Here is a 57,671-nt window from a genome sequence, read left to right on the forward strand (position 1 = left end):
ATTGATCTCGGGCGACTGCACGATCACTGATCTTTCGGGCAATGTTTTGCTTGAGATGCGCGGCCTTGTTTTTTTGTCCCTGCAGGCAGTCCGGTCCGTGGCGGAGCTTTATGAACTCCAGTGGATCGAGGCCGAACTGCCGCAGCTTGAAAGCGATGCCGCCCAGGGCGGCAAGATTCTGCTGCTTGGCGGTACGGGCGGCGGTGTTTGCGACGCGTTGGCTGCGTTCACCCATTTTAGGCGCGAACTGTCCGAGCTGCCGGAAGAGCGCAAGATGCTGGCCGGGGAGATCCTTGCAAGCGGGCTTTCCCAGATCGTCTATCTCCCGTCCCCCGGCAATTCTCATTGGGCCTTTTGCAGCCAGTTACAGGAACTCTGCCGGGCAGGGCTTGGCGTTCCTTTGCATGTGACAGTGGTCGGGAGTGGAGTTTTCGCGAACCATGACGAGGTCCCATCGGACGCCCTGGCCCACGGGATGCTGCTCGCCCTGAAGCAGGAGGAACCCCTCCTCGGCGGTGCATATGTCGAGCTTGAGGCCGTGACCGAGGCCTCGGTACGGACCCTCGGTGAGAATCTTGGTCGCATTGACGGAGCCTGCCTCATTAAAGGCGATGGAAGCGTCTGCCTGCCGGAACTGGCAAAGGTTCCCACGTCGCCGGATATCACGGCCATGCGGGGTTGCGTTGTGCTGAGCGGTGGGCAGGGGGGCATGGCCTTGACCCTTGCGGAGCGGATCGAGGCGCAAACGGATGCCAGGGTCGTGCTGCTGCATCGCAAGGCGCAAAAGGACCCGGACCTGCCCTTTGCCTCCTACTGCTGCGATGTCAACGACCGCATCCGGGTACGGGAAGTCCTCGCCGAAATCCGCAGGGATCTGGGGCCGATCACGGGCGTCATCCATGCGGCTGGGGTAGCCGGTGACGGGTTTCTGCTGGCCAAGAAGCAGGAAACGTACGGGGAGGTGCTCGCGCCGAAAGTGACGGGTACGTGGAACCTTCATGAAGGCACCCTGCACGATGACCTGGACTTTTTCATCCTGGCTTCTTCGCGGACATCCTTGGTCGGCGCGCCCGGACAGAGCGACTACACGGCGGCCAACGCGTACCTCAACGCTTTTGCCCTGTATCGCCGCGCGCATGGACTGCCCGCTCTTTCGATCTGCTGGAACGCCTGGTCCAAAGTCGGCATGGCCGCGCGCATGAATGCGGACGTCGAGGGCTTCTCCCTGGCGCCGGAACAGGCCTTCGGGGTACTCTGCGCGGCGCTTTCAAACGGCGCGCCCTTGGTCGCGGTGGCGATGTCCGATGAGGACGTGTCCAGGTTCCGGCTTTCCGGGTTCAGTTTGCCCAAGGTTGAATCAAAAGAAACGCACGGCCATTTCGGCGAGGCGGAGATCCTTCATATTTTCAGGGATTGCCTCGGATATGAGGAGGAGTTGTCCCGGGAAGACGATTTTTTTGACTTCGGCGGGGATTCCATTTCCGGCACGCGCATTGTTACGCGCGTAAAGGAGGCGCTTGGCGTCAGCGTCAGCGTCATGGACCTGCTTGAGAGCCAGACCATCGGCGAATTCATGGACGGGGTCCTGGCCAAGGTATTGAAGGGCGACACCGGCAAAAAGGACATGACTCCCGCGCCAGAGCGCGACAAATACCCTGTTGGCCGCGAGCAACTGTCGATCCTGTACGCGGACCTGCTCAGCGATGAGCATACCGGGTATAATCTGCCGCTCTTTTTGAAACTCCCCCGGGATCTGGACAAGAAGCGCCTGGAAAAGGCCATCGGCGAGCTCATCCTGCGTCACGAGGTGCTTCGGACCTCCTTTTGCGATTTTGACGAGGAGCATCCGAACATGATCATCCATCCTTTCGAGGGGTTTGAACTGCAGGAGATGCACTGCGACCTTGCCCGGAAGGATTCTCTCATAAAGCCCTTCGATCTGAAAAAAGGGGAGCTCTTCAGGGTGAAGCTTCTGATCGCCGGCCAGTCCGAATTCATCCTGTTCATTGATATACATCATGCCCTGGCGGATGGCCGCACCATATCTCTCCTCAATGCGGAGCTCTTCAGATTGTATCATGACATGGAACTTGAACCGGTCGCGTTGCAGCAGAAGGATTTCGCCTGGCACCAATACACCCACCCCAACGATGACGACAGAAAGTACTGGCTGACCCGGTTCGACAGCGATCTTCCTGAAACGGACCTGCCAGCGGATTTCAAGCGTCCGGCCACGCACACCAATCGCGGCGGCGTGCATGAGTTCGAACTGCCAGATACGCTCGTGGCGGGCTTCAAGGACTTGGCTCGCAGGGAAGGAGTGACCAACTACCACATCGCTCTTTCCGCCTGGAGCATTCTCGTTCATTCGTATTCGGGGGCTCAGGATTTTGTCATCGCCATAACTGTCGACAGCCGCGAACGGTACCTCAATACCGCCGGAATGCTGGCTTCCCTGATCCCCTTGCGGCTCAGCGTCGACAGCGGAAAACCCCTGCGGGATGTGCTCAAAGACAACCAGAAGGTGAGCAACGAAGCCCTCAAACACAAGTCCTACATTCTGAACAATCTGCTCTCCGATCTGCATCCTCCGCTATGCCTGGACCGGACTCTTCTGTCGGAGATCATTCTTTCCTACATGAACTTCGAATTCGGGAAAGATAAGCAGGGCCTCTTTGAAACGCTGCGTTTCAAAAATCCCGCCAGCAAGGCCGATCTCTCTATTTTCGGCAGCGATACGGGCGACAGGATAAGCTTTGCCCTTGAATATTACGCGGACCTCTTCAGTCAGGACACTATCGTCGGGATGTCCGAGGATTTCATGCGCATCCTTGAGCTTATGGTTTCCGTCGACACAAGCAGGGCCGTGGATTTTACGCATTCGCCCCGGCGCAAGAAAGCCGAGGGGTCGGTGCAGAAACACCTGGGTGACGAACTGAGCGGCGCGATCAGACAGTTTGCCCGGAATAAAAACACTCCGGTCTCGACAGTTCTTTTTACGACCTTCGGCGCGCTTCTGTGCCGCGTCACCGCGCAAAGCGAAATCGTTGTCGATCTCGACTCGTCCAGGCCTGTTGCGTTTTGCATCGATCAGGATACCGAGTTCGAGGATCTGCTCTGTCTCACGGCCGCGAGGGTGGCCACGGCCCAGGCAGAAGATGTCAAGGATGCGGCCACGTCCGCGGACATCGCGTTCACGTTCCGTGAGGAGGGGGATTGCCCTAGCATGCCCGCCGCCGACCGTCACGGCCTGAGCTGCTTTGCGGCGTATGATGCGGAGGGGATCGTGTTGCGCTTCGCTTATGATCCGGCATTCCTGCCCACGGAATCGGCCCTAAACTGGCTGCATTATTATGAGCTTTTTTTACAAGGGATAGTACAAGGAAGTTAGCAGTGAAAATTTTTGATCTCCAGTTTGACGCTCCCGGAATGGAAAAGGCGCGGATCGATGACTCCGGGCGCGAGGGAGCTTCTTTCGAGGATCTGTTCGCCGACGTGGTCCGGAAATATCCTGCGCGAACAGCTCTGATGGACGGTGAAAGATCCCTGAGCTTTGCGGAGTTTGACGCGCTCTCGTCCGCGATCGCCCGCTTCATCCTGAAAATGGGCTACGGCCCTGAAGCCGCTATCGGTGTCCATTGCAGGCGGGGAGGACTGGTCCTGGCCGCGGGTATTGGCGCCATGAGGGCCGGTGCGGTCTACGTGCCGGTCGATACGGAACTTCCCCTGGCCAGGAAGGAAACAATGCTCAGGCCCGCAAGACTGATCATAACCGACAGTTCCTGCCTGCGGGAATCCGAATACTTTCAGTACAGGCTCCCTCACGCTCCGCACATACTTTGTCTTGATTCCCCTACTTACGAAAACTCCCTTGAGAGAAGTGGAGAACTCGGCCGGGTCGCCTTTTGGGAAAGCATAGCCGAAGGCGGACGCGACTCGGCCTGGAAAAGCTATTTCGATGGCCAAAGGGTGCCGGATGCACTGCTTGAAAGCCTGGCCGCGAACATTCTTGGGAAAACAGGGTTCGACGGGAAAAAAGAGGCCAGGGTGCTGGACATCGGGAGCGGTTCGGGAACGGTTTCACGGGTCCTGATGGATGCCGCGAGCCGTTATACGGCGGTAGACCTGTCCAGGACGGAACTGGACCGCCTGGAAGAGCGCGCATGTGCCGCCGCCGTCAAGGTGCATCAGATGGAAGCCGTGGACATCCGCTTTCTGGCGGATGAAGAGTACGACCTTGTCAATGTGTACGCCGTAGTCGAGAATTTTCCCGGCTACAATTATCTGCGGACAGTTCTGGACCATGCCGTGGCCAAGCTTTCCAGAGACGGGGCGTTGTTTGTGGGTGCGGTCTGGGACCTGGACAGGAAAGATCGTTTCCGGGACGCCCTGCGGGAGTACGCGCACGAATCGGGAAACAACGCAGGCCTGATCCGATTCGATGCGGCGGCCGAACTTTTTGTTCCCGAGCGTTTTTTCACTTCCTGGGCCGAAGAAAGCAAAGTGCCCGTGGATATTTTTATTTCCCGCCCCGACGTGGACTGTGCGGAAATATCCGATTTTCGTTTTGATGTCGTGATCCGGCACACAGAGGCCGCGCGAAAGCCTTGTGCGCGCACCCGTTTTGGAACCGATGATGTGTTCGCCGTGTCCGATGCGGCTCTGCCCGCAATTTCTCCGGAGCAGGCTGCCTATATCGTGTATACGAGCGGTTCCACTGGCGCGCCCAAGGGCGTGGTGGTCGAACACCGGAATTTCCTGCATATTCTGAGGGCGCTGGCTCCGTATTCCTCCGGTTGCGAGCGTGTCGCACTGGTCGCTCCGCTCTCGTTCGACGCCTCGATCCAGCAAGTCGCCTTGTCGCTCTTGGTCGGAAAGACCCTGCACGTATTGCCTGACAGTCAGCGCAAGAGTCCGGAAAATTTTTACGACAGCGTCTGCCGAAACAAGATTGATCTTTGCGATATGACACCGGCTTTTTTCAATGTGCTGGTGGAATTTCTTTGGTCAAAAAAGAAATCACTGCCCATAAAAAAGATGCTGATCGCCGGAGAGATTCTTCGTTCTGACTCCGTCAACAAATTCTATGAGATTCCCGGCAACGAAGGGGTCGTCATTTACAATGTGTATGGACCCACCGAATGCACGGTGGATAGCAGCGCATATCGCATTGATTACGGCAACCGCGATGCGTTTTCCTCGTTTCCTATCGGGGCGCCCCTTGAGGGGGTGACGGTCACGATCCGGGACAAAGACGACACGGTGGTTCCGGAGACCGCAAGCGGGGAAATCTGGATATCAGGGGCCGGGGTTTGCAGAGGCTATCTCGATATCGAAAACTCGGCGGCCTTTGTCATGGCTGAAGGACGCCGCTGGTACCGGACAGGGGATTATGGTTTCGTCAGGAACAACCTGCTTTTTTACCTGGGGCGTGAAGACCAGCAGGTCAAGATCCGTGGAAATCGCGTTGAGATCGGCGAGGTGGAAAATGCCGTGGCAGGTTTTCCGGGAGTCAGGCAGGTGGCAGTGGTGGCCGACACCTTCGAGGCGCATGAAGAAAAGAGTCTTGCCGCGTATATCGTTGGTGAATTTGATTCCGCGAAACTCCAAATCTATCTTGAACAAATCTTACCCTCGCATTGTGTGCCGAGTCATTTTGTGCCGATGGTGGAACTGCCTTTTTCCTTGAACAGAAAAGTGGACAAAAAAGCCTTGCCATCTCCGCTGGTGCAGAAACAAGAAAGTGGAGGACGTCGGCTTTCAGGACCTACTGAAACAAAACTGGCTGAAATTTGGAAAAGATTGCTTGGGGTCGATGTCCTGGATGCGGACGCCAATTTTTTCAGTTTGGGTGGCCACAGCATCTTGGCCATACGGCTTATCGTCATGATCGAAAAAGAGATGGAATTGCGCATAACCCTGAACGAACTTTTTTCCCGTCCCACCATATCCGAGCTCGCAGAGTTTTTCGAAGGCAAGAGAAGTTCGAATGATAGCCCTGTGATCAAACTTTGCCATTGCGATGGTGGGAAAAACATCTTTTTATTTCACCCTGTTGGCGGTAGCGTTTTCTGTTATGGAGATCTCGCGAAGCTTCTGGGGCATAAGTACAGTGTTTTTGCCGTGGAAGCCGCCGGATTCAGTCATGAGAAGACATCCCTGAATACTGAATTGCACACGGTCGAAGATTTGGCGGCGTATTATCTGGAAGAGATTCTCAAGATTGAAACCGAAGATATCATTTTTGGAGGCTGGAGCTTTGGTGGCCTCCTAGCATACGAGGTTGCGTGCAGATATGAAAGAATGGGGCATGATGCAGAAATTGTCTTGATTCTTGATTCCGTGGCGGACAACAGTCGGGCGAAGCAGGAGGCCGGGCAGGATGAAATGGATCTTCTCAAATCACTATTGCAGGAATCTCTGGCTTTTGATGAAAATGTGCTGCGCTCCCTACCGCGTGATAAAAGACTCCGTTATCTCTTGGAATGCGGGGAAAAGACAGGACTTCTGCCCTTTGGCTTCAGCTCCGTGCAAATGGACAACCTGTTGAGTACATATCGCAGTAACGCCATTGCAGCAGCGCGCTATGAGATGCCTGCACATTCAACCAAGAATATATTGCTTGTTCGTGCTCTTGAAATGACAGACTACTCGCGTAGTTTTATTAATGATCAGTATTTTGGATGGAGCAAGTTTCTGAAGGAAGAAAATATTACTCTCAAATGGACAGAGGGTACGCATGAGACCATGCTTTCTCCGGGACTTGTGGGGAATGTCGCCAACCATATTTTGGAGTACCTGGAAAATGTCTAGTTTACCGAGAACACTCATTTTTTTGTTTTGCCTTTGTTCCGCAGTTCTGTTTTCCGGACGTGCCAGTGCAGAAGCTCGCGAGTCAACAATCAGGGAGGTCATAACCAAGGCTGGCCGCATGCTGGCTTCGGAGCCGAATCTCCCCGCAGTATCCATCGCCGTGCTCAGGAAGGGCGGAGACAGCCCCGTCAGCGCCGCTTTCGGTACGGCCTGCGTTGAGAACGACGTCATCATGACTGATGCGCACAAGATCAAGATTGGCTCGGTGACGAAATTATTTACGGCCGCGCTTGTTCACAAGCTCATCGAGGAAGGAAAACTTGGGCTCAATGCCACTGTCGATCGCTTTTTTCCTGATTTTCCGCGCGGCGAAGAGATCACGATAGAACACCTCCTGACCCACACTTCCGGAGTGATCGACATGCTGCGGCTTGAACCGGTCTTCGCGAATCCGACCAGGCGGTGGAGCCCGGAAGAACTCATTGGCATGGCCGGGGCAAAGCCCTTGTTGTTTACTCCTGGAACGGATCAGAAGTACTCCAATACTGGATATCTCATGCTTGCCCAGATCAGTGAAATGGCTTCGGGAAAGGGGTATGAGGAACAGATCCGGGAAAATTTCGTCGCGAAACTCGGAATGAAGTCGCTTGTCGTCGGGCAGGATGAGACTGTCGTGCCTCAGCTGGCATGCGGATACGGCGAGTCAGACGATTCCGGCTTGATCTTGCCGATCATGATGGGGATCGGCATGGCCAAGGGGACAGGGAACCTTCTGGCTTCGCCCGACGATGTAGTGCGCCTGGTCAATCTCGACCGCATGCTCGAAAACAATTTCCTGGATGCGGCGCCTCTTGCCCCGTTGAGACTCGCCAACGGAAAATCCGCCCAAGGGGCGGTCGATAACGGCCATGGCGGATACACCAGAAGCTTCCTTGTCGGCGGTACGGTGTTCATGTTCAACGATCCCGAAATTACCCTTGTGGGCCAAATCGGCTCTTTTCCAGGCTTCGGGACAGTCTTTTTCTATGACAGGGAAACCATGTTTGCGGTGACTGTGAGCGTCAATAATGAAAAGTATATTCCTCTGGCCATAAATAGCGCAGTAAGAATTCTACAGGAATTGCGTAACTAATGGAGATAATTATTTGCGATGTTGCGCGTAGCGGATGATTTTTGCAGATGGAATCCATGTTTTAATCTGGAATATTTTCATGAGTATGTATATTTTTTTTGATTAATTTTAAATTAAAAAAAATAATTGTTTTGCGTAATATTTTTTTGGATTATATTTATTATAATTTAAAATTTTTATAATCTTTTATTATGTTTTTTCGTTTTTTTATCTCATATAATTTTATTATTTTGAATAAATTTTTTGTTTTATGCGTTATGATTATGAATTTGCCTTTCTTTTTTTCTTTTTTGTATTTATTTTATTTTGTTTTGCGTATTTTTTTCAGGTCAGACCTGTTATAATTTATTTCTAGACTTCTTTACATATGTCGTGGTATAGTTTGGAAATTGTGATGAAAGCGATTGTTCGCATTTTTCGGTCACCAGTTATAAACGTTTGGAGCTTCATGTCCGCATGTTTTGTTTGATTCGCAATACATTGATCCTTATCCTCTGCTGGAGCCTTGCGCCGCTGTGCCTGGCCGCTGATAACGCCTCGTCGGTTTCCGGCGATGGGCTATCAACCCAGGATGCCGTCCGGCAGGTGACTCCCTCTGGATTGAAGAGAATCGCCTATTTTGAAACGGGTCCTTATTGGGAATTCTCGCTGTTGCGCGAAAAGGTGATCGAGTCCCTTGGTCAACTTCATGTGCTGGATCAGGTGGAATTTCCCGAGTCGCTTCATGTCAGTCCCGGTTGGGGGGCGGATTCTTCCGTATACTTGGCCGAAGCCGCGAAGCTTATGGCCGACCCCTCGGTGGACTTGATCATGAGCATGGGCACCGTGGCTACCAAGGCTCTTTTGGCCGAAAACAACGAGAGAACCCCCATCGTCTCCATCGATGTCGCCGACCCGGTTGGCGCCGGAATAATCGATGCGGAAACAGGACGGGGCGCCGTGAACCTGACCCTGGAATATACGCGCGATAAATGGGAGAAGGTTTTTGTTCTTTTTCACCAGGCGTTGCCGTTTCAGAAGCTTGGGATACTCTACCACGACTCGCCGGAAGGCCGTTCTTACTCCAATGTGAATGAGGCCCGCGAAGTGGCGCGTGACAGGGGGTTTACCCTTGTCGAGTATGCTGACCTGGACCAGGAGGAAAGCGCACAATCGTGTGCCGCGGGCGTGCGGAGTTTGATAGACCAGGGCGTCGACGCATTTTACATTTCAGCCTTGAATTGTTTTGACTGGACCAAGGAAAATCCTCGGAAGATATTTGATGCTCTTCATGAGCAGGGAATTAAGACATTTGCGCGCGACGGTAGCGTGCACGTGCGGCAGGGGGCTCTGATGGGACTTTCCACCTTGGATTATGCCCCGCTCGGAGAATTTTACGCGGGGCGAATGGCCCGTTTGCTGGGATTCATACCGGAAAGCGTGCCGATGGCCAAACATCAGTACAGTCCTAAGATCACACTTAACCTGGATACCGCAAGAGAGCTGAATCTTGATGTTCCACTTGTCCTGCTGATTACCGCAGATGAGATTTTTGACTCCAGTCTTGCGCCAATCCGGGTTGAACCAGGGGCCGAGTAGGTTGCTGGAAGATATTCGGCGAACACACAACCAAACTGTATCGGGGGACGAAATGGCGAAAAAAAGTTCCGAAACCATGAATGAAGGGATTGACCTGCAGGAACAGACACAGGGTGAACCGGAGACCGAGACACAGATCATGCCGATCGAATGCGAAATCGACGCAATTATCCGCAAGCGAGTCTATGCGGCCATCGGCGTGGGATTTGTGCCTGTACCGCTGGCGGACCTTGCCGGATTGACCGCGATTCAGGTGGAGCTGGTTTACGCTCTGACCAAGGCGTATGGCGTGGAATTCAAAAAAGAAAGGGTCAAGGCGATTCTGTCTTCCCTCGGAACCGGCGTGGTGTCGGTAGCTTCCGTGCCTTTTTTTGCATCGCTGTTCAAAAGCATTCCCATCATCGGGACGACGACCGGCGCTGCGACTGTCAGCATTGTCGGCGGAGCGTCCACGTATGCGATAGGCAAGGTTTTTGATCGCCACTTCAGAAAAGGCGGAACCCTGCTGAATTTCGACATGCAGGAAGCAAAGGCCTACTTCAAGGCAAAGCTGGAAGAGGGCAAGGGCGTGGTTGCCAAGATGAAGCCAGGTAAAAAAGAGGATTCGTCCGCGCCTGCCGCGGAGTCCGAAGCTACGGCCTAGGCTGTGGCTTGCGTCCTGCGGCCCGGACCGATCCGGGTCGCTTGCACACGGATGCGCCGTGTCGTTGCGCCGCTTTCCGAACGGTTCCAGCGGACGGCATATCCCGGGTGCGTCCTTTTGCTGGTCCCTGCCGTTGCCTGACGCGGCGTTGGGTTAATGCTGACGGTTTTTTTCTCCGGTTTCACTTCTGGGCCGGATATTTTTGCGAGTATCGGAGTATCACGGTTCACCACGCACATGCAGCAATTCACACAATCTCATTTTTACTCACTGCTCCGGCAGGAAGCCGGGGACGAAGGATTCAGACTGATTGCCGCATGTCTTGCGGCGGGAGTGATGCAAGGCCTTGCGGTGTTCAGCGTGCTGCAGGGCATGGAGCAGATGTTCGAGGACGAAGGCATCCGCTTTCATACCTTCCTGGCTTTCCTGGTTTGTCTGGGCATCTTCTATCGGCTTTTCCGCCATGTGACGGAGCGTGCCGCCCTCATCGCCCTGCACGGAGTCATGGAATGGCGAATGCGCATCGCGACCAAACTGCGCGCCGTCAATCAGCTTGAGTATTCCAGGCTTGACAAGAACGCCGTTCAGTCCGCGCTGGTCGATGACCGCGAACTGGTGGTCGAAGCCTCGCGCATGCTCATGGCCGCTGCGGTCAACTCGGTGATGATCGTGGTGGCTTTCCTGAAAATGCTGACCGTGTCGATGGCAGGTACTGTTGCCGTCATCGCCTTTCTTGGGCTTGGTTTGCTCATCTTTCTGCGTCTTGTGCGCGGGGTTTATGTTTTCATGGATGCCGCGCGTCGCGCAGAGGCGGGATTTTCGTCCTGCCTGCGCGATCTTCAGGATGGGCTCAGGCAGTTGAAACAGCACAAGCCCAAAACCACGGACCTGTTCGCGGGTCAGATCATCCCGGGCCTGGACAGCGTCGCCGCTGCTCGGGAGTCCACTGAGCGAGGGCACGGCAAGGGCATTTCATTTTTTGCCGTGTTCAATCTGCTGACCTTGGGGCTGGTCCTCTTCCTCATGCCCGGAATGATGGGAATCGACGCGAGCACCACCTCCACCCTGCTCATTTTGAGCATGTTCTGCCTGACCCCCATGATCAGCCTTGTGAGCTTTGTGCCCATGCTGACCAAGGTGGAGATGAGCCTGCACGAACTGAGCGTTCTTGAAACCCGCCTGAATGACATCGCCGAGCCATTCGAGCGCGAGGGCGTCGAAACCGTTTGGCAGCATCCTGACCCGAAAGTCCCTGTATTCGAATCACTGCAAATGCAGGACGTGCGGTTTGATTATTTCGATCGCCAGGGCTTGCGTCTGTTCGGCATCCACGTGGACTCATTCTCCCTGAATCGGGGGGAGCTCGTCTTCATCCGCGGCGGAAACGGGTCGGGCAAGTCGACGTTCATGAACGTCCTTTCGGGGCTTTATCCGCAGCAGTCCGGAGCCATTTTCCTGAATGGCGCGCCGCTGACCGACCTGGGCATGGAGGCGTATCGCAACGTTTTTACCGTGCTGCCCTCGGATTTCCATCTTTTCACCCGGCCCCTCGGAGTGGATGCCTCGGCGCGACGGATGAAAAAAGTGCTCGAATTGATGCGCATCGATTCCAAGGTACGCTTGGAACCCGACGGTTCGTTTTCCACCCTTGATCTTTCCGCCGGCCAGCAAAAGCGCTTGGCCCTTGCCTGCTCTTTGCTGGAAGATCGGGGCGTCTACCTGCTGGACGAGGTTGCGGCGGATTTCGATCCGGGATTCAGAAAGTTTTTCTACGAAGAACTCTTGCCGGATTTGAAACGCGAAGGATGCACCATTTTGGCCATATCGCATGATGATCGTTATTTTCATGTGGCTGACCGGGTTCTGAGCATGCGCGATGGAACTTTTGTCGATAACGGTCACGATGGAGACTCGGCATGAGAATTCTCGTCCTTTGCATGCTTTTGTTTTTTGGATTGATAATTCTTCTGGCATCGGATTACAAAGAGATTGAAGAGAAAACCAATATTGAATTTGCTCGCGAAATTTATGATAAAGTGAATAATACTTTGCCGTCTATTGTCAGCGCAAGAAAACACGAGCAGATCATTCGAGAACGACTTGAATGTTACGCTATCGACAGTGATTACGCGCGGAGAATCAGGGTATGTAACAATTTGTATGCCAAGGCAATTGTCAAGCAAGCAAGGGATGCGCTGACTTCCCGGCCAGATATGGGGAAATTTGTCATGAATGTGAACTTATGTCCTGTTATGTATAGTATGTGTATGGGTATTGCAGATAATAATGAGAAAAGATGTATTACTTTTGAAAGGCAATGTATTGATTATAATTTAGATTCACATTGGCGAGGGGCATCTCAATACACACAACAACAATACAGATCCGAATAATGAAAAAAGTATTAGAAAAAATTCGTTCGTTTTTGCGGCGACATCGGACACGCTTCGTGACAATTGGTGCCTTTTTTGTGTTGCTTCTTGTGTTCATGTGGCCGCGAATTTTTGTGTCTGTCCATCCGGGCGAGTTGGGAGTGCTGTATTCAAGATTGTTTGGCGGCACGGTTTTGGACAGGACATATCAGGAAGGTTTGCACTTTATTTCCCCATGGAACATTCTTTTTGTTTATGATGTGCGTATTCAGGAAGATACGCAGTTTATCGAGGTTCTCACCCTGGATGGTTTGACCGTAACGGTTCAGGCTTCTCTGCGATACCAGATTGTGCGAGACAGACTCCCCGTTTTGCATCAACAGATCGGTCCGGAATACAAGCGCAAGATCATTCTGCCGATCATGACTTCCGCAGTGCGCCAAACCATCGGCAGCTATCGTCCCGATGCTCTTTATTCCACTGCCAGAGAAGAGCTGCAGGACAAGATGCTTGTTGACGCCACCGAGGAAATGGGACGCATTCCCATCCTTATCCATGGTTTTGTAGTCAAGGAAATCGTTCTTCCCGACTTGCTTCGCAACTCCATTGTGGACAAGCTGGTGGCTGAGCAACAATATCTGCGGTATCACTACCTTCTCCTTGAAGCCAAGGAAGAGGCCAAGCGCAAGGCGATTCAGGGCCAGGCGATCAGGTATTACCAATCACTGGTGAATGAAAACATGACTGAAAGCTTCCTGCGCTACGAGGGCATTCAGGCCACGGCCAGACTCGCCGCCTCGGAAAATGCAAAGGTTGTTGTCGTGGGCAGCGGAAAGGACGGATTGCCCATCATTCTGAACACGCAAGACACGCCCAGGCTTCCGGATCCGCGGAACGCGAGCGTCGTCCCGCCGGCTCCGCTCCGGCAAACTTTAGTAACCAATTCCTCGACCGAAGACGTCATGAGATTCCAGGACGATGGTTTCGGCTGGGATTTGCGAGGTTCCGATTTTCTGGAGTACATGGACAGGATCGACAGAATCCTGCTCAATCCCAACAAGGATCTGCCGCCGGAACCTCGCAAGGATTCAGCGAAATGATGCGGCGCGGCGTGTCGTAGAGTGAGCGTCAAACGCAACCATCGGAGAAGCAATGATACAGATATTTTTGGCCTTCATCGTCGGGAGTCTGGTTGTCGCATTCCTGGGGCGAAACCATAAGTTCGGTTTCTGGGGCAATTTTTTCGCGAGCATGCTGCTGTCCCCGCTGATCGGGCTCCTGCTTGTACTTTCCGGAACGCCCAAGGCTGCTCCGAAGTCGGCTGATTCGGCGCGTGGCCAGGATTGCGAAACAAGGCAGTCTTAGCTTGTGTTTCGGTCACAGGTTCGTGCCGGCCATCTGATGCTCCTGATTAATTCCGCACTACCGGCATTTTCTCGCAGCGGGGCTTTCAGCCCATGCGCACACAGCCTCTTATGAGCGGACACTTCATGAAACGTCCTGTCCTCCCGTGCTCATTTCCCACTCCCTTCGGCGCGGTCCGTGGATGGCTCGGCTTCTTCCTGTTTGGCGTGCTCATGGTGCTGGCACCGACGCATGGTCATACGCGGGACGATTCCGTCAAACGCATAGGTTATCTTGAGGCCGGGCATTTCTGGCTTTTTGATCGGACATACGAGGCGTTCCGCCAGGCCCTCGGTTCCAAATCCGCCGTTCATGTCGATTATCCTCCGGACGCCCATCATAGTCCCGGCTGGGAACCCGAGAATATGGCGCTTCTGCCTGTGCTGGCGGAAGATTTGATGCAGCGTCGGGATCTAGATTTGATCGTGGGCATGGGCACGGCGGCGGTCAAGGCGCTTTTGGCGGCCAACAACGGGCGCACGCCCATTCTTGGCATGGGCATGGCCGATCCCGTTGCCGCAGGAATTGTGAGCGACCTCAAGGACTCCGGTGTGGACAATTTCACCTGCCAGGTGATCGCGGACAGGTGGACGACCATGTTCCGTGTCTTTCATGATGTAGTGCGCTTCAGCAAGCTCGGCGTCATGTATCAGAACACCCCAGAGGGTCGCGTCTACGCGGCCCTGAATGATGTCCAGACCATCGCCCCGGAGCTTGGCTTCTCCGTCGCCGGGTATGGAGAGCTTTCCACCGCCGAAACCGACGATGAATGCAGGCAGGGACTGGAAAAGCTGCGCGCGGAGGGCATGGACGCTTTCTTCATCGGGCCGCTGAACTGCTTTGATTGGGACAGCAATGACGTGGCCGCCCTGCTGGAATTGCTCAACGACTGGAAAATTCCCACCTTTGCCCGGGACGGGTCGGATTTCGTCAAGGCCGGAGCGCTGATGGGCTTTTCCACCTGGAATTTCGGTCCTACCGGAGAATTTCTGGCCAATCAGGCCGTGGCCATACTTACAGGCAGCAAGCCCAGATCCATATCCATGCTGGATCGGATGGAACCGACCATCGCCATCAATCTGGAAACGGCCACGAAGATAGGCTTTCATTTCCCGCTGGATGTGCTCGTGGTTTCCGACGAGATCTTTGAACGTACAATCCTGCTCACGCCAAGGAAGGACTGATCATGCAGAACGGCGCACTCTTCAGACTGCGACTGAGCATTGGAATCCTCTCGGTGGCGGTGCTCGTGTTGACCCTGGGATTCAACGTACTTCTCTCCGTGTCCACCCTGGACCGCCTGGCCATTGAGTCCCTGCTTTCGGGCTACCGGGGAGCGGGTGAACATCTGGCCCTGGGCATCGAACGCGGACTGCGCTTCGGCAAGCCGCTTACGCAGTACGCGGGCATGACCGAGATGCTGCATGATTTGCGGGACGGCGCGCCGGGAATTCGCGCCATTGAAGTGATGGATGTCGGAGGCGAAGTGCTTTACGCGGTGCAGGACGGACTTCCGGCGCGGGCCTCGTCAGTACGAAACGGGGCCGAACAGACGCTGGACGGTGACCGTTCGGCCCGCCGGGCCTTTGACCTGAAGGCATTGGCCGAAAACGACGCCGGCCGGGAAACACTTTTCTGGGCCGGTCCGCAAGTCTATCGGATCGTTCTTGCGCTCCATCACAATGGTGTCGTCGGAGGAGTGGCGCTGGAGATCGACGCGACCCAGGTCGAGGCCTCGACCACGGGCTTCGTCCGTTGGGCCATGGCCCTGCTGGCGGCGGCCTGCGTGGCGGTCTGCTTGATTCTGGCGGCCTGGATCGGCCTTTTGACCGGCACGCCGGAAGCCCGCGCCAGACTGAGCCGGGCTCTGGGAATTCTTCTGTTGGTACTTATCGGCGGCACGCAGCTTGCGTATTCCACGGCAATGCTGACCCTTTTTGATTCCTTTCTGCAGCAGGCCGTGCGCGACAAGACGGAGCTTGCGGCTCACTTCATCAAGCGCGATTTCGAGTACATCGTCCACAAAGGGGTTGATGTGCGGGGGCTGACGGGAGGCAAGGAGCTGCTTGTGCGCATCGTGGAGACTCACCCGGAGCTGGGCGGGGCCTCCCTGACCACGCCGGAAGGCGAGGTTCTGGCCGCGGCAGGGAGTCAGGACGAAAGTTGGACGGTGGTGGAACAGTCCATCGACGCCTATTGGCCCAGCCGGTTTCGGCAGCGCGAAGAGGTGCTGCGCATTCGCCTGTACATCGACCCGGAGCACATGTCCGATAATGTGAGCGGACTCGGCCTTGATTTGGCGACTTCCCTTGTCATCAGCCTGCTCTTTCTGATGGAATTGTCAAAGCTCCTGAGCATGCTTTGCGCCCGTATGCTGCATTCCCTGCAGGCAGCAGGGCAGGCAGAGGCGTCCGTGTTTCCGATCTGCTCCGCGCAGGCCTTGCGGGCGGGAGGCTTCCTTTTTTTTCTGGCCTACGACATGGGCATCTCTTTCATTCCCCTGCTGGCGCGCAAGCTTTACACCCCGTTGTGGGGGCTGCCCGAGCAGGTGCTTGTGGGCTTGCCCATTTCCGCGGAGATGGTTTGCGCGGGCGTGGCCCTTTTCGGCGCGGGCATGGTTTCGGAACGGTTCGGCTGGCGCACGACTTTTGCGCTGGGCGTGACGGCGGCGGCGGTGGGCCTCCTCATGGGCGGAGCCTCGACCTCGCTGCCCGCTCTGATCGCTGCGCGCGGCGCTTGCGGCTTCGGTTTTGGCCTGGTGCTCATGGCGGCGCAGATCGGGACCCTTGAGGATGAAAACGCGGGATATGGCTTGGCCGGGGTCTTTGCGGGCATTTTTTCCGGGAGCATCTGCGGTTCGGCCGGAGGGGCTCTTTTGGCTGAACGCATCGGTTTCGAGGCGGTGTTTTACGTGGCGGCATCGTTGGTGCCCATCGCCTTGCTGGCCCTGCTTCTCGGCGGTGGGCGCGGGAATCATGCCGGTGCGACTGAATCCGCTCCGCGTGCCGGGACAGTTCAGTCCGCGTCTCCGCACGCTGCCTGGAATTTCCTGCGCGATCCGCGCATACTCACCCTGCTTGGAATGATCGGCATTCCAGCAGCGCTCTGCCTGACGGGGTTCCTGCACTACATGCTGCCGTTGTTGCTGACCGAGGCGCAGACGTCTCAGTCCGATATTGGGCGTATTTTCATGCTCTATGGCCTGTGCTTCATCACCGTGGGCCCGATGCTCGGGCGTTGGCTCGACTGTTCGCAACGCAAGGGTGTGTTCGCGATGTTCACGGGGCTTTTGTCGGGAGCCGCTCTGCTGATCGCGGGCACCTCATCCACGTTGATGACCGCCGGAGTCGCGGTGGTGGTCATTGGGATTGCGCAGTGCCTGGCTGCGCCGTCCACGATGCTGTGCGTGATCGGCCTGGCCTCGGCGCAGAGGCTCGGGCGCGGAAAGACCGCCAGCATCTATCGGACCCTGGAGCGTGTAGGGCAGGTGCTCGGACCCATTCTGTTCGGCATGGCCCTGGTGCGGTTCAGCGTGTCCCAGACCCTGATCGCGGCGGGCTCGGCGGTTTGTGCCCTGGCGCTTCTTTTCCTGGTCTTCTGGCGGGTCAGCAGATCCCGTTCGTGACCAGCATCTGAAGTTCCTTCACGCGTTCGTCCTGCATGTCTTTTGGAAGATAGAGCGAGAGTAGTTCAAGATAGTCCCGGTGATTGACCAGTGCGCCGTCGGCTCTGATAAACGTTCTGAATTCGTCTTCGGAGGGGTAGCAAAAATATTGACGCTCGGCGGCGTTCTGGACAGCCCCCGGCAGACGCCCTCCCTTTTCAAGAATCGGCAGGTAGCGATTCAGGACATCGATTCCTGCAAAGTAGGTCCCGACAAAATTCCATAAAAGCGAGCGGGAATAATCGATGTCGTTCCACCCGATGTCGACGACGGCTCCGCTGTCGATGCCTTCGTCGATGTGAAAAAGCGTGCAGCCTGAACGGGCGTGGCGCATTTGCATGGCCCGGAACGGCCCGCACAGTCCCTGGATTTGGGGCAGCAAACCCGGATGCAGGCCGTACGCGCCCAGACGGGGGATGCGGATGATTTCGGCAGGGAAAATATAGTCGTAGCGGCAGGAGATGATCAGATCCGGGTCAAGACGCCGCATGTTCGCGATAGTCTGGGGCGTGCGCGCCCGGCCCCAGAGCTCGAAGGAGATGCCGTATGTCGCGGCCAGACCGGAAACGGTCTGGTACGCATCGGGGCATCCAAGGGGAAACTGCTCGTCCAGCCATGGGAAAATGCACTCCAGCGGCATGTCGCGTTCATGTTCAAGCAGACAGCCGGCCAACGGGTTTGCGCGCTCGGCCTTGAGCACATGGTCGGAGAGGATCACATGGATTTCATGGCGTCCCGCGAGAGTGCGCACCAGTCTGTTCAGAGCAAGGTTTCCGGCCAGATCATGTTTGACGCAAATGGCTATTTTCAAAATGTATCCGCATATTGGAGTTTAAGAGCAAGGACGCGGCCGAGGTGGCCGGACGGAGGACTAGCATACCGTTGCGGTGCTTACTAGAGCCGAAAGTCCGGTTTCAATGCCTGAATCCGGCTTGAACGTGAAACTTCAATCCTTATGTCAGCCGCGGTTGAAAAGTAATCAGGCCTTCATGATTGAAGGACATATTCAATTGAGTCGTAGACTGTATGAAAATTTGGTTTGCGATCTCCGTCGGTGTTGTTTTGTCATTATAATTCATGTATAAGTATTTTTTAATATTGGATTTTTAGCATTCCAAGGCGGTGTCGGGGCTTGAATCCGTTTCGGGCGAAGATGAGTGGGATTGTGCTCTTGCCGGATTTTTTTCCGATTCGATAGCCTGTTCACGAGGGAGTCGCAGTGACGCAATACGTATGGGTGCTCGCCTTGTTCCTTGCCGGATGTTCGCTTGCTCCCTCATATCAAAGGCCTGCCCAGAATCTTCCGCCGGTCTGGGAGGAGAGTGAAGCTAAGGGGGTTGGCGCCCAGTGGTGGCGGCGCTTCGACGATCCCGACCTTGACGCGATGGTGCAGGAAGCCCTGCATCACAACCGCGATCTCGCTGCCTCCATGGCCCGTGTAGAGCAGGCTGCCGCCGCGGCAGGCATAAGCCGATCGGCCCTGGTTCCCGTGCCCTCCATTGACGGCAGCGCCGGCGAAAGTTGGTCATCCAGACGCATTGCAGGTGCGCCACCCAAGGGTTTTGAAAAATCCCGGAATCACGACCTCTATATCGGCGCGGCCTGGGAATTGGATTTTTGGGGCAAGTACCGCAATGCCCTCCTTGGCGGCGAGGCGAAATGGCTTGCCTCCGAAGCCGATCTCGCCGGTGCCCGATTGCTTGTCGCAGCCACTGTCGCCAAGTCCTACTTTGATCTTCTCAATTATACCTTTCAAGTCGATGTCGCCCGGCGGACCCTGTCGCAACGCCTGCAGGCCTTGGACATGCAGCAAATCAGCGAGGAAATCGGATTTTCGAGCCGCGCCGATCTGCTGCGGGCCCAAAGCGAGGTGGAGAGCGCTCGCTACAGCCTGGCTTTGTCCAAGCTGGGGCTTGACGCCGCCCAAAGTACCCTCCTTGTTCTTCTGGGCCGCTCACCAGCTGAGATAATGCGCCGGAATTCCCCGGCACTGGGCAATGCCCTGAACTCTCTGCCCACCGTTCCGGTGCTGCCTGACGGGCTGCCTTCGGACTTGCTGACGAGACGTCCTGATCTGCGCTCCGCGGAACAGGGCCTGCGTGCGGCCCATTTTGACGTGGGTGTCGTGCGGGCCGACTATTTTCCTCAGCTGTCCCTGACCGGAAAGACCGGCTGGGCTGCCCAGGAAGCCGGAGACCTCAGCCTTGGCGGTTCATCGAGCTGGAACTATGGGCTGTCGCTGCGTCTGCCCCTTGATTTCTGGACCACCAGGTTTCGGGAGCTGATGACCGAAGCGCGCTGTCGCGAGAGCGTTGCGCGATACGAAAAGGCAGTTCAATCCGCCTTCCAGGATGTGCGCAATGCCTTGGCCCGTCAGGCTCTGCTGGCCGATGCAAACGCTGCCCTGGAACGCCGGATCGTGGATTTGACCGAGGCGGCGGACAAGGCTGAGGACAGATATCGCAACGGCTATTCCAATTTTCTTGAAGTGTTGGACGCGGACCGAGAACTCTTTTCGGCACAGCTCAGTTGGGCCCAGACCAGGGCTCAGCAGTTGCAGGCCTCGGTCGATGTGTGCGTTGCCCTTGGTGGCGGGTGGGAAGCGGATGTCTCTGCCCCCGCCCGGGATCGGAACGTGGTGGAACAAGATCTTTCGGTTGGAGGTACCCAGTGATTATTCCGGGTCGATGGTTCAGGACGGTTATGATCGTCGCGGCGTGTGTTTTTTCTTTCGCGGGATGCCTGAACGAGGACGCCGGAAAGGCGAAACCGGACAATGCTGCCCAACGGCAGGCACCTTCGGTCCTTGTACAGCAGGTAGCCCCCCGGGACATCGTTTTGACCCCGACCTTCGTCGGGCACGTGGAAGGCCTGAACTCCGCCGAGGTCCATGCTCAGGTCAACGGCATCCTCAAGAAGCGCTTGTTTCAGGACGGGCAGAGCGTCAGGGCCGGACAGGTTCTCTTCGAGATCGATCCCGCCTCGTATCAGGCCAAGGTCGACCAGGCAGCGAGTAGGGTGACCAGCATCCGGGCCCGTCTGAACAACGCCAAGCGTGATTTCGACAGAGTCGTTCCGCTGGCCGCGCGCAAATCCATCAGCCAGCGCGACCGCGACCAGGTGCAGACGGAATACGAATCAGCCCGGGCCGAGCTGGCCGAGGCCGAGGCCGTGCTGCGATTTGCGCTCATCGATCTTGAACTGACCAAGGTCAAGGCGCCCATTGCGGGCTTTGCGAGCATGGCCCTGCGCAGCGAAGGGACCCTGATCACGGCCGGTTCTCCCGAAAGCCTTTTGACCACCATTTACGTCATGGATCCGGTACATGTGGTTTTTTCCGTCTCCGACACCCAGATCCGCAAGATCAGGGAATATCTGGAGAGTGGCCGGGCCGTCATCCACGAGCCCATCCCGACGCGGCTTTTCATTGATGCGGATCGTGAATACGCCCATCAGGGGAAAATGGTCCTCGGCAACCCGGTCATCAGCCGCGAGACCGGGTGCATGATTTCCAAAGCGGTTTTTCCCAATCCGGACAAGACGCTGCTGCCCGGACAGGTGGTGCGCATCAACCTCGAATTCTTAACCTTCAAGGACGCCATCGCCGTTCCGAATCATGCCGTGTTGCAGGGGCGCGAAGGGGCGACGGTGGTCGTGGTCGGCGACGGCGACATCACGTCTTTTCGTCCCATCGAGGTTCTGGCCCGGGTGGGCCGGGATGTCCTTGTAGCCTCGGGCCTTGACCCGGGCGAGCGCATCATTGTCGAGGGCGTGAACAAGGTCGGTCCCGGCATGCAAGTCGCCCCGCGCGAGGCGGAAGGTTCCGGCCGGTCCGATCCTGCACAAAGCCCCAAGCAAGAAGGTTAGGGGCATGAAGGACGTATTTTTTCTCCGGCGTCCGGTTTTGGCCATGGTCATCTCGCTGGTGATCATCATCCTGGGCACGTTGGCCATGCAGCGCCTTCCCGTGGCCCAGTACCCGGACCTGGTTCCACCGGCGGTGTCCGTGACGGCCATCTATCCGGGCGCCAGTCCCGAGGTCATTTCGCAGGTTGTGGCGGCTCCTTTGGAGCAGGCGGTGAACGGGGCCAAGGATCTCCTGTATCTGCAATCGACCTGTTCGGCCAACGGGGCCATGTCCATGAAGGCCACCTTCGCCCTGGGCACCGATCCGGAAATTGCCGGGAGCCGGGTCAGCAATCTGGTTCAGGGCGCGCTTGCCGGACTGCCTGACGAGGTGCGCCGTTTCGGGGTCAGTGTCACTTCGGATTCCGGCACCTTTCTCATGATCATTACCCTGGCCAGCCCGGACGGCCGGTATGACAGCCTCTTTTTGAACAACTACGCAGCGTTGAACGTGACCGATCAGCTCAAGCGCATCCCCGGCGTTGCCTCGGCCAGTTCGCTCATCTCCGAAGAATATTCCATGCGGATCTGGTTTGATCCGGCCAAGCTGGCGGCTTTCGCCCTGACCCCGCAGGATATCATTCGGGCGGTGCTGGAGCAGAACTCGCAGTATGCCGCGGGCACGGTGGGTCTGCAGCCCGCCCCGGAAGACCTGAAGATGACCTGGTTGGTCAGCACGCAGGGGCGCATGGCCACGGAGGAGGAGTTCGGGGACATCATCATCCGGGTTGATGACAAGAAAGGGATCATGCGCCTGCGGGATGTCGCCCGGATCGAGCTTGGAGCCGCTGACTACGGGGTGCGGAGCAAATTGGACGGCAAGCCCGTAGCCGGGATCAGCATTTCGCTCACACCGGGGGCCAACGCTCTGCGGACGGCCGATCTCATCGAGGCCAGAATGCAGAAGTTGAGCCTGGATTTTCCGCCCGGTATGGAGCACGCAATCCCCTACAACGTGACGACTTTCGTGCGCATCTCCATCGAGGAGGTGGTCAAGACCCTGTTCGAAGCCATGGCGCTGGTGGCCCTGGTCATCTTTATCTTCCTGCAGAATCCAAGAGCCACCCTCATTCCCTGCATTGCCGTACCCGTGTCCATCGTGGGCACATTCGCGGGCATGTACATGCTCGGCTTCTCCATAAACACTCTGACCCTCTTCGGTATGGTCCTGGCCATCGGTATCGTTGTGGACGACGCCATCGTGGTGCTCGAAAACGTGGAGCGGATCATGCACGACGAAGGGCTTTCGCCTCGGGAGGCCACTTCCAAGGCCATGCGCGAGGTAACCGGTCCGGTCATCGCCATTGTCCTTGTGCTCTGCGCGGTCTTCATCCCCGTGTCGTTCATGGGTGGGTTGACGGGTGAGATGTTCCGCCAGTTCGGCATCACCATCGCACTCTCGGTCATTATTTCCGGCATCGTGGCCCTGACGCTCTCTCCGGTCATGTGCGGCTTTCTGCTGAAGTCCCGTCACGGGACCCCGGGGCGGTTCGCCCGGGCTTTCAACTGTGCTTTTGAAGGCCTGACCTCGGTCTATCTGCTCGGAGTCAGGTTTGTGCTGCGGTCCAACATTCTGGCCGTGGTCGTCATGTGCGTCCTTGGCTGGGGCACCTGGGAGTTGCTCAATCGTGTGCCCGAGGGCTTGGCCCCGGACGAGGACCAGGGCTACATCATCGCCGCCGCCATGCTGCCCGACGGGGCGGGCATGCCGCGCACGGACAAGATTCTGGATCATCTGTCTGAAACCATGCGGCGGGATCCTTCCGTGGTTTCGGTGCTGACCATCGCCGGGACCGATCTGCTCGGAGGAACCGGCACTCTGGGCAGCGCAGGCGCGGCCTTCATCATCTTGAAGCCCTGGGAGGAGCGCACCGGCGCGGCTCAGTCTTCACAGGCGCTGGCGGGCAAGGTTTTCGGGATCGATGTGACCGACGGGATTCTTGCGGCTTTCAACCCGCCGCCCATCGTGGGCCTGAGCACGGTCGGCGGGCTGGAGGGGTTTCTGCAGAACAATGCCGGGGCTTCCATCGAGGAGATGGCGGCGCAGGCCGACAGGCTGAGCGCGGCTGCAGCCGGACGGCCCGAGTTGCGCGGGGTGAACAGCGCGCTTCGGCTCGGCACGCCCAAGATCTTCGTGCAGCTTGACGTGGAAAAGGCCAAGCTCATGGGAGTCGAGGTGGGGGATGTCTATCAGGCCTTAAGCTCCACCCTGTCCGGAAGTTACATCAACGATTTCACGCTGCACGGCCGCGCCTTCAAGGTCTATTTGCAGGCAGAGTCGGTGTTTAGGGCCGGACCCGAGGACCTTGGCGCGATTTTCGTGCGCAGCATGTCCGGGGCCATGATTCCCCTGTCCAACCTCATCTCCACTTCCACCACCAGCGGAGCCTTCTCCCTGACGCGCTTCAATGGCGTCCCGGCGGCGCGTATTTCCGGTCAGGCCGCGCCGGGATTCAGCAACATGCAGGCCATGTCCGCCCTGGAGGAACTGGTGCGCAGCGAACTGCCCGCGGGATATTCCCTGGCCTGGAGCGGCTCGTCCTTTCAGGAAAAAGCAGGCGGCGGGACCAACTACATGGCGCTCCTGCTTGGCCTTGGGCTGGTCTTTCTCATCCTGGCCGCCCAATACGAGAGTTGGACCATGCCCACGGCCGTGATCCTGGCCGTGCCCTTTGCCCTGTTCGGGGCCATGGCGACTATTTTCGTACGCGGTTTTGCCAACGACATTTACGTCCAGGTAGCGATGGTGACCCTCATCGGCCTCGCGGCCAAGAACGCCATTCTGATCGTGGAATTCGCCGCCGTGGAACTGGCAGCGGGGCGTTCTCCGACCGAAGCCGCTCTCACGGCTGCTCGTCTGCGCTTCCGGCCCATCATGATGACGTCCATGGCCTTCATTCTGGGCTGCGTGCCGCTGGTGCTCTCTTCGGGCGCGGGTTCGGCCAGCCGACATGTCCTCGGCAGCAGCATAATTGGGGGCATGGTCGCCGCCACGCTCATCTCGCCCATTTTCGTGCCCTGGTTCTTCAAAGTGGTGATGAGCTGGAACCGGGATCAGTCCGTGGTCGTGGATGCGGATCGAGGTGGTGGAAAGGTCGGTTGATGTGTGTCCATTGGGTGCCGCGATGATACCCGGGTCTTGTATCCTTGAAGGCAATATGTCGAAATTGTGAGTAGTTCGACATGGCTTCACCCACGAGTCCCGATAAGCTGATATTTCAGATGTGGCCCGTTTCGAACAGCTCTTGGGGCGAGGGCTTGAGCAGCGCGGCCGTGAAACAGTACGAGGCGGCCACGGTCAGCCAATAGCCGTGTGCCAGAGGCAGGTGTGCCCAATGGTTGATTGCCTCCTCGCCAGTGGTCCCGACCTGTAGCGGATCTGCCAGCAGTCCGGTGCCGTGGGCTTTCAAAATCGCCTCCTTGATGGTCCAACGGCGGATCAGGTCCGACGCGGGGTCCTCGGCGTTGCGGATGTCCTCGCGCTCTTGCGCCGTGAAGACCATGCTGAAATCCTCCACCGGCATTTCACGAATTTCCTCCACATCCACCCCGATCCCCCCCGATGCCTGCGCGTGACCGATGGCGCAGGCCGCCCAGCGCCCTGAGTGGCTGAGGCTGACCGGACGAGGGCAGTCGGCCAGCCATGGCCTGCCCTGCGGGTCGCTGCGAAGGGCTCTGACTCCCGTCGGCGCGTCACGATTTTCCAGAAGCGACAGACCCAAACCGAGCAACAACCTGGCCAGAATGCGGCGAAGTCGATCCTCTGACCTGCGGTTTTTGCGGATGGCCTCGGCTTGCGCTACCGGCAAGATGTCCAGAAGAGATGCTTCCGACATATGCGCGAGCATGCCGATATCGGCCGCCAGGACAAGTACCTGCGGCCGGAGAGTGCCCATGTCATCTGCAAGCCGAGAATCGTGAAAATCTGGAATGCTCATGTGGAATAGCTTTGGTTGCGATAGCCGTGTTGGGACAGGTTTTTTTGCTGAAGATCCCGAACTCTACCCGTTAAACCGATCTCGTGGTGTGATCAGTACTGATTTATCCGTGAGAGTGTCCCCCAGCCGAACTTACTTCGGCGTCCTCCCGAGTGGTCGTGCACTCCTTCATGTTTTTGTAAGCAAGTCTGGGGCAGAATGCCAGCCCCAGGCTGCTCTCAAACGAAGCCAATTCCTCGGGTTTATTGCGGGCACGGTTGTCCACTTCTCCCGAGGGGTCTTCCGGTGCCGCAGAGGATCATCGTAAGGTACTTTGGGCGTGTTGTTGCGCATTATCTCCCTCCTTTCATCTTGGCGTGCCATGCCTGGATGGATGTGAAATTATCAATGGCTGCGTCCCAGATGCGCAGGGCATCGTCCTGAGCTTCTGCGTCACAGCTCATCTCCAGGTAGATCGCAGGTCTTTGTGGGCTTTTGGCTTCTGCCTCGATTGCCCACTTGGCATAGAGCGTCGATTGGTATTCACCGCACTCGTGTGCGGAGAGGATATAAACTTCCTTCAGACCGGGCATGCCCTCGAAGGGGCGTTGGCGTGAACGCAGGATTTTGAGATCGATCTTATTCCCATCGAGTATTTTTTGAATCGAAGTGATTGATTTGGCCGGTTCGTCCGGAGTCGAGATCATATACGCTCTGAGGCGTAGCATTATTTTTGGCGCGGTTTCTGTATCGGGGCGGCTAGCTGAAGCCCTGACATCCTTGTCCCCATGTCATCATCCCCTGCATCCACCCCCTTCTGGTCCAGAACAAGTCCGCCGGGAGGTTTGTTCTGTCAGTGTGGTAGTGTTTGAAGAAATCAAGGACCGTCCCTTTCAGGTCGCCCAGGCATTCTTCGCCAATCTTGTATGCGGTCTCCTCCTTGATGCGCAGGATCCAGTGCGGCATGGCCACGAAGGTGTCGGTCCAGTGCGCGCCGTTCTGGGCCGAGTAGCAGAGCAGGACTGCCGGGTGGTCGAAGTGGTCGCTGACATCTTCCTGGACAAAACCGCCGCGGACGACGGGCGTATCCTTGTACACATCGTAGTGCTTCCTGGCCTCGTCACGAACCGGTTCCCAGAGAGCCCGGAACTGCTTTGCGCGGTCCCCGGAGCCCCAGTCCGTTTCCTCGATGATCATGTCGTTGATTTTTATAAACCTGCCCTAGACATCCAGCCCTTTGGGCACAGGGAAAAAGAAGCGCCCCACGGGGTAGAGGGTCACGGGCAAAGGGGGCTGGCTGGATCTGTCGTGCTGCATGGTTCGGCAACCTTCCGGCGAGAAGAAGTGTCAGGATGGCAAGGAAGCACAGCGCTTGGCGCTGCGCACGGGACATGGCCTTTTCGCTGAGGGCGGGGCCGCTGCGGGTGTCCGTTCGGCGCCGGGTCATGGTTGGCCGCCGTTTTTGTCCGGTAGGATGGGAACGAAATCGAGGTCGTCGGTCTGGTGCACCGTAGTGGTCTGAGCGTAGGTGTAGTCGCGCCAGGGATGGCCTTCGGTCGTGGCCTGCTGATCATCCTCAGGGCCAAGCCAGACCACGGTCTGCAGCAGACCCAACTCCTGCCGGTCACTCTCGGCCGCGACGCTGAAGGCATGCATCACACCTCCCTTACCCCGGGTTTCCCGCAGAAGCGCGTCCGGATCTTCGACACGCCGAAGCGTGCCGCAGGAATTCATGACCTCCATCAGTTCTTCCTCCCGTGTTGCAGTGTCCTGCCCCCTTCGGGGCGCCAAAAAACGTTTTGGGGAAGACAGTATAACGGGAGGACCGGGGGTGATATTGGGCGATTTCAGTATAATGAATGACTGAATTACGTATATCAGCGCTGACCAGGGAATGGTTTCCCTGGTCCCATATGCTTTAGTGGAGGAATACAGGGCGATTTTTTGTTAGCAATTGCAGATCATTAGGAATAAAAAACGGTAAATTTTGGGCAGGAGCGATGAATCCAAGGACTTTTTTAACAGAAACAATCATGAAATTAGGCGGTTATTGGCCTCAAAGACCTTGGATGTCGGGAGTCATGTTTTTCAGGATTGAATGCGGACGAACGGAGTTGTAACGTCGTCTCCCAAAGAACAACGCGAGACTTGGAGGTGTAGGCGTGAATTATGTGGGATCGTGTCTGTGCGGCAAGGTCGCCTTCGAGGCTGAAGGCGAATTCGAGAGTTTCTATTTGTGCCATTGCGAAAGATGCCGCAAGGATACCGGGTCGGCCCATGCGGCCAACCTGTTTTCGTCCTCGGCGACCCTTCGCTGGATCTCGGGCGAGAACTTGGTGAAAACATTTAACTTCAACAATACAGGTCACATAAAAAGTTTTTGTGTGGAATGCGGTTCTGCCCTGCCTAACATTCAAATGGACGGCACATTGCTGGTGCTCCCAGCGGGCAGTCTCGACTGTGACGCGCCAATTCCGCCCACGGCGCATATCTTCGTTTCGCGTAAAGCCAATTGGGACACGTTGCTGGAATTGCTCCCCACCTTTGAGGAACTGCCAGAGTAATCCGCTTCCTGCCTCTTTTATTCCGGAGTGGCAACTCCGGCCGTTTAGCTGGATCGCCGGACTTTCAAAGCGCGCAAAAGCGGGATTTTTCTTTGAGCCTTTTTTCCGTGAACGAAAGAACAAAGATGTTCAGATAGATAGTCAACGCAGAATATTTTTTTGCATTCTTGATGCTTGAACTTTATACAGAGCTCAAAATTCCTGACTTGTTGAAAAACGAATTGATTCTACTCTCACAGACTTTTCAAATTGTTTGCAACTCGATGGCGTTGTTTGTATTTCACATGCAGAGATTCTTTCTTTGTGTTCTGTTGTGTTGTGACAAAAAAAGCATTGCAGAACGGGGAGGGCGCATCGAGAAATATATTCAATTATTTTGGATAGATTTCCATTTCAGCGACTTTGCTCTCAACCCTGGAAATTTGAGTTGTTACTCCGAACTCTGAGCAGTTAACACTTTATGCTGTAGCGAGGCGCAAGGAAATTTTATGTTTGAATGGTTTCTGGGATTGAACACCGTTATGCAGGCACTTTTGGCTACCTGCTTCACTTGGTTCGTGACGGCCCTTGGGGCGGCGACGGTTTTTTTCTTCAAAGATATCAATCGGAAAATGCTGGATGGAATGCTCGGTTTTGCTGCTGGCGTGATGATCGCAGCAAGTTTTTGGTCTCTCCTGGCTCCGGCCATCGAGATGGCCGAAAACATGGGGCATCGTGCATGGCTGACGGCAGGCATCGGTTTTTTGTCCGGCGGGGCTTTCTTGTGGCTGGTGGACGAGTTTCTCCCGCATCTCCATTTGGGATTTCCTAGATCTGAAGCCGAAGGCGTGAAAACCAGTTGGCACCGCAGCATCCTTTTGGTCCTGGCCATCACCCTTCACAACATTCCTGAAGGGTTGGCCGTAGGCGTGGCTTTCGGGGCACTGGCCGCCGACCTGCCTTCAGCCAACCTGGCCGGGGCTGTGGCATTGGCTTTAGGTATCGGGTTGCAAAACTTTCCAGAAGGTGCCGCCGTGTCCGTCCCCTTGCGACGTGAAGGGTTCTCACGACTGAAGAGCTTCTGGTATGGCCAGTTGTCAGGAATCGTGGAGCCTATTGCAGGAGTGATTGGCGCTGTTGCGGTCATCACGATGCGACCTCTCCTGCCTTATGCCTTGGCCTTCGCTGCCGGCGCCATGATCTTTGTCGTCGTGGAGGAACTTATTCCCGAATCACAGTTGGAAAAGAATACTGACATCGCGACAATAGGCACCATGTGTGGATTTACGTTGATGATGATGCTTGATGTCGGTTTAGGGTGAAATTTAATAAAATCACTGCTCGTTCTTGCCTAAATCGAAATTATTGGGTGGTGGGTTCCGTTGAGCGCTTACGGAGCAAGTCGGCGTTCAATTCGTCTCGACACAGTGAACAAGTCATCCTTGTCCAACGAGCATTCTGATTCTTCGATAACCAGGTCACTCGGTGACCTGGAGCACCACTCACAACCAATGCCTGGTTTGCTTCAAGCAAGAACTCGACTGATCCGTCTTGCGCGCACTAGATGAATTGTAAAATAGCCTCGTAAGTGAGGCTATTTTATATATAAACCCTCAATTGTCATGCGCGTTTCGTAGCCACGATCTCCTTTTCCTTGTCCCATACCAGCGTGGGCTTGGGGTATTTATCGTCGAGTTCGTAGGCCCGCAGGAAGTCATGGTAGGCTTCCGTGATTTTTTTGAGTTTCAGGAGGACCTTGCCGCGTTGATAGTGATAATCAGCGACTCCCGGCTTAAGATTTATAAGCCGACTCAAGTCCTTGCAGGCCTGGGCGTGGAGCGCCATGCGGCGACAGAGTTGTGAGCGGGCGTACAGGGCTTTGGTGTGGTTTGGGTCGAGGGTAACCGCCAGGGTGTATCTGACCAGGGCTTCCTGAAAATGTTCGGCCTTGGCCAGGGCGTCACCAAGTGCAAAATGGGCATCCGGCGAATTGGGAGTCTGCCTTGCGGCCTTGGCGTACGAGGCGATCGCCCCTTCAAGTTTCTGTTCGCTTATCGGTTGCTGCCCGACTTTGATGACTTGTTGTGTTTGCGCTGCCACCATCCGCATTTCCATTTCGTCGGACGAGGCAAATGGTGCCTGGCCTTGCGAATGTAGTGTGCCGGCCAGACAAATGGTCGGGGCGGAGAAAATCAGGAAAGCAATAAAAATCAGAGGGGTGAGTGTGGCGGAGTGTTTCATGCTACCTCCTATGTAAGTAGGCACTTGGTGTGCATTGTGAGTTGCAAAACTTTTTGTTTTCCCTTGGGTAACCCAATAATACTGAGTTGTAATTATTTAATCGGCGCAAGGTGTAAACAATTAAGCCGTTTTTTATGCTTTATATGTATAAAAATATTTACTTTTTCTGTAACATCCTGAATTTTTGAAAAAAAATAAATTTTTAAATTTTGATGTAATTTCAATTCTATACATATTTATATGTATTAAAAATTATGTAAAAACAAAAAATACCTACGCATGGATCAAAGTAATGATTCAGTACGTAGGTATTTTTTATTCAAGCTGATTAATTTTCAAAAAATGAACTATTTTCAACAACTTTTTTGCTATGCAAGATCTCTCCAACAAGTCTCCGTCACCTTGCAAGAGGGCGCTTGTGTTTCTAACATCCCGGAAAAAATGAAATTTTCAACTAGCCCGCCTCCGCAGAATTGGCGCTCAGGTTTTTGCCTTGTTTTTTTGCAGTGATTTGATGATGCTCGACAATCAGAGTATATATATTTTCATAAAATAGTTAGTGGTATTTATTTATATCGAAGTGCCTCCTGATTTATGATTTTAGTATTTCAGTGAGCCGAGTGGCTGGCTCCTGATAATATCTTCAAGATTTTATAAACATGTAACACAGAAAATATTTATGCAGGACGTGTCATGAACACGGATCAGGAATATTTGCAGGAAGCTTTTGAATGCACTGACGATGATGCGAAATCAGCATCATGGCGGAAGCCCTACGTCATGATTGTCCCTGACGAGGAACTGATTCGTCATGAACAGTTTCGCGAAGCCGTGAAACAGGTGTTGACGCAACAGCCCAATGTTTCAAATGGGCCGTTGAAGAAAGGCGGGGAAGGGATAGGGGTTTATAAGAGTTTGCTGACGAAGAGTGAACTTGAATTTCTGTTGAAGTGATTTTTTTAAAGTGCCGCACAAACACGAATCCCCGGGACAGACGTCTGTCCCGGGGATTCGTGTTTGTCTGGAGCCAGGATTTTTGCGTTCAGCCGGCACAGGCTCGCGGGCCGGTCATGCACAGGGCCTTGTGCAGCGCCACCTGGGCCTTGGCGAATTGGCTGCGTTCGACCACGAATTGCATGTTGGTCTGGCGGGCGGTCTGTGAGACGGCCAGGATGTTGATCCCTTCGCCAGCCAGCGCGCTAGCCGCCTTGGCCATGATTCCGGGCTGTCCGATGTTGGAGCCGATGGCGCAGACGATGGCCACCTTTTGGAGGGTGATCTGTTCGAATTTTTCCTGCAGCTCGGCTATCATTTCGGGGCGGCAGTCGCGATCATTGATGATCATTCCGATGGTGTTGGCGTTGGTGACCTTGCTGATATAGGAAATGCCGTGCTTGGCGAGCACCTGCAGTATGCGCAAGTCAAAGCCGACCTCTCCGACCATGCGGGTGTCATGCACTTCCATGCAGGTGACTTTGTCCGATCCGGTCACGATCTCGACCATTGATTCGGGCGCGATGAAATCCTTGGTGATGAGCGTGCCGCTGTGATCCGGATCAAAGGCATTCTTGATCCGGATGGGGATATCATTGACTTCCAGCGGCTTTGAAGCCTTGGGGTGGATGGCCTCCATTCCTACGTCGGCCAACTGGTCGGCCACGTCGAAGTTGGTGTTGCAGACCGGGTGGATGTTTTCTTCGCCGATGAGCAGCGGGTCGCCGGAACAGAGATGGTATTCCTTGTGGATGATGGCTTCGCTCGCGCCCAGAATCACCGCGACTTTAGAGAATGTGACCTCCGAATAGCCCCGGTCGAATTCGCGCATGATGCCTTCGGTGCCTTTGGTGTAGCCGGTGGCAAAACAGATGGTCGAGAAGGGATCGATGCCTTCGAAGCTGTCCTTGATGCGCTCGTCGATGGTCAACTGCCGGCTGTCTTCCCAGCCGCTCAGGTCCACGAAGGTGGCGTTGTAGCCGCGATTTTGCAGGATGTTGGCGGAGTTGAAGGCGCTGTGCATTTCACCCAGGGAAGCCAGCAGCTCTCGTGCGGCCAGGAACAGGGCGGTTCGTGAAACATAGCCCGAGGCCAGTACGTTATCCATGCTGCGCAGGATGTTTATGGCCAGGTCGATGTGGTCGTCGACGAATTCATTTGCGGCGGCCAGATCGAGCCCTGCGGGCACGAAGGTCTTGTTCAGTTCGAAGAGGCTGTCGCGCAGGGCGAGCATTTTTATGGGGTAGTTCTCCTGCTGGCGGAAGAGCTGGTAGATGCCGGGCTGACCGGTTTTTTTGTGCTCCAGCAGCTCGTTGGTCACCCCTCCGTAGGCGGAGACAATGTAGATCCGGCCAAAGATGTCGGCGGGATTGCGAAGGATGATATTGTCGATGATTTGCGGAAATCTGGACATGGATGTTCCACCGATCTTTTCAACACGAACTTTGGCTTTCATGGACTTTCCCGGACTGAAGTGATGTTGACGGGCGCCGGCGGCCAGGGCCGACTGCACTGGATAACCCTTGAGCGATATTGCCTAAAGTGGTGGGGCGTCAATACGCAGATAACAGAAAATCGATTTTCGAAACATCATAATTCCGATGTACGCTCTGCGCTTAGCCTGTGCACCGGACCTGTTTGACGCTCTGGGCCGCTACGGCTAAAAGGGCGCAAATTCGCCAACTCAAGCAGGTTCATCATGAAGCATCTTTTTCTTCTTGTTCTTCTCCTTGGCTCTGTCCTGCCTGCGACGGCAGGGGATACTCTCCACGCCCTGGCCATGAACGGACAACCCCGCTACCCTGCGGATTTCACTCACTTCGATTACGCCAACCCCGATGCACCCAAGGGCGGGCAGGTGCGACTGGCCGCAACGGGCACCTACGACAGTTTCAATCCCTTCATCGTCAAGGGCAATTCCGCCGACGGCCTGGGTCTTCTATTCGACACCCTGACCGAGCAGTCCCTCGACGAGCCCTTTACCGAATACGGCCTGCTGGCCGATCGCATCGAAGTGGCCAAGGACCGTTCCTCCATGACCTTCCATCTGCGCGAAGAAGCCAGGTTTCATGACGGCAGCCCGGTCACGGCACAGGATGTGGCCTTTACCTTCAAGATCTTGGTGGAACAGGGCAATCCCCATTACGCCCAGTATTATGCCGATGTGGAACAGGTCCACGTTGTCGATGCCCAGACCGTGACCTTTGCCTTCAAGCCCGGCAGCAGTCAGGAACTGCCGCTCATCCTTGGGCAGTTGCCGGTGCTGTCCGAAGCCTCCTGGAAAGGCCGGGATTTTTCCGCATCAAGCCTTGATATCCCAGTGGGCAGCGGCCCGTACCGGATCGGAGAATTCAAGGCCGGGCAGCGACTGACCTTTGTGCGAGACCCCGGGTACTGGGGCCGTGACCTTCCGGTGAACAAGGGTCGGCACAATTTCGACACTATTATCTACGATTACTATCGCGACCTGACCGTGACCCTCGAAGCCTTCAAGGCTGGAGAGTACGATTTTCGCCAGGAGTACAATTCCAAGCAGTGGGCCACAGGCTACACCGGCCCGGCGGTCAATGCCGGGCTGATCCGCACCGAGAACATTCCGCACAAGCTCTCGCAGGGCATGCAGGCCTTTGTCTTCAACACCCGCCGCGCCATTTTTGCCGACCCCCTGGTGCGCAAGGCCCTCAACTACGCCTTTGATTTCGAATGGAGCAACAAGAGCCTCTTCTATGGCCAGTACGCTCGCTCCACGAGCTTTTTCTCCAATTCCGACATGGCCTCTTCCGGCCTGCCTTCGGAGCAGGAAAAAGCCATGCTGAAACCTTTGGGCCTGCCCGAAGAAGTGACTTCGCAGGCATTCTCCCTGCCGGTCACCGACGGCAGCGGCAACATCCGCGACAATCTTCGCGAGGCCGCCGGACTTCTGCGTCAGGCCGGGTGGAGCGTCACGAACGGCAAGCTGGTCAAGGACGGCACGCCTTTCGTTTTCGAGATGCTGCTGGTACAGCCGGATTTCGAGCGCGTGGTCCTGCCTTTCAAGCGCAATCTGGAACGGCTCGGCATCACCATGAGCGTTCGCATGGTGGACACCTCACAATACCTGGAGCGGCTGCGTGGCTTCGATTTCGACATGATCGTCTCAAGCTTCCCCCAGTCCCTGTCCCCGGGCAACGAGCAGCGCTCGTTCTGGCATTCTGCTTCGACGGACATGCCGGGTTCGCGCAATTACTGCGGCATAAAGAGCCCGGCCATAGACGCCTTGGTCGATCTGGTCATCGCGGCTCCGGACCGCGACGCGCTCATCCTGCGCTGCAAGGCTCTGGACCGCGCCCTGCTGTGGGGCTGGTACGTCATCCCGCACTGGCACGCCACGTCCTGGCGCGTGGCCTATTGGGACAAGTTCGGTCGTCCGGAGAAGCTGGCGAATTACGGACTTGATTTTCAGTCCTGGTGGATCGACACGGACAAGGAACGGGAGATGGCCGGCAGGCGGGGACGGCTCGGGCTCAAGTAGGCATGGCGTTCGATCTGCGTGACCAAAGGCATGGATTGCCGCGGCTTTCAGTCTCAGACAAAGGCCGGGCTCCGCGTGAAATCCATCTTCAATCCTCATACTCGTAGTTCCCGGTTTCGAAAGGAAACAATGCTTACCTACATCCTGCGCCGCCTGGCACTCATCATTCCGACCCTGCTGGGCATTCTGACGCTCAATTTCTTCATCATTCAGGCCGCGCCCGGCGGGCCGGTGGAGCAGATGATCGCCCAGCTGCAGGGGCTGGACGTGGCTGCCGCCGCACGCGTCAGCGGATCGGGCGGGGAAACGGCCGGGGCGAACGTCTCGGCGCAGGCGTCCTCCAAATCCGTCTATCGCGGGGCCCAGGGCCTCGACCCGGACGTGGTGCTCCGCATCGAGCGTATGTACGGCTTCGACAAGCCTCTGTGGGAGCGATACGTCCAGATGATCAAGAATTACGCCACGTTTAACCTTGGCGAGAGCTTTTTCCGCAGTAAGGGCGTGCTTGAGCTCATCGGCGAAAAAATCCCCGTGTCCCTGTCGCTGGGGCTGTGGAGCACGCTCATCATCTACACCCTGTCCATCCCCTTGGGCATTATGAAGGCCGTGCGCCACGGTTCGCGCTTCGATGTCTGGACCAGCACGTTCATGGTTGTGGGCAATGCCATCCCGGTTTTTCTTTTCGCCATCCTGCTTGTGGTCCTCTTCGCGGGCGGGAGCTATTTCAACTGGTTTCCACTGCGCGGCCTGACCTCTCCGGGCTGGGCCGATTTTTCCCTCCTGGACAAGATCCTGGACTATTTCTGGCACCTGGCCCTGCCCGTCACTGCCATGGTCATCGGGGGATTTGCGACCCTGACCATGCTGACCAAGAACTCCTTTCTGGATGAGGTCGGCAAGCAGTACGTCACCACGGCCCGCGCCAAGGGCCAGACCGAATCGCGTATCCTGTACCGTCACGTCTTCCGCAACGCCATGCTGCTCATCATCGCAGGCTTCCCCGCGGCCTTCATCTCCATGTTCTTTACGGGCTCGCTGCTGATCGAGGTCATTTTTTCCCTGGACGGTCTTGGCCTTCTGGGCTTCGAGGCGACCATAAACCGTGATTACCCGGTCATGTTCGGTTCCCTCTACATCTTCACCCTCATCGGCCTGGTTACCAAGCTCATTTCGGATCTGACCTATGTGCTGGTCGATCCGCGCATCGATTTCGGCTCGCGGGAGGGACGATGAACCCCATCATCCGGCGAAGGCTGCGTGCCTTCCGCTCCAACGGCCGGGCGTTCTGGTCCCTGTGGATCTTCTTGTTCCTGTTTCTCTCCAGCCTCGGGGCGGAATTCATCGCCAATGACCGGCCCCTGCTGGTCTATTACGATGGGGGCTTTTATGCCCCGGTCTTCAAGGCCTATCCGGAAACCGTTTTCGGCGGCGATTTCGAGACCCAGACCGTGTACCGCGATCCCTATGTGGAGCAGCTCATCAACGCCAAGGGCTGGATGATCTGGCCGCCCGTGCGCTACAGTTACAGGACCATCAACTACGATCTGCCCGTGCCCGCCCCGGCCCCGCCCTCGCGTGAGAATCTGCTCGGCACCGACGACCAGGGCCGCGACGTGCTGGCCCGCATCATCTACGGGGTACGCCTGTCCGTGCTCTTCGGGCTGATACTGACCCTGGGCAGCTCCGTGGTCGGAGTCTGCGTGGGCGCAGTGCAGGGCTATTACGGCGGGGCCGTCGATCTGGCCGGGCAGCGTTTCATGGAGATCTGGTCCGGCATGCCTGCGCTTTTCATCCTCATCATCCTGGCCTCCATGGTCGCGCCCGGATTCTGGTGGCTTCTGGCCGTGACCATGCTCTTTTCGTGGATGAGCCTTGTGGACGTGGTCCGGGCCGAGTTCCTGCGCGGCCGCAATCTCGAATACGTGCGTGCGGCCAAGGCGCTGGGCCTGTCGGACCGGGTCATCATGTTTCGCCACATCCTGCCCAACGCCATGATCGCGACCGTGACCTTCATGCCGTTCATCGTCAGCGGGTCCATCACCACCCTGACCTCGCTGGACTTTCTGGGGTTCGGCCTGCCGCCGGGTTCGCCGTCCCTGGGCGAGCTGCTGGCACAGGGCAAGAACAATCTGCAGGCCCCGTGGCTCGGCCTGTCGGCTTTTGCGGTCCTGGGCACGATCCTGAGCCTGCTGGTTTTTATCGGAGAAGGAGTGCGCGATGCCTTTGATCCACGCCACAGAAGCTAGACCCGCGCAGGCTGCGCCCGCCCCGCAATCGCACGCGAAGTCTGAAGCATTGCTGAGCATCCGCGATCTCGGCGTTGATTTCTCCGTGGAGGATAGTACCGTCACCGCCGTGCAGGGCGTCAGCATGTCCGTGTATCCGGGGCGGACCTGCGCCCTGGTGGGGGAGAGCGGATCGGGCAAGTCCGTGACCGCGCTGTCGGTCCTGCGCCTGCTCCCGCCCCTGGTCGCACGCACGAGCGGGGAAATCCTGTTCGAGGGGAAGGATTTGCTGCGCCTGGACGAAGGGCGGCTGCGTGAAGTCCGCGGCGGACGCATCGGCATGATCTTCCAGGAGCCCATGACGTCCCTGAACCCGCTGCATCCCATCGGCCGCCAGATCGCCGAAAGCGTGCTCCTGCACCAGCCCGAAGTCGATGCCAGAGCGCGCACCCTGGAGCTCCTGGAGCTGGTCGGCATCCCGGACCCGGCCTCGCGTCTGAACAGCTTTCCGCATCAGCTTTCCGGCGGACAGCGGCAGCGGGTCATCATCGCCATGGCGCTAGCCAACGATCCGGTCCTGCTCATTGCCGACGAGCCGACCACGGCCCTGGACGTGACCATCCAGGCCCAGGTGCTGGAGCTTTTAAAAAACCTGCAAAAGCGCCTGAACATGGCCATCCTGCTCATCTCCCATGATCTGGGCGTGGTCCGGCACATGGCCGACGAGGTGCACGTCATGCGCGAGGGCCGGATTGTGGAGAGCGGAACGCGGGACGAAATTTTCAACAATCCCAACCACTCCTACACAAAAACCCTGCTGGCCAGCACCCCGTCGGGCAGACCGGGCCCCCTGGCCGAAGACGCGCAAACCCTGCTTGAGGCACGCGATATCCGGGTCTGGTTTCCGCAGGGCAAAACGTTTTTTGGTCGTCCCAGGAGCTACATCAAGGCCGTGACCGATGCAGAGCTTTCCATTTTCCGGGGTGAATCCCTCGGCGTGGTGGGGGAGAGCGGATCGGGAAAGACGACGCTGGGCCTTGCCCTGCTGCGCCTTCAGAGCTGCCAGGGCGAGATAGATTTCGACGGCCAGCGCCTGTCCGCCATGCGTGAAGGGGAGATCAGGCGGCTGCGCCGCAATTTCCAGGTCGTGTTTCAGGACCCTTACGGCAGCCTCAGCCCGCGCATGACCGTGGGCCAGATCGTGGCCGAGGGACTTGACGCGCACCGCCTGGCCACGGGTTCGGAGCGGGAGGAGCGCATCGCCGAGATTCTGGAGGCCGTGGATCTTGACCCGGCCGCGATGCACCGCTATCCGCACGAGTTTTCCGGCGGCCAGCGTCAGCGCATCTCCATTGCCCGGGCGCTCATCCTGCGGCCCAAATTCGTGGTTCTGGACGAGCCGACCTCGGCCCTGGACCGCACGGTGCAGTTCCAGATCGTGGAGCTCTTGCGCGGTCTGCAGACCCGCTTCGGCCTGACCTTCATGTTCATCACCCATGACCTGGCCCTGGTCCGGGCCCTGTGCCACCGCATCGTCATCATGAAGGACGGGCGCATCGTGGAGCAGGGACCGACCGATGCCATTTTTGCAAGCCCGGTCCAGGAATACACCCGCACCCTGCTTGCCGCCGCCCTGGAATAAGGCATGAAACACGCACAAAAATTCCTCTCTCCGGCATTTCTTCCGGTCCATTTCTTCATCGCGACCATTCTGCTCGGCGGGGTCCTGCTGCATCTGCCCTTGGCGTTGAACGATACGCAGCTGAGCTGGATCGACGCCTTTTTCACCGCCGTGTCCGCCGCCTGCGTGACTGGGCTCGTCGTCGTGGATACGGGCACCATGTTCTCGACTTTCGGCCTGACCGTCATCGCTCTGCTCATGCAGATCGGCGGCCTTGGGGTCATGACCTACACAAGCCTCGTCTTCTATCTGTGGCGTCGGCGCGTTTCGCTGACCGACCGCATCGCCGTGGGACAATCACTGCAGGGTGATCCGTCATTCAAGCTGGGACGATTTCTGGTACAGCTCTTTCTGGTCTGCTTTTGCATCGAGGCTTTGGGTGCTGTTGCCCTGTATGCTTTGAGCATGGGCGAAATGGACTGGTTTAACGCCTTTTTTCATTCCGTGTCCGCTTTCTGCAACGCGGGCTTCAGCCTCTACCCGGACAGTCTGATGCGCTTCTCCGGGAATCTGCCCATAAATCTGCTGTTCATGCTCCTCATTTTTTTGGGCGGTATCGGCTTCTACGTGCTGGTCGAGCTGCCCGGTTTTTTTGGCACAGCCTTCAGGGCACGCCGCCTGCGGGACACGCTGAGCTGGCAGAGTTCGCTGGTCATCCGCACCAGCCTGTGGCTGATCCTTGTCGGATGGGTGGTGTTTTTCCTGATCGAACAGAGGCAGGACGGACTGTTCACGGCCGTGCTGCAAGGCCTCTTTCAGTCCGTCTCGGCCCGTACGGCGGGCTTCAACACCATGGACATCGGAATCATGACCGACACGTCGCTGTTCATCCTGATTCTGCTCATGGTCATCGGGGGGTCTCCCGGTTCGTGCGCGGGCGGCATAAAGACCACGACCCTGCGCGTGCTCCTCGGCTTTGCCGTTTCCCAGATCAAAGGTCGCGATCAGGTCGTTGTCGAAGGCTATGGCGTTGACGCGCCCACCGTGAACAAGGCCATGACTCTTGTCATTTTCGCCTTTGTCCTCATCATGTGCTCGGTCTTCGTCCTGACCGTGACCGAAGGCGCCAACCAGCCGCATCAGCTGGTGCGGGGCAAGTTCATGGAGCTCTTTTTCGAGGCTTCGTCGGCGTTCGGAACCGTGGGACTGAGCACCGGACTTACCCCTCATCTTTCGGCCCCGGGAAAGTGCGTCATCATGATGCTCATGTTTGTCGGCCGACTTGGCCCCATAGTTTTTCTGACCATGCTGCAGTCCTGGCAGACGCGTGAACATTTCAGGCGTGCCGAAAAGAGCATGCTCATCGGGTAGGAGGTTTTCATGGCTCACAAGGAATTCGGTGTCGTGGGTTTGGGCAAATTCGGCCTCAGTCTGGCCAGTTCCCTGATGGCTCACGGCCAGAAGGTGGTCGGGGTCGACAGCGATCCTGACAAGGTCAAGGCCGCTGCCGAGGTCCTGACCCAGGCGTATCAGGCCGAAGCGGTGGACAAGATCGCCCTCGAACAGCTCGGGTTCGGCGAGCTGCAGGAAGTGATTGTCAGCACTGGGCACAACATGGAGGCAAGCATCCTCATCACGCTCTTTCTGAAGGAGCTGGGCTGCAAAAAAGTGACGGTCAAGGCCATGAGTCGTGATCACGAGAAGGTGCTGACCAAGGTCGGGGCCGATGCGGTCATCTTCCCGGAGCGTTATGCCGCCGAACAGCTTGCGGCCAAGCTGGCCGTACCGGGGCTCATCGACTACCTGCCGCTCGGCACCAACATCATCCTCAAGGAGTTTACCGTGGAGAAATGGGCGGGGAAGACTCTGCGGGAGCTGGACCTGACCAATTCGTTTGGCATCCAGGTGGTGGCCGTCAAAGGCTTTGAGGAGAAGCAGTTCGAGTTTGTACCCAAAGCCGACCAGCCCCTGCAAAAAGGGGATGTTCTGGCTGTGATCGGGCAGGGGGAAAAGCTCCTGGCTCTGGATTCTTGATGGCAAGGACCCTGTCGACGAAAGAGGCGGACCTGATGGATGCAGTCAACAGAATGGACGAAATGGACGGACGATATGGCGCGTGTGCAGATTGAGTTGCCGCAGTCGTGGCTTTTCCGAACGGTGCTTGCCGTGCGCGTGACCGATGTGAATTATGGCGGGCACCTTGGCAATGACCGGATGCTGGGCCTTGCGCACGAGGCGCGGGTGCGCTGGCTGGCATCCTGCGGTCTGTCCGAGAAGGACGTGGGCGGGGTGGGGCTGATCATGGCCGATGCGGCCCTGGTTTTCCGGGGCGAAGCGTTTCTGGGCGATGAACTGGAAGTGGCGCTGGGCGCGATGGAGGTGCGGCGGTCGAGTTTCGATCTGGTCTGCCGGCTGACCCGTCCTGCCGACGCGGCTGAAATCGCCCTGGTCAAGACCGGCATGGCCTGCTTCGATTACGCCGCCCGAAAGGTCGCACGCGTGCCCAAGGAATTGCTTGGCTGTCTGGAAAGCGTGTCCTGATGCAGTGCAGAATCGCCCACAAGCTTTTTCTGACCGACATCCCGGAGCCCATCAAGGATCAGGTCATGGCCGAGCTGACCCTCGAAAATCCCAAGTGGCTCGAAAACCTGAAGATGGGCCGCACCAATTACAAGGTCTCCCGGCATCTGAAGTTCTATTCCACGCGTACGAACGGAGGCCTCATCCTGCCGCGCGGTTATGGCGGGCGGCTGGCGAGGATCTGCGCGGAGCATGGCGAGGCCGTGGAGTACACTGACGACCGGCGCAGCCTGCCGGAAGTGGAATTCACCTTCCGCGGGGACTTGCGCCCCTATCAGGACACGGCCTGCCAGGCCATGCTGCGGCGACGCTTCGGGACCTTGTGCGCGCCCACCGGAGCGGGCAAGACCGTGTGCGGGCTCTCACTCATTGCCCAGCGCCGTCAGCCTGCGCTTGTCATCGTGCACACCCGGGACCTTGCCATGCAATGGGTGGAGCGTATCGAACAGTTCCTGGACATTCCGGCACGCAAGGTGGGCATGATCGGCAGCGGAAGGAGCACGGTGGGCGAGGCCGTGACCGTGGCCACGGTGCAGTCCGTGTACAGCCGGGCCAAGGACCTGAAAAAACGCGTCGGCCACATCATCGTCGACGAATGCCACCGCGCCCCCAGCCGCACCTTCACCGCTGCCGTGACCGCTTTCGACTGCGCCTATTCCCTTGGCCTCTCGGCCACACCGTACCGCCGCGACGGTCTGACCCAGCTCATCTTCTGGCATCTGGGCGAAATGCACGCCCGCATCGACAGCGATGACCTGATGGACAGCGGAGCCATCCTGCGGCCGGAAATCTGCATACGCCCCACGACGTTCGTGTGCGAGCGCGACCCCGCGGAGGAATACGGTCTCATCATCGCCGATCTGACCGAAGACGTTGCGCGCAACTGCCAGATCGTCGACGAGGTGGCTGCCGAGATCACTTCCGGGCGCGGGGTGAGCCTGATCCTGTCCGACCGCAAGTGGCATTGCCGGGTGCTGCATGAGCTGCTTCACGAACGCCACGGCATCAGCGGAGCGGTCCTGACCGGCGACACTCCGTTGCCGGAACGCAAACGGCTGGTGGATCAGATCCAGTCGAACCGGATCAGCGCGGTCTTCGCCACGGGCCAGCTCATTGGGGAGGGGTTCGACGCCAGCAACCTGACCTCCCTTTTTCTGGCGACCCCCATCAAGTTCAGCGGCCGCCTGATCCAGTATCTGGGCCGGGTGCTGCGCCCTTCAATCGGAAAAGCTCAACCAAAGGTTTATGATTTCGTGGACGAAAAGGTCGGCGTGCTCAATGCGGCAGCAAAGGCGCGGGCGGAGGTGTATGCGGATATCGGCGAGTAGGCAGGCGATATCACCTCCTCGGATGATATTTATCCTGGCGGGTATGAAAACACGCAGCGCTGATCCTTGAATGTATTCCAGAGGTTGTTTCTGAGGGAATCGTCTTGCGCGAGTTCAGGAGAATTTGCACTTGAAGTCGTAATTTTCGTTTTCAAGTGGTTGGCATGGAATCCATTTCGTGATTGGTACGATGTTGCATGGCAGCGCAATAAAGTTAGTGGGCAATCCCCATAACTCGAAGCGGCCCCTCATTTTCATGAATCGCTCAGCAGGACAGGAGCATGCATTTTCCGCGAAACGTTCCGCTTTTGACTTATGTGCGTCGCATCCTGGTCGGCAGGCTCGCGCTCGTGGCCGCCGTCATCGCCCTGACCCTGGCCTCCCTGGCCTATCTGGCCGAAGAGCGCATGATGGCGGAAGCGGTGATGGCCGAGGCGCAGGATGATCTGGCGGTGCTGGCCGGGCGTACCCGTGAGATCATTTCCCATGACGGGCTTATACCCTCGGACGCTTTTCGTAAGGCGGTCGGGGAAAAAATCGCTGCCGGTGACAGGAAAAGCAGGCGTGGCAAGGCCGTCTATGCCCGGTATTCCCGGCCAGGAATTTCCGGCAGGGAGGAGTATCTGGACCGAAGCTTCGTGCTGCACGATGCAGTGCAGGCTCACGTCCAAACAGTCGGACGCCCTGAGCCCGGGAACGGCGTCTGGTCGGAAACGGTCTATATCGCGGATATCCTCTGCGTCCATGCCGTCCTGCCAATAGACGAGTCCGGACGGAGTGAAACCGGATACGCTGAAATCGTCTTTGTCCCGGCCCCGGCAGTGCTGGCCGCCATGGAGCGGAAAGCGCTCTACACCGTCGGTGCCGTCGCCTTCGTCGCCCTGGCTACGGCGGCGCTCCTCTATCCGGTCATCCTGCGTCTGACCAACCGTCTCGTCGCCTTTTCCCGCAATCTGCAGGCGGCAAACTTCGAAACGCTGGCCCTGCTCGGCTGTGCCGTCGCCAAGAGGGACAGCGACACCGATGAGCACAACTACCGGGTGACCCTTTACGCCCTGCGCATGGCCGAGGCCATCGGCCTGGACGCGGCCGGAATGCGGGCCCTCGCCAAGGGCGCGTTCCTGCACGATGTCGGCAAGATCGCCATCAGGGACAGCATCCTGCTCAAGCCCGGCAAGCTCACGCATGAAGAATTCGAGACCATGAAGACCCACGTCAGGCACGGCCTCGACGTGGTCGACCGTTCGACCTGGCTGCGCGATGCAAAAGACGTCGTCGGGTGCCACCACGAAAAATTCGACGGAAAAGGGTATCCGGGCGGAATAAGCGGAAAGGACATCCCCCTCGCGGCGCGGATCTTCACCGTGGCCGATGTCTTTGACGCCCTGACCTCACGCAGGCCGTACAAGAATGCGCTGAGCTGCGCACAGGCCCTTGATATCCTGAGGCGCGGACGCGGAAAGCATTTCGATCCCGAGATCGTCGACACCTTCATCGACATGGCCGCGCCCCTACACGAACGATACGCACACAGGTCAGGCCGGGACCTGAGCGCGGAGCTCATTGACGTCGCCTGGAAATTTTTTCATGCCGGAGCCGACACTCTGGTCTCCTGACTGGTCGCCTGAATTATTCCTGATCAACATCGTCGAATCAAATCTGCGCCCTGCCGAATTTCTCTCCAGCTTCGCTCTTCACCTCCACAAGGCTCAGCAGCATGATCTTGCAGTCGGCACAAAGCTGGCGGCTCAAAGAGGCCGTCGCAAAGTGCTGTCGCCTCAATAATGACGGGAAGTTGGAAGATCGGCGTTGTGCCTGTGATCGGGAGTGGAGATTATCCCTTGAAGAAACGGTCTGCCAGGGTCTTCATGTAGAAGATCTCGAATTCGATCATGTCGGAATCCTCCCGGCGCAGCCATTCTGCCAGCCAGGCTACGCGCAGGGCCAGGGTCCAGGCCGGCAGATGTTCTTCGAGCGGGTCGTCCAGCAGGCCGCAGGAACGCAGGGTGTCCAGAAAGGCCGTGATCAAGGGGCCGTTCAGCGCGTTTTCGTCTTCACTGCCAACGCAGCCGAGAATCAGGGCCATGTCGTGCAGGACGCATTTCGGGCCGCAGAATTCCCAGTCAATGGCCGAAAGGATGCGGTCTTTTCCCCAGATCATGTTCAGAGGGTGAGGGTCGCCGTGGCAGAAGGCCACGGGCAGGCTTGCGCATGCTTCAAGCCTGTTCTCGATGAGAGTGAAGACGGGCGCGAGCCGTCCGTAGACTTTGGGATGCAAATGCTGGGCGTCGTCACAGATCCTGAAAACATAACCGCGCAGATCGAAGACCTCTTCTTCAGTGGTGAGATCCCGGCTTGTCTGCCTCAAATCGTGCAGAAAGTTGGCCAGGGCCTTGCCGCGCCATGCGTCCTGCCAGAAACGATCCCTGTTGAGCTCAATCCCCGTCACAAAAGGCGTCAGCTGCCAATGGCGACCGTCTGCACGTTGTAAAAAGTTCCCGTCGAGCCCCGCTAGAGGGGCGGCCGCAGGCAATTCGTTGGCCTTCAGATGGGCGATGCGTTCAGCGATCAGCCTTTTGCGCGTCAGCGTTCGGGAGTCCAGTTCTTCAAGAAAATGACGGGAATCTCCGGCGTCCACCACGACCCGGTACAGGCAGCGCTCGGGGCTGCCCTGGATGGGGATTTGCGGATGAATGCCCGTAAAAGGCAGTCCCCAGCGACTCAGGATGTCGCGCAGAAGTTCGCGGGATGGATGCATGACTGGGTAGGTGAGAAGAGGCCCTTCACCACTTTCGGTTCACGTAGCGGATGACGAAGAAGGCCAGGATGGCGATGACCACGGTCATGGCCGCCAGCAGGCCGAAGATGTCCGTGTTTTTGCCCACGAAGCGCAGCGCGCCCATGGTCAGCACGCCGACGATGCCGCCGATCCAAAGCAGGATGTTATGTTTTTTCATTTCGCCCTCCGGGATTACAAAAGGGCGGAGCACCGATGTGTTCCGCCCTTGAATACCCAGGGTTGCCTAGTGATCGGCCGGCTGGTTGGTCAGGCCGAGGTGGTCGAGGAGGTGGAAGATCATGGACATGGCCATGCCCACCACCGTGCCCAGCGCCATGCCTTTGAGCTGCACCGTGCCGATGTGCAGGGCGGTGCCGCTCAGGCCCACTATGAGCACCACGGCGGTCAGGATCAGGTTGGCGGGCTTGGAGTAGTCAACTTTGGCTTCGACCAGCATGCGGATGCCCGAGGCGGCGATGACGCCAAAGAGCAGGATGCAGATGCCGCCCATGACCGGAGTGGGGATGGACTGGATAAAGGCCGAGAGCTTGCCGACAAAGGCAAGACAGATGGAGATGATCGCCGCCCCGCCGATGACCCACACCGAGTAAACGCGGGTGATGGCCATGACGCCGATATTCTCGCCGTAAGTTGTCACGGGGACGGAACCCATGAAGCCCGAGAGGGTGGTGGCGATACCGTCGCCCAGCAGCGAGCGGTGCAGGCCGGGATCCTTGACCAGATCGCGGCCGACGATGTTGCCGGTGACGACCAGATGGCCGATGTGCTCGGAGATGACCACCAGTGAAGCCGGAATGATGATCAGGATCATGTTGATGTCGAACTTGGGCAGGTACACGGTCGGGAAGGAGATGACCGGCGCCGTGGAGATGGTCGCGAAATCGACCATGCCCATGCCGATGGCAACCAGATAGCCCACGATGATGCCGACCAGGACCGGGATGACCGCCATGAAGCCGCGAAAGACAATGGACCCGAAGGCGACGACCAGCAGGGTGACCATGGAGACGATGATGGCGTCCATGTTGTAGGCTCCGGAATCATCCGGCATGATGCCGGCCATTCCCGTGGCCACTCCGGCCAGTTCCAGGCCGATGAGGGCAACGATGGGGCCCATGGTGGCAGGGGGAAGCACGATCTTGATCCAGTCGGACCCGAAGCGGCCGATGATCAGCGCCACGGAACAGAAGATGAGACCCGAGGCGATGAAGCCGCCCAGCGCGTAGGAATAATTGCCTCCCCACAGGGCCTGGTCGGCGCCGAGAATGACGAAGACCGGAGACAGAAACGCGAAGCTCGAACCCAGAAACGCAGGCGCCTTGCCCTTGCAGATGAACAGGTAAATGAGCGTTCCGATGCCGTTCATGAGCAGTACGATGGCTGGATCGATCTTGAACAGGGTCGGGACCAGCACCGACGCGCCGAACATGGCGAACAGATGCTGCAAGCTTAAAGGAAATCCTTGAAGTAATGGAACTTTTTCATCAACCTGAATAATTCTTCTGCTCATGCGTTTCTCCCTTGAAAAATGATGTGTAGCAAGGCCAAATGGGCCCGTCCCGCGCACATGCCTTACGGGGCCCGCCATGCAGACCCCAAAACTGCGAGTACATACAAGCAGAGCTGCAAGCGGTCAAGAATGTCCTCGCAGGAAGGATCATCTCAGACGACGCAGGGCGTCAGGATGTGAGTACGAATTCATGGGAGTCGAGAAAGCGCGGGCGCGTTCAGGAAGACTGCCGTCGCGTCCATGACGACGTGGATCTCCTGTCGGCTTGCGATCCGTGAAAACGGTTCAAGCTGAAGCGGGACCTAGAGCAGGTAGTGGAAGTCGAACCTTGATCCGGATTCTTCCGCAAAGGAACGCGGCAAAGTCTCCGTGTCGATACGTTCAAGCCTGAATACGCCTACAACATCAGCCAGGTAGGCAAAGAATTCGGCATGCGTTGCAGAACCGGACTTGTCGGGCGCCGGGAGTGATCGCACCGGCAGGTCCTGCACGATGGCCGACATGATGGATGGGTATCGTCCGAACACGAAGGTAAAAGACCGGATCACTTCGTCGAAAATGACGTCATGTCCTTCGCCCTGGTGAAGCTCGGCCAGCACGAGCAGGATTTTGGCCAATTCGATATACACCAGAATCTGTGCGTCATGGGTGTCGGCGAGCCGGATCGCATGCAGCAGTTCTTCGGTGAAGACCTGGAGGATTGCCTGGGGACCTCTGGATTCGAGCATGATTTTGTAGGACTGGAAGTAGTAGACGGCGTCGCGCCGAACCTGCGCCGCTCGACGGATCTTGCGTGTTTGGCGGACAGCGCCGGTTTGGTGAAGCACGATATCGTGACCGGCTTGAGTGATCTTGCGGCAAAGATGCCAGTCTTCATGGGTTCGCTTCACGTACCCGTCGAGGCCCTGGACCGCATCGTAGACCTTTTTCCGCAGGAGCCATATTTCACCGGATGCGAAGGCTGGACGTGCCGGGACAGGCTGGAACCGGGATCTGGCGTTGAGGGCGCGGGACAGGGTGTCACCCAGATCGGAAGCCAGGGGCTGCGCTCCCACCAGACCGACATTGGGGTGTTCCGTCATGACGGACAGGGCGCTCGGCAGCCAGATCCGGTCGCAGACGATATCGCTGTCGATGGAAAAGATGAAATCCGTGCGCGCATTGCCGATGCCCGTGCGTTTGGCAGCGGCCGGGCCCAGGTTCTCCGGGTGACGCAGGACTTTCACGCCACCGGGGCATCCCGGCAAGGCCGGAGCTTCGAAGGCTTCGTCCGATCCGTCGTCGACGACAATGACAGCCTGGATCAGGTTTCCGTGGAAACGGATCCGTTCAAGCTGTTCCCGCGCAAAGTCGTGGTCGTTGTACGTGTACGTGACGAGGGTCAGCATGTGATTCTCCTGCGGCTCGTGTTCTTCGCTTCGTTGGGCCCGGCTTGCGCTCCGTCAGGTTTTTCGTGGGCAGAGATGTTCGCTGAGCGCAGCCCTGATCACGGACATGGCTGATTGCGGCGGAGAAAGCAGGTCAGCGATCCGGCCGATGACACCGTGCACGGGCAGCCCGGAGAAGTTTTCGATAGCCGCGCTGTTTTCGGACCGGTCCAGTTCAGAAACTGCGTCCAGGGGGTCGGTCAGGATCACGCCCAGACAGCGGACATGACGGGATTTCATGGCCTCAAGGGTCAGCAGGGTGTGGTTGATGGTGCCAAGCCCGGCGCGGCCAACCACCAGCAGGGGGGCGCCGGTCTGCATGGCCAGGTCCAGCATGGTTTTCTGCGCTGTGACCGGCACCAGCAGGCCTCCGGCACCTTCCACCACCGTGACCTCGTGGCGGGCGGCGTGGACGGCTACGAAACGGCACAGGTCGTCGAAATACACGGGATCGCCCGCGAAAAGTGGAGCTTTGGGCAAGGGGCGGCAGGAATGGATGCAGTCCGCAGGCGTCATGCCCCCGGGCAGACCGCCGGGCAGCAGGCCATGCACGAAGGAAGCGTCGGAATCATGCCCGGGTCCGGGACATCCAGTCTGCACGGGCTTCAGGTACACGGCGTCGAGGCCGGTCAGGGCGCGCATGATGAGCAGGCTGACCACGGTCTTGCCCACATCCGTGTCCGTGCCCGTGACGAAGATGATTCTGCCCGAAGTCATGCCGCGCTCTCCTTGTGCAGCGCGATCGAGATGGCGTTGCGCAGTCGTCGAATGTCGTCCACGTTGTGCTCGGCGGTCAGACAGACCCGCAACATGGCCTGCCCCAGGGGCACGGTGGGGTAGCGGGCCGCGAAGACCAGGATTCCCGCCTCCCGCAAGGCCATGGCCAGGCGCTGGCAGCGGCTCTCGTCGCCGACTTCCAGCGCCAGGATGTGCGCCTCCCCGCGAACCTGCAGACCTGCTTCCGGCAGCTCCTTGCGGGCCAGATTTGCAAGCAGGAGCAGGTGCTCGCGCTGGGCGTCTGACTGGCCGACCCGCTCAAGCATGGCCAGAACCATGTCCCCATGCCAGGGCGGCAGGGACGTGGTGTAGATGAAACCTTGCCCGAAGTGGACAAGGTGCTCGCGCACGACCCCGGGGCAGAGGATGAACGCTCCGAACATCCCGAAGGCTTTGCCCAGCGTGCCCACGGCCACATCGGCCACCGTGCGGCCCAGCCCTCTTCCGCCGGGGCCGAGAACACCGAAGGCGTGCGCCTCGTCCACGATGCACAGAAAATCGTTTTCGCTCTTGAAGTCGCCAAGGGCTTGAAAGTCCGGGCTGTCTCCGTCCATGCTGAACAGCGACTCGGTCAGCACGGCCTGGGCCGGGTGCTCCATGAGCAGCTTGCGCAGGTGGCTCATGCGGTTGTGGCGAAAGGTGTGGAATCGCGCCCGGCTGTGTCGCACTCCGGCCACGGTGCTGGTGTGGGCGCGCTTGTCGAGCAGGAGCGTGTCCTTTTCGGAAAACAGGGTGGAGATCAGCGTGAGGTTGGCCAGGAAGCCGCTGCCGAGGATCAGGCAGGATTCGTATCCGAAATGATCGGCCAGGGCCTGTTCGGCGTTCAGGGTGGAACGGGTTGTGCCCGTGACCAGTCGCGAGGCGCCGGAGCCGCTGCCGAAACGTCGGCAGAGATGCGCCAGGGTTTCGGCCATCTCCGTGTTTTGGGCCAGGCCAAGGAAATCGTTGGAGGAAAAATTGAGATGCGCGCGTCCGTCCAGAATGACGCTGGCGCCATGACGCCCGGTCACGGGCAGAAGCTCGCGACCGAGGCCGGCCTGGCGGCGGGCCTCGATTTCGTTTTTCAGGCGCTCTAGGAAATTTTGCTCAGGCATGTGAAACGACTCTGAAAAATGGTGTCCGGGGAGTCGGAGGCGGCATGCATCCCGATGAGAATCCTGCACGCCGGGCCGTCAGTCACTTTCACGGCGTAGCTTGCGCCGGCCTTGGTCTCGGCGGTGAGATCGGCCCGGATGGTCAGGGGCTTTGCGCCAAGGTCCGGAGCATAGAGGAGGTCGGCCACGGAGACAAGATAGGCTTCTATCCTGAAGTCGTGGCGGCGGCGCAGATGCATGCCGCAGGTCTGGGCCATGGCCTCAAGGGCCAGGAACGGCGGCAGGGATTTCGTACGGGTCACGATTTGCCGCGCATCGCAGGACACGATGGACTCAAGCGCCATCGAGGGGTCGAATGCGGAGAAGTCTAGATCCACGGCCGCACCCCCAGACAGGCGTTTTGCCCCCCAAAACCGAAACTTTGCAGCAGTAGCCCCTTGGGGATTCGTCGCAAGGGCTCGCGCAGCAGGGGCAGATCGTCACGGCAAGGGTTTGTGAGCCCGGCGATGGCCGGAAAATGTCCTTTCGCGGCGCAAACAAGGCCCAGCGCAAGTTCCGCGCAGCCGCAGGCCGCCGCCAGATGGCCAATCCTGGACTTGAAGGCCGTGATGCCCATGGCCCCTGCCGCGGTCCGGGCCAAAATATCCCCTTCCACGGCGTCGTTGAGGACCGTGCCCGTGCCATGCGCAAGGACGCAGAGATCTTCGCTTCCAAGCTCCTTGAGGCAACGCATCACGGCCGTTCCGGCCGCCTGTCCCGTGGGGTCGGGGCCGGTCAGGCTCCCTCCGTCCAGCGAGGAAGAGGCGCTGACGATCTCTGCCAGAATCCGGGCTCCACGAACTTTGGCATGGTCCAGACTCTCCAGCGCGAAGATCGCCCCGCCTTCGCCGATGGCAAAACCGGTACGGTCCTGGTCAAAGGGGCGGCAGGCCAATTCGGGACGCTGGAAGCCCGTGGCCAGGACTCCGGCCTCTCTGTAGGCGCGCACGGCCTCCGGAGAGAGACGTGAATCTCCGCCACCGGCCAGGGCCACGTCCGCAAGTCCCGTCGCCACGGCGCGAAAGGCCTGCCCCAGCGCCTGGGTCGAAGCCGCGCAGGCGGTCAGGATGGTCAGGTTTTCGCCGTGCACCCCCAGTATCCCGGCCATGACGGAGGTCACGGTGTTGGGCAGATAGTCCAGGAGCCACAAGGCCCTGTCGTCCCGGGGACGGGCTTGCAGATTTGGGCCGAGGCCAAGAAAAAGGCCGGCATGAGCCAGTTCGTTTGGACCGAGTCCCGCATCGTCCACGGCCCTGACGGCGGCGGCCAGACAGAGTTGCTGGCCACGGGTCAGATAGCGGGCGTTCTTGCAGCGGCTGACATGTGCTTTGAGATCAAAATCGGGAACCGGGCAGACCGCGACCTCCGGGTCCGCCAGGGAGCGAAGAAATGGGCCGTGAGATCTTAGCAGGGCGGAAAACACTTCTTCCCTGTCCGATCCAAGCGGCAGCACGAATCCGCTGCCGGTGACGACCACACGGCGCGAATTTTTCATATCAGCTTCCTGCCGTGGCGGCCGGGAAGGCCAGGGCATAGGCGACCAGATCGCGCACCTGCAGCACCGGCCCGGCGGACAGGTCGTCCAGGATTTCCCGAAAGCGGGGTTCGGGCAGGTAGGGGTATTCCGATTTGAGTGCCGCCAGGGCATCCACATTGTCGCGTTTAGCCTTGTTGAGGACGATGCGCACGTTTTTGAGAAACAGCAGGTCGTCGTCCACGGCGATGCCCAGCTTGTGCTGCATGGCCACGCCGATCTCAAGCAGGTCGATGGATTCGGCTCCCAGAGTACGTATGACGTAGGTCTCCAGGGTGATGTCGGCCGGGTCCAGGTCCAGGATTTCGGCCAGGATCAAACAGATGGTCGGGAAAGGGTTCATGCGTATTTTTGCGCCGTCAGTCCGGCGTCCATGGTGATGGTTGTGCAGGTCAGGGCCATGGCCTGATCGGAAAGAAGGAACAGAAGCGTTCCGGCTGCCTGGTCCACGGTCACGATTTTTTGCGTCAGGTCCTGCCGCCTGTTATCCTTGTCCAGAAAGCGTTCCCCGCGCCCGGCATCGACGAGGCCAAGGCGCAGGCTGACGCTCGATATGCCGCGCGGAGCAAGTTCCAGAGCGAGGCTTTGATAAAGTCCTTCGGCCGATCTTTTTGCCGCGCAGTAAAATCCCTGGCCGGGGGCGGGCATGGCGGCGGCGGTGGAGGAAAGATGCACCAGCCTGCCGAAACCGCGCGCCAGCATGGACCGTGTCACCGCCTTGAGCAGGAACAGGCGGTTGGCTACGCCGGCCTGAAAATATGCGTCCATGTCGGCTTCACCTGCCGCAGCCAGGAGCACTTCGTGGTCTGCATGGGCAAGATCGACCAGATAGTCCACCCCGGTTTCGAGCAGGGGGGAAAGCCCGGCCTGGCTTGCCTTGTCGCTTAGGTCCAGCCATGGGCTCTTGCCGGCCAGTTGCGGGAACTTGCTGTATATGGCGGCTTTTCCACCTTCCGAGGCGTGTGTCGGGATGACGGAGAGGCCCTCTTCAAGCAGCAGGGCGGTCAGAGCCAGGCCGATGGAGCAGCCGCCGCCAAGGACAAGGACGGTGTTGCCGCGAAAGTTGAGCTTCATGTCGTGATCCTGCCTTGGGCGAAAATCGTGTCGTCGCGACGCAGGGTGCACAGATACGCGCCCCCCTCGTCCTCGATTCCCAGCGCGTAGGGTCCGGGGGAGGCGAAGCGTGAAAAGGAGAAGCGGCGGATGCAAAAAGGACCCTGGCGCCCGAGAACATTTGAAATGGCCTGCAGGCAAAGGCCCGTGATGAGCGAACCGGGCACCACGGGATTGCCGGGAAAATGTTCGTTGAAACAGGCGTCGGCCTGATCAAAGCGAATCGACAGCTGCAGGGGATCGCGCGAGACGAGACTCAGATCCATTTGCCCTGCTCCAGCATTTTCAAGTCTGCGTCCAGATCGCGCCCTTTGGTGGTCAGATAGTTGCCGATCATCATGCCGTTGGCTCCGGCCAGAGGCAGCCAGGACTGATAGTCGCCCAGAACACGTTCCCGGCCTCCGGCGATGGTGATGCTTGCCTTCGGAAGCATGAAGCGGAAAAGGGCCACGGATTTCAGGGCATCGTGCACGGACAGGAGCGGGCTGTTCTGAAGGGGCGTGCCCGAGATGGGGGACAGAAAATTGAGCGGCACCGTATCGACGTCCAGCTCGGCCAGAGTGGCCGCCAGTTCGACGCGCTGCGCCCATGATTCGCCAAGGCCGAGGATGCCGCCAGAGCAGATCTTGAGTCCGTGCTCTTTGGCCAGGCGGATGGTGGCGATATCCTCGTCGTAGGAGTGGGTCGTGCAGATGGACGGGAAATGGGAACGGGCCGTTTCCAGATTGTGATGGTAGCGGACCAGTCCGGCCTGCGTCAGGCGGCGCGCATAGTCCCGGTTCAAAAGTCCGAGGGAGGCGCTGAGCTGAAGATCGGTACCGGATTTCAGGATTTCGATGCATTCGACGATGCGTCCGATTTCATCGCAGGAGAGCATCAGCCCGCTGGTGACCAGCGAATAGCAGCTGGCTCCGGCCTTGTGCATGGCCAGCCCGCGATCGACCAGTTCCTTCAGGGGGAGTAGCGGATGGGTGGGGCTGCCCGTATCGTAGTGCCCGCTTTGAGCGCAGAACCTGCAATCCTGGGAACAGGTCCCGGATTTGGCGTTGGTAATGGAGCAGGTAAAGGGACGGTGTCCCATGGCGCGTGTGATGGCGTTTGCCGCGAACAGGAGTTCGGTGGTGTGTCCGCTTTCAAGCTCGGCCAGGAGAAGTCCCTGCTCTTCGGTCAGGGGCGTGCCGTCGAGGATCTGGCCAAAAAGACGTGTAATCAGTGGATGCAGCATGGTTTTCCTGTGAGAGGGGCATTAGTCGTGAGGTCAGGGCGTTGTCAAATTCCACTGTGTTTTTTCAGCGTCAATATGAAGACCCTTTTGACCTCGCAACCTGATTAGGCTACCCAGCAGCAGTCATGAATGCAAAGAAAAATTCCGATCCCACGCCCATGGACCACTCCTCCGTGCAGTGGTTGGCCACTTCCCTGGACAGCCAGCATCCGGCCGATACCGCCGATGAGCTGGAAAATCTGTCTTTGGCAGAGCAGCTTGAATACATTCAGGAAATGGACGTGGAGGACGCTTCGGAGTCCATCACCGAAATGGAGCGTCACGATCGCAATGCGCTCATGACCCAGCTTTCGCCGGATTTCGCCGCCGCCATTCTGGAGGCCATGTCCCCGGATGACGCGGCCGATATTCTCGAAGATCTCGACGTCTCCGTCCGCGCCCGCATTTTCAAGAAGCTGGAACGCGAGGACGCCGAGGAAATCTCGGACCTGCTGCAGTTCGATCCGGATTCCGCCGGCGGCGTCATGAACACCGAGATTCTGGCCCTGGATCACTCCATGAACGCGCAGCAGGCCATCAATCTGATCCGCGACCGGGTAGAGGAAACCGAGATTCCCTACTATGCCTACATCGTTGACGAGTTCAGGCATCTCCGGGGCGTGCTGTCCCTGCGGGATCTTCTCCTGAGCCCGGGCCGGACCCTACTGAAGGAACTGCTGCACGAGCAGAACCTGATTTACGTATCCTTCGACGTGGACAAGGAAGAGGTCGCCCGGCTCATCAGCCGCTACAATTTTCTGGCTCTTCCCGTCGTTGACCACGAACAGCGCCTTCTGGGCATGGTCACAGTCGATGACGTCATCGATATCATCCAGGAGGAAGCCAGCGAGGACATGCAGTCCATGGTCGGCGCGGGTCGGGACGAAACTGTGGATTCGCCCTGGACCTATTCCCTGCGCATGCGTCTGCCCTGGCTGATCCTCAATGTGCTCAACTCCGCCGTGTCCGCCTTCGTCGTGCATCTGTTCGAAGGCACCATCGCACAGATGGCCATCCTGGCCGCGCTCATGCCCATCGTCGCCAATCAGGCCGGAAATACTGGTCAGCAGGCCCTGGCGGTCATGATCAGGCAGTTGGCCATGGAGCGGTTCAACCGCAGGAAAAGCTGGGTGGCGGTGTTGCGTGAAGCCAAGATCGGAACGGCCAACGGGTTCATCGTCGGCTCACTGGTTTTTATCGGCCTTTTCGTCTGGACCCACAATCTCGGCCTGGCCGTGGTCATGGCCCTGGCCTTGGGTCTCGACATGCTCATCGGCGCCGTGGCCGGAGCGTCCATTCCGCTGGTGCTCAAAGAAATCGGACGCGACCCGGCCCAGGCTTCAAGCATCTTCCTGACGACTCTGACGGACAGTATCGGTTTTTTCACCTTTCTGGGACTGGCTGCCACCTTTCTTTTCTAGAAGACGCAATCTGGCTGGCAGATGAAAAGACAAAATATACAGGCCGCTTAAACATTCGATGAGATGCAAGGAAGCGGGAAAAGCCAGTACGCGCAGTCATGCACAGACACAAGCGAGCTGGCTTTTTTCGTTGACTCAGCAGATCTGCGTTTTGGGGCGGCCTGCTAGTCTTCCGGCTCCACGGCATCCATCAGATCAATGGTCAGCCGCAGGAAGTCTGCCTCGGTGATGATCCCGCACAGCTTTTCGTCGCAGATCACGGGCAGGCATCCGTACTTCTCCTCCAGCAATAATTTGGCGGCCTCCTTCAAAGACAGGTCGGCGGTGACGGTGACCACGTCGGTCTGCATGATTTCGCGAATGGGAATTCCGGACTCGATTTCATCCTGGGTCTGGCGGTCGATACCGGCCAACTCGGAGATGGTCGCGGCCAGGATGTCGCGATGCGTCAACAGACCTGCGAATTTTCCCTGATTGTCGACAATGGGGATGTGGCGGATGCGGGCCAGGTCCATCAGATCCTTGGCCGCGCTCAGACTTTCGTTGTGATTGAGGGTGAAAACGTCCTTGGTCATGATATTCTTTACCTGGAACATGGCATTCTCCTTTTTGAGCATTCTTTCCGATTCCAGCAGCGCGGGCAAGAAAAAGGTTGGCGCAGGCGGCGTAAGCCGGTCCACGACGACGTCCGTGTTGACTTGGGTGGTGAAATCTGGTTTGCAACCATCTTTCTGGTAATGATTTCCAATGAATCGAGCAGACCGGGAGAGCTTCACGTTGAAGGGATTTCTTCGCAATCGGGAAAGGATGGTGCGAGAGCAGATCGAGGCCAGGGGGATCACCGACGAACGCGTGCTCTCCGTGATGCGTCAGGTTCCCCGTCATCTTTTCGTCGACGAAGCTCTGCAGATGCAGGCCTACGGAGACCATCCCGTGCCCATCGGACTTGGGCAGACACTTTCCCAGCCATACATAGTCGCCCTGATGACCTCGCTTCTGGTCGTCCGTCCGCGCATGCGCATCCTTGAAATAGGAACCGGCTCCGGATACCAGGCCGCCATACTCGCGGCCATGGGGGCTGATGTATTCACCGTCGAGCGGATCAAGCAGCTCTACATGACAGCCCGCAGCAGGCTTCTGCAGATGAAATACTTCAATGTGCGGGTCAAGCTCGACGACGGAACCCTTGGCTGGCCGGAGCAGGGCCCTTTTGATCGCATCATCGTCACGGCGGGAGGGCCCGAGGTGCCCGCGCCTCTGCTGGAGCAGCTGACGGATCCGGGAATCATGCTCATCCCCGTGGGCGCGACAAGAAGGGACCAGCGGCTGCTCAGGATTTTCAAGAAGGAAGGGCGGATCCATCAGGAAGACCAGGGCCCCGTCGCTTTTGTCGACCTAGTGGGATCGCACGGCTGGTGAGCCTCGGCGTTGCCCAGAGCTTATGCGTTTGACGTGCTGGAATGCTTAACAACAGTTAAAAGACTATTTGGCCCAGCAACCGGCACAACCGGTGGCAACTGGCCCATATACCTGGAGGAAAAATGTCCGAAACCAATTCATCCTGTTCCAGCTGCTCCGGCAAGAACACCCTGGGTACGATCCAGGACAGCCCGGAAACCAAGTTCGAACGTCAGGACAGGGTCATCGCCGGCACCCTGTCCAAGATCAAATACAAGCTTTTTGTCATGAGCGGCAAAGGCGGAGTGGGCAAGAGTTCCGTATCCACCAATCTGGCCGCCGCCCTGGCCCTCAAGGGCTACAAGGTCGGGCTTCTGGATGTCGACATTCACGGGCCCAGCGTCCCGCATCTGCTTGGCCTGACGGGTCTACTGGACATCGATCCGCAAAAGGGCATCCAGCCCAAGCGTTACAGCGACAATCTGGCGGTCGTGTCCATGGAGTCCCTGCTCAAGGATCCGGATCAGGCCGTGCTCTGGAAAGGGCCCATGAAGACCTCGGCCATCCGGCAGTTCGTGTCCGATGTGGACTGGGGCGAGCTTGATTTCCTGGTCATCGACTCTCCTCCAGGCACGGGCGACGAGCCGATGGCCGTGCTCAAGACAGTCCCCGACGCCCTGAGCATCGTGATCACGACGCCTCAAGAAATTTCTTTGGCAGACGTGCGGAAATCGATTAACTTTCTGCAGTACGTAAAGGCGAACATTCTCGGCGTCGTTGAAAACATGAGCGGTCTGATCTGTCCGCATTGCGCGCAGAAGAT

At 57.9% G+C, this 57,671-nt stretch carries 49 protein-coding genes (2 of these 49 cut by a window edge); 30 read left to right on the plus strand and 19 right to left on the minus strand.

The genetic code is table 11. From position 1 onward, the window contains the following. The 11 genes from CVU60_08850 to CVU60_08900 form a co-directional block, all read left to right on the plus strand. Positions 1-3,391 carry the 3' end of a hypothetical protein gene (locus tag CVU60_08850; protein PKN41857.1) on the plus strand. 12,950 nt of this gene lie to the left of the window's left edge, so only the last 3,391 of its 16,341 coding nucleotides appear in the window; its start codon lies beyond the left edge, outside the window; the stop codon is at positions 3,389-3,391. A 2-nt stretch (positions 3,392-3,393) separates the two neighbouring features. After that, the gene (locus CVU60_08855) at positions 3,394-6,813 is read left to right on the plus strand and encodes a hypothetical protein (GenBank protein PKN41858.1); all 3,420 of its coding nucleotides are present in this window, start codon (positions 3,394-3,396) and stop codon (positions 6,811-6,813) included. Beyond that, positions 6,740-7,945 (plus strand): hypothetical protein, encoded by a 1,206-nt coding sequence (locus CVU60_08860; protein ID PKN41859.1) that lies wholly within the window; start codon positions 6,740-6,742, stop codon positions 7,943-7,945. Before CVU60_08855 ends, CVU60_08860 begins: the two co-directional genes overlap by 74 nt. Positions 7,946-8,401: 456 nt before the next feature. Further along, positions 8,402-9,523, plus strand: a complete 1,122-nt coding sequence (locus tag CVU60_08865; GenBank protein ID PKN41860.1) for a hypothetical protein — start codon at positions 8,402-8,404, stop codon at positions 9,521-9,523. After that, positions 9,468-10,166: a GTPase gene (locus tag CVU60_08870; GenBank protein PKN41861.1), complete on the plus strand. Its 699-nt coding sequence runs from the start codon at positions 9,468-9,470 to the stop codon at positions 10,164-10,166. The genes CVU60_08865 and CVU60_08870 overlap by 56 nt, the downstream gene beginning before the upstream one ends. A gap of 156 nt (positions 10,167-10,322) precedes the next feature. Then, positions 10,323-12,086 (plus strand): hypothetical protein, encoded by a 1,764-nt coding sequence (locus CVU60_08875; GenBank protein PKN41862.1) that lies wholly within the window; start codon positions 10,323-10,325, stop codon positions 12,084-12,086. Further along, positions 12,083-12,559 carry a hypothetical protein gene (locus CVU60_08880; protein PKN41863.1) on the plus strand — a complete coding sequence of 159 codons (477 nt, stop codon included), beginning with the start codon at positions 12,083-12,085 and terminating at the stop codon, positions 12,557-12,559. The genes CVU60_08875 and CVU60_08880 overlap by 4 nt, the downstream gene beginning before the upstream one ends. Next, positions 12,559-13,638 (plus strand): hypothetical protein, encoded by a 1,080-nt coding sequence (locus CVU60_08885; GenBank protein ID PKN41864.1) that lies wholly within the window; start codon positions 12,559-12,561, stop codon positions 13,636-13,638. The genes CVU60_08880 and CVU60_08885 overlap by 1 nt, the downstream gene beginning before the upstream one ends. Before the next feature lie 52 nt (positions 13,639-13,690). Further along, a complete protein-coding gene (locus tag CVU60_08890; protein PKN41865.1) occupies positions 13,691-13,903 on the plus strand; it encodes a hypothetical protein in 213 nt (70 codons plus the stop codon). Positions 13,904-13,995: 92 nt separating this feature from the next. Next, positions 13,996-15,126 carry a hypothetical protein gene (locus CVU60_08895; GenBank protein ID PKN41866.1) on the plus strand — a complete coding sequence of 377 codons (1,131 nt, stop codon included), beginning with the start codon at positions 13,996-13,998 and terminating at the stop codon, positions 15,124-15,126. A 2-nt stretch (positions 15,127-15,128) separates the two neighbouring features. Continuing rightward, on the plus strand, positions 15,129-17,567 hold the full coding sequence (locus tag CVU60_08900) for a hypothetical protein (GenBank protein PKN41867.1): 2,439 nt from the start codon (positions 15,129-15,131) through the stop codon (positions 17,565-17,567). Here the strand turns inward: CVU60_08900 and CVU60_08905 are convergent. Further along, entirely contained in the window at positions 17,548-18,417 is an 870-nt protein-coding gene (locus tag CVU60_08905) for a hypothetical protein (protein PKN41868.1), read from the minus strand. The two genes, CVU60_08900 and CVU60_08905, sit on opposite strands and share 20 nt — an antisense overlap. A 408-nt stretch (positions 18,418-18,825) precedes the next feature. On the opposite strand from CVU60_08905, the gene CVU60_08910 reads away from it, so the two are divergent. From CVU60_08910 to CVU60_08920, 3 genes are read left to right on the plus strand one after another with little or no spacing between them, the layout of a single operon-like run. Beyond that, positions 18,826-20,280, plus strand: coding sequence for a transporter (locus CVU60_08910; GenBank protein ID PKN41869.1), 1,455 nt, complete (start codon positions 18,826-18,828; stop codon positions 20,278-20,280). Between the two features lie 29 nt (positions 20,281-20,309). After that, complete coding sequence (locus tag CVU60_08915; protein PKN41870.1) at positions 20,310-21,473, plus strand: efflux transporter periplasmic adaptor subunit; 1,164 nt, start codon at positions 20,310-20,312, stop codon at positions 21,471-21,473. Positions 21,474-21,477: 4 nt separating this feature from the next. After that, the gene (locus CVU60_08920) at positions 21,478-24,615 is read left to right on the plus strand and encodes a hydrophobe/amphiphile efflux-1 family RND transporter (GenBank protein PKN41871.1); all 3,138 of its coding nucleotides are present in this window, start codon (positions 21,478-21,480) and stop codon (positions 24,613-24,615) included. Positions 24,616-24,730: 115 nt separating this feature from the next. On the opposite strand, the gene CVU60_08925 is transcribed toward CVU60_08920, so the two are convergent. From CVU60_08925 to CVU60_08940, 4 genes are all read right to left on the minus strand, one after another. Continuing rightward, positions 24,731-25,450: a hypothetical protein gene (locus CVU60_08925; GenBank protein PKN41872.1), complete on the minus strand. Its 720-nt coding sequence runs from the start codon at positions 25,448-25,450 to the stop codon at positions 24,731-24,733. 332 nt (positions 25,451-25,782) lie between these two features. Beyond that, complete coding sequence (locus tag CVU60_08930; GenBank protein ID PKN41873.1) at positions 25,783-26,136, minus strand: hypothetical protein; 354 nt, start codon at positions 26,134-26,136, stop codon at positions 25,783-25,785. 52 nt (positions 26,137-26,188) lie between these two features. Beyond that, positions 26,189-26,626, minus strand: a complete 438-nt coding sequence (locus CVU60_08935; protein ID PKN41874.1) for a hypothetical protein — start codon at positions 26,624-26,626, stop codon at positions 26,189-26,191. Between the two features lie 246 nt (positions 26,627-26,872). Next, positions 26,873-27,172, minus strand: coding sequence for a hypothetical protein (locus tag CVU60_08940; protein PKN41875.1), 300 nt, complete (start codon positions 27,170-27,172; stop codon positions 26,873-26,875). A gap of 419 nt (positions 27,173-27,591) precedes the next feature. Between CVU60_08940 and CVU60_08945 the strand changes: the two genes are divergently transcribed. The 3 genes from CVU60_08945 to CVU60_08955 all read left to right on the plus strand — a co-directional run bounded on the left by CVU60_08945 (position 27,592) and on the right by CVU60_08955 (position 29,294). Continuing rightward, a complete protein-coding gene (locus tag CVU60_08945) occupies positions 27,592-27,993 on the plus strand; it encodes an aldehyde-activating protein (GenBank protein ID PKN41876.1) in 402 nt (133 codons plus the stop codon). 170 nt (positions 27,994-28,163) lie between these two features. Then, positions 28,164-28,439, plus strand: a complete 276-nt coding sequence (locus CVU60_08950; protein PKN41877.1) for a hypothetical protein — start codon at positions 28,164-28,166, stop codon at positions 28,437-28,439. Between the two features lie 42 nt (positions 28,440-28,481). After that, positions 28,482-29,294, plus strand: a complete 813-nt coding sequence (locus tag CVU60_08955; GenBank protein ID PKN41878.1) for a ZIP family metal transporter — start codon at positions 28,482-28,484, stop codon at positions 29,292-29,294. Between the two features lie 298 nt (positions 29,295-29,592). Here the strand turns inward: CVU60_08955 and CVU60_08960 are convergent, their stop codons facing one another. Next, the gene (locus CVU60_08960) at positions 29,593-30,213 is read right to left on the minus strand and encodes a hypothetical protein (protein ID PKN41879.1); all 621 of its coding nucleotides are present in this window, start codon (positions 30,211-30,213) and stop codon (positions 29,593-29,595) included. Positions 30,214-30,906: 693 nt separating this feature from the next. Here CVU60_08960 and CVU60_08965 point away from each other — a divergent pair. Then, a complete protein-coding gene (locus CVU60_08965) occupies positions 30,907-31,167 on the plus strand; it encodes a hypothetical protein (GenBank protein PKN41880.1) in 261 nt (86 codons plus the stop codon). 88 nt (positions 31,168-31,255) lie between these two features. Here CVU60_08965 and CVU60_08970 read toward each other — a convergent pair whose 3' ends face one another. Then, on the minus strand, positions 31,256-32,662 hold the full coding sequence (locus CVU60_08970; GenBank protein ID PKN41929.1) for an aspartate kinase: 1,407 nt from the start codon (positions 32,660-32,662) through the stop codon (positions 31,256-31,258). Between the two features lie 243 nt (positions 32,663-32,905). Between CVU60_08970 and CVU60_08975 the strand changes: the two genes are divergently transcribed. From CVU60_08975 to CVU60_09015, 9 genes are all read left to right on the plus strand, one after another. Beyond that, a complete protein-coding gene (locus CVU60_08975) occupies positions 32,906-34,717 on the plus strand; it encodes a hypothetical protein (GenBank protein PKN41881.1) in 1,812 nt (603 codons plus the stop codon). Positions 34,718-34,846: 129 nt separating this feature from the next. Continuing rightward, complete coding sequence (locus tag CVU60_08980) at positions 34,847-35,950, plus strand: microcin ABC transporter permease (protein PKN41882.1); 1,104 nt, start codon at positions 34,847-34,849, stop codon at positions 35,948-35,950. After that, positions 35,947-36,963 (plus strand): ABC transporter permease, encoded by a 1,017-nt coding sequence (locus CVU60_08985; protein ID PKN41930.1) that lies wholly within the window; start codon positions 35,947-35,949, stop codon positions 36,961-36,963. The genes CVU60_08980 and CVU60_08985 overlap by 4 nt, the downstream gene beginning before the upstream one ends. Further along, positions 36,935-38,584, plus strand: a complete 1,650-nt coding sequence (locus CVU60_08990; GenBank protein PKN41883.1) for a microcin ABC transporter ATP-binding protein — start codon at positions 36,935-36,937, stop codon at positions 38,582-38,584. Before CVU60_08985 ends, CVU60_08990 begins: the two co-directional genes overlap by 29 nt. Before the next feature lie 3 nt (positions 38,585-38,587). Continuing rightward, positions 38,588-39,934, plus strand: a complete 1,347-nt coding sequence (locus tag CVU60_08995) for a potassium transporter TrkH (protein ID PKN41884.1) — start codon at positions 38,588-38,590, stop codon at positions 39,932-39,934. Between the two features lie 9 nt (positions 39,935-39,943). Next, on the plus strand, positions 39,944-40,597 hold the full coding sequence (locus tag CVU60_09000) for a TrkA family potassium uptake protein (protein PKN41885.1): 654 nt from the start codon (positions 39,944-39,946) through the stop codon (positions 40,595-40,597). 75 nt (positions 40,598-40,672) lie between these two features. After that, positions 40,673-41,104, plus strand: coding sequence for an esterase (locus CVU60_09005; GenBank protein PKN41886.1), 432 nt, complete (start codon positions 40,673-40,675; stop codon positions 41,102-41,104). After that, positions 41,104-42,471, plus strand: a complete 1,368-nt coding sequence (locus tag CVU60_09010; GenBank protein PKN41887.1) for a restriction endonuclease subunit R — start codon at positions 41,104-41,106, stop codon at positions 42,469-42,471. The genes CVU60_09005 and CVU60_09010 overlap by 1 nt, the downstream gene beginning before the upstream one ends. 281 nt (positions 42,472-42,752) lie before the next feature. Further along, the gene (locus CVU60_09015; GenBank protein ID PKN41888.1) at positions 42,753-44,087 is read left to right on the plus strand and encodes an HD-GYP domain-containing protein; all 1,335 of its coding nucleotides are present in this window, start codon (positions 42,753-42,755) and stop codon (positions 44,085-44,087) included. Positions 44,088-44,305: 218 nt separating this feature from the next. On the opposite strand, the gene CVU60_09020 is transcribed toward CVU60_09015, so the two are convergent. The 11 genes from CVU60_09020 to bioB all read right to left on the minus strand — a co-directional run bounded on the left by CVU60_09020 (position 44,306) and on the right by bioB (position 53,990). After that, complete coding sequence (locus tag CVU60_09020; GenBank protein PKN41889.1) at positions 44,306-45,229, minus strand: aminoglycoside phosphotransferase; 924 nt, start codon at positions 45,227-45,229, stop codon at positions 44,306-44,308. Positions 45,230-45,494: 265 nt separating this feature from the next. Beyond that, positions 45,495-46,781 (minus strand): uracil permease, encoded by a 1,287-nt coding sequence (locus CVU60_09025; GenBank protein ID PKN41890.1) that lies wholly within the window; start codon positions 46,779-46,781, stop codon positions 45,495-45,497. A gap of 302 nt (positions 46,782-47,083) precedes the next feature. Continuing rightward, positions 47,084-48,169 carry a hypothetical protein gene (locus CVU60_09030; protein PKN41891.1) on the minus strand — a complete coding sequence of 362 codons (1,086 nt, stop codon included), beginning with the start codon at positions 48,167-48,169 and terminating at the stop codon, positions 47,084-47,086. Positions 48,170-48,223: 54 nt separating this feature from the next. Beyond that, the gene (gene bioD / locus CVU60_09035) at positions 48,224-48,925 is read right to left on the minus strand and encodes a dethiobiotin synthase (GenBank protein PKN41892.1); all 702 of its coding nucleotides are present in this window, start codon (positions 48,923-48,925) and stop codon (positions 48,224-48,226) included. After that, the gene (locus tag CVU60_09040; GenBank protein ID PKN41893.1) at positions 48,922-50,079 is read right to left on the minus strand and encodes an 8-amino-7-oxononanoate synthase; all 1,158 of its coding nucleotides are present in this window, start codon (positions 50,077-50,079) and stop codon (positions 48,922-48,924) included. The genes bioD and CVU60_09040 overlap by 4 nt, the downstream gene beginning before the upstream one ends. Continuing rightward, positions 50,058-50,423 (minus strand): hypothetical protein, encoded by a 366-nt coding sequence (locus CVU60_09045; GenBank protein ID PKN41894.1) that lies wholly within the window; start codon positions 50,421-50,423, stop codon positions 50,058-50,060. Before CVU60_09045 ends, CVU60_09040 begins: the two co-directional genes overlap by 22 nt. 23 nt (positions 50,424-50,446) lie before the next feature. Then, on the minus strand, positions 50,447-51,613 hold the full coding sequence (locus CVU60_09050) for a beta-ketoacyl-[acyl-carrier-protein] synthase family protein (protein PKN41895.1): 1,167 nt from the start codon (positions 51,611-51,613) through the stop codon (positions 50,447-50,449). A 1-nt stretch (position 51,614) separates the two neighbouring features. Continuing rightward, entirely contained in the window at positions 51,615-51,995 is a 381-nt protein-coding gene (locus CVU60_09055; protein ID PKN41896.1) for an acyl carrier protein, read from the minus strand. Next, positions 51,992-52,726 (minus strand): short-chain dehydrogenase, encoded by a 735-nt coding sequence (locus tag CVU60_09060; GenBank protein ID PKN41897.1) that lies wholly within the window; start codon positions 52,724-52,726, stop codon positions 51,992-51,994. The genes CVU60_09055 and CVU60_09060 overlap by 4 nt, the downstream gene beginning before the upstream one ends. Next, on the minus strand, positions 52,723-53,031 hold the full coding sequence (locus CVU60_09065) for a hypothetical protein (GenBank protein PKN41898.1): 309 nt from the start codon (positions 53,029-53,031) through the stop codon (positions 52,723-52,725). The genes CVU60_09060 and CVU60_09065 overlap by 4 nt, the downstream gene beginning before the upstream one ends. Beyond that, positions 53,022-53,990, minus strand: a complete 969-nt coding sequence (bioB, locus tag CVU60_09070; protein PKN41899.1) for a biotin synthase BioB — start codon at positions 53,988-53,990, stop codon at positions 53,022-53,024. Before bioB ends, CVU60_09065 begins: the two co-directional genes overlap by 10 nt. 125 nt (positions 53,991-54,115) lie before the next feature. On the opposite strand from bioB, the gene mgtE reads away from it, so the two are divergent. After that, complete coding sequence (gene mgtE / locus CVU60_09075) at positions 54,116-55,450, plus strand: magnesium transporter (GenBank protein ID PKN41900.1); 1,335 nt, start codon at positions 54,116-54,118, stop codon at positions 55,448-55,450. 164 nt (positions 55,451-55,614) lie between these two features. Here the strand turns inward: mgtE and CVU60_09080 are convergent, their stop codons facing one another. Beyond that, positions 55,615-56,046 (minus strand): hypothetical protein, encoded by a 432-nt coding sequence (locus CVU60_09080; protein PKN41931.1) that lies wholly within the window; start codon positions 56,044-56,046, stop codon positions 55,615-55,617. 151 nt (positions 56,047-56,197) lie between these two features. On the opposite strand from CVU60_09080, the gene CVU60_09085 reads away from it, so the two are divergent. Together CVU60_09085 and CVU60_09090 are read left to right on the plus strand one after the other, a co-directional pair. Continuing rightward, on the plus strand, positions 56,198-56,869 hold the full coding sequence (locus tag CVU60_09085; protein PKN41901.1) for a protein-L-isoaspartate O-methyltransferase: 672 nt from the start codon (positions 56,198-56,200) through the stop codon (positions 56,867-56,869). Between the two features lie 122 nt (positions 56,870-56,991). Beyond that, on the plus strand, positions 56,992-57,671 hold the 5' portion of the coding sequence (locus CVU60_09090; GenBank protein ID PKN41902.1) for an ATP-binding protein. It continues 229 nt past the right edge of the window; the window shows 680 of its 909 coding nt (coding positions 1-680); its start codon is at positions 56,992-56,994; its stop codon lies off the right edge, out of view.

This window comes from Deltaproteobacteria bacterium HGW-Deltaproteobacteria-18 (genome assembly GCA_002841885.1).
Lineage (GTDB): Bacteria > Desulfobacterota > Desulfovibrionia > Desulfovibrionales > Desulfomicrobiaceae > Desulfomicrobium.

Excerpts from the sequence above, each read along its gene's own strand:
- CVU60_08860 (PKN41859.1), top strand. The coding sequence starts at position 6,740 with ATGAGACCATGCTTTCTCCGGGACTTGTGGGGAATGTCGCCAACCATA.
- CVU60_08865 (PKN41860.1), top strand. The coding sequence starts at position 8,402 with ATGTTTTGTTTGATTCGCAATACATTGATCCTTATCCTCTGCTGGAGC.
- CVU60_08870 (PKN41861.1), top strand. The coding sequence starts at position 9,468 with ATGAGATTTTTGACTCCAGTCTTGCGCCAATCCGGGTTGAACCAGGGG.
- CVU60_08875 (PKN41862.1), top strand. The coding sequence starts at position 10,323 with ATGCTGACGGTTTTTTTCTCCGGTTTCACTTCTGGGCCGGATATTTTT.
- CVU60_08880 (PKN41863.1), top strand. The coding sequence starts at position 12,083 with ATGAGAATTCTCGTCCTTTGCATGCTTTTGTTTTTTGGATTGATAATT.
- CVU60_08885 (PKN41864.1), top strand. The coding sequence starts at position 12,559 with ATGAAAAAAGTATTAGAAAAAATTCGTTCGTTTTTGCGGCGACATCGG.
- CVU60_08890 (PKN41865.1), top strand. The coding sequence starts at position 13,691 with ATGATACAGATATTTTTGGCCTTCATCGTCGGGAGTCTGGTTGTCGCA.
- CVU60_08895 (PKN41866.1), top strand. The coding sequence starts at position 13,996 with ATGCGCACACAGCCTCTTATGAGCGGACACTTCATGAAACGTCCTGTC.
- CVU60_08900 (PKN41867.1), top strand. The coding sequence starts at position 15,129 with ATGCAGAACGGCGCACTCTTCAGACTGCGACTGAGCATTGGAATCCTC.
- CVU60_08915 (PKN41870.1), top strand. The coding sequence starts at position 20,310 with ATGATCGTCGCGGCGTGTGTTTTTTCTTTCGCGGGATGCCTGAACGAG.
- CVU60_08920 (PKN41871.1), top strand. The coding sequence starts at position 21,478 with ATGAAGGACGTATTTTTTCTCCGGCGTCCGGTTTTGGCCATGGTCATC.
- CVU60_08925 (PKN41872.1), bottom strand. The coding sequence starts at position 25,450 with ATGAGCATTCCAGATTTTCACGATTCTCGGCTTGCAGATGACATGGGC.
- CVU60_08930 (PKN41873.1), bottom strand. The coding sequence starts at position 26,136 with ATGATCTCGACTCCGGACGAACCGGCCAAATCAATCACTTCGATTCAA.
- CVU60_08935 (PKN41874.1), bottom strand. The coding sequence starts at position 26,626 with ATGATCATCGAGGAAACGGACTGGGGCTCCGGGGACCGCGCAAAGCAG.
- CVU60_08940 (PKN41875.1), bottom strand. The coding sequence starts at position 27,172 with ATGGAGGTCATGAATTCCTGCGGCACGCTTCGGCGTGTCGAAGATCCG.
- CVU60_08950 (PKN41877.1), top strand. The coding sequence starts at position 28,164 with ATGCTTGAACTTTATACAGAGCTCAAAATTCCTGACTTGTTGAAAAAC.
- CVU60_08955 (PKN41878.1), top strand. The coding sequence starts at position 28,482 with ATGTTTGAATGGTTTCTGGGATTGAACACCGTTATGCAGGCACTTTTG.
- CVU60_08960 (PKN41879.1), bottom strand. The coding sequence starts at position 30,213 with ATGAAACACTCCGCCACACTCACCCCTCTGATTTTTATTGCTTTCCTG.
- CVU60_08965 (PKN41880.1), top strand. The coding sequence starts at position 30,907 with ATGAACACGGATCAGGAATATTTGCAGGAAGCTTTTGAATGCACTGAC.
- CVU60_08970 (PKN41929.1), bottom strand. The coding sequence starts at position 32,662 with ATGAAAGCCAAAGTTCGTGTTGAAAAGATCGGTGGAACATCCATGTCC.
- CVU60_08975 (PKN41881.1), top strand. The coding sequence starts at position 32,906 with ATGAAGCATCTTTTTCTTCTTGTTCTTCTCCTTGGCTCTGTCCTGCCT.
- CVU60_08980 (PKN41882.1), top strand. The coding sequence starts at position 34,847 with ATGCTTACCTACATCCTGCGCCGCCTGGCACTCATCATTCCGACCCTG.
- CVU60_08985 (PKN41930.1), top strand. The coding sequence starts at position 35,947 with ATGAACCCCATCATCCGGCGAAGGCTGCGTGCCTTCCGCTCCAACGGC.
- CVU60_08990 (PKN41883.1), top strand. The coding sequence starts at position 36,935 with ATGCCTTTGATCCACGCCACAGAAGCTAGACCCGCGCAGGCTGCGCCC.
- CVU60_08995 (PKN41884.1), top strand. The coding sequence starts at position 38,588 with ATGAAACACGCACAAAAATTCCTCTCTCCGGCATTTCTTCCGGTCCAT.
- CVU60_09000 (PKN41885.1), top strand. The coding sequence starts at position 39,944 with ATGGCTCACAAGGAATTCGGTGTCGTGGGTTTGGGCAAATTCGGCCTC.
- CVU60_09005 (PKN41886.1), top strand. The coding sequence starts at position 40,673 with ATGGCGCGTGTGCAGATTGAGTTGCCGCAGTCGTGGCTTTTCCGAACG.
- CVU60_09010 (PKN41887.1), top strand. The coding sequence starts at position 41,104 with ATGCAGTGCAGAATCGCCCACAAGCTTTTTCTGACCGACATCCCGGAG.
- CVU60_09015 (PKN41888.1), top strand. The coding sequence starts at position 42,753 with ATGCATTTTCCGCGAAACGTTCCGCTTTTGACTTATGTGCGTCGCATC.
- CVU60_09020 (PKN41889.1), bottom strand. The coding sequence starts at position 45,229 with ATGCATCCATCCCGCGAACTTCTGCGCGACATCCTGAGTCGCTGGGGA.
- CVU60_09025 (PKN41890.1), bottom strand. The coding sequence starts at position 46,781 with ATGAGCAGAAGAATTATTCAGGTTGATGAAAAAGTTCCATTACTTCAA.
- CVU60_09030 (PKN41891.1), bottom strand. The coding sequence starts at position 48,169 with ATGCTGACCCTCGTCACGTACACGTACAACGACCACGACTTTGCGCGG.
- bioD (PKN41892.1), bottom strand. The coding sequence starts at position 48,925 with ATGACTTCGGGCAGAATCATCTTCGTCACGGGCACGGACACGGATGTG.
- CVU60_09040 (PKN41893.1), bottom strand. The coding sequence starts at position 50,079 with ATGCCTGAGCAAAATTTCCTAGAGCGCCTGAAAAACGAAATCGAGGCC.
- CVU60_09045 (PKN41894.1), bottom strand. The coding sequence starts at position 50,423 with ATGGCGCTTGAGTCCATCGTGTCCTGCGATGCGCGGCAAATCGTGACC.
- CVU60_09050 (PKN41895.1), bottom strand. The coding sequence starts at position 51,613 with ATGAAAAATTCGCGCCGTGTGGTCGTCACCGGCAGCGGATTCGTGCTG.
- CVU60_09055 (PKN41896.1), bottom strand. The coding sequence starts at position 51,995 with ATGAACCCTTTCCCGACCATCTGTTTGATCCTGGCCGAAATCCTGGAC.
- CVU60_09060 (PKN41897.1), bottom strand. The coding sequence starts at position 52,726 with ATGAAGCTCAACTTTCGCGGCAACACCGTCCTTGTCCTTGGCGGCGGC.
- CVU60_09065 (PKN41898.1), bottom strand. The coding sequence starts at position 53,031 with ATGGATCTGAGTCTCGTCTCGCGCGATCCCCTGCAGCTGTCGATTCGC.
- bioB (PKN41899.1), bottom strand. The coding sequence starts at position 53,990 with ATGCTGCATCCACTGATTACACGTCTTTTTGGCCAGATCCTCGACGGC.
- mgtE (PKN41900.1), top strand. The coding sequence starts at position 54,116 with ATGAATGCAAAGAAAAATTCCGATCCCACGCCCATGGACCACTCCTCC.
- CVU60_09080 (PKN41931.1), bottom strand. The coding sequence starts at position 56,046 with ATGTTCCAGGTAAAGAATATCATGACCAAGGACGTTTTCACCCTCAAT.
- CVU60_09085 (PKN41901.1), top strand. The coding sequence starts at position 56,198 with ATGAATCGAGCAGACCGGGAGAGCTTCACGTTGAAGGGATTTCTTCGC.